The sequence below is a fragment of the Methylobacterium litchii genome, assembly GCF_038442315.1.
GTDB classification, from domain to species: Bacteria; Pseudomonadota; Alphaproteobacteria; order Rhizobiales; family Beijerinckiaceae; genus Methylobacterium; species Methylobacterium litchii.
In genome coordinates, this window is record NZ_JBBXMY010000001.1 from 602,052 (window position 1) to 654,915 (window position 52,864).

At 70.8% G+C, this 52,864-nt stretch carries 60 protein-coding genes, 1 tRNA gene and 1 other annotated feature (2 of these 62 only partly in view); of the genes, 24 read left to right on the forward strand and 37 right to left on the reverse strand.

The genetic code is table 11. The features are described from left to right. Both ada and AAHF99_RS03095 read right to left on the reverse strand, forming a co-directional pair. On the reverse strand, positions 1-147 hold the 5' end (the start) of the coding sequence (ada, locus tag AAHF99_RS03090) for a bifunctional DNA-binding transcriptional regulator/O6-methylguanine-DNA methyltransferase Ada (protein WP_342162613.1). The gene continues 915 nt to the left of window position 1, outside the view; the window shows 147 of its 1,062 coding nt (coding positions 1-147); its start codon is at positions 145-147; its stop codon lies off the left edge, out of view. A gap of 89 nt (positions 148-236) precedes the next feature. Beyond that, positions 237-983 (reverse strand): YebC/PmpR family DNA-binding transcriptional regulator, encoded by a 747-nt coding sequence (locus AAHF99_RS03095; RefSeq protein ID WP_342162614.1) that lies wholly within the window; start codon positions 981-983, stop codon positions 237-239. Positions 984-1,164: 181 nt separating this feature from the next. Between AAHF99_RS03095 and AAHF99_RS03100 the strand changes: the two genes are divergently transcribed. After that, positions 1,165-2,214: an SDR family oxidoreductase gene (locus tag AAHF99_RS03100; RefSeq protein WP_342162615.1), complete on the forward strand. Its 1,050-nt coding sequence runs from the start codon at positions 1,165-1,167 to the stop codon at positions 2,212-2,214. On the opposite strand, the gene hslU is transcribed toward AAHF99_RS03100, so the two are convergent. The 12 genes from hslU to AAHF99_RS03160 all read right to left on the reverse strand — a co-directional run bounded on the left by hslU (position 2,204) and on the right by AAHF99_RS03160 (position 14,400). Then, entirely contained in the window at positions 2,204-3,517 is a 1,314-nt protein-coding gene (hslU, locus tag AAHF99_RS03105) for an ATP-dependent protease ATPase subunit HslU (RefSeq protein ID WP_342162616.1), read from the reverse strand. The two genes, AAHF99_RS03100 and hslU, sit on opposite strands and share 11 nt — an antisense overlap. 98 nt (positions 3,518-3,615) lie before the next feature. Then, positions 3,616-5,112, reverse strand: a complete 1,497-nt coding sequence (locus AAHF99_RS03110; protein WP_342162617.1) for a SulP family inorganic anion transporter — start codon at positions 5,110-5,112, stop codon at positions 3,616-3,618. A gap of 50 nt (positions 5,113-5,162) precedes the next feature. After that, positions 5,163-5,218: a sequence feature (sul1 is cis-regulatory element that is thought to sense ions involved in sulfur or methionine metabolism; They are found in Alphaproteobacteria), on the reverse strand. A 58-nt stretch (positions 5,219-5,276) separates the two neighbouring features. Beyond that, positions 5,277-6,047, reverse strand: coding sequence for a DUF1223 domain-containing protein (locus AAHF99_RS03115; protein WP_342162618.1), 771 nt, complete (start codon positions 6,045-6,047; stop codon positions 5,277-5,279). A gap of 9 nt (positions 6,048-6,056) precedes the next feature. Beyond that, positions 6,057-7,076, reverse strand: coding sequence for a lipid A biosynthesis lauroyl acyltransferase (locus tag AAHF99_RS03120; protein WP_342162619.1), 1,020 nt, complete (start codon positions 7,074-7,076; stop codon positions 6,057-6,059). A 77-nt stretch (positions 7,077-7,153) separates the two neighbouring features. Further along, positions 7,154-8,176: a zinc-binding dehydrogenase gene (locus AAHF99_RS03125; RefSeq protein WP_342162620.1), complete on the reverse strand. Its 1,023-nt coding sequence runs from the start codon at positions 8,174-8,176 to the stop codon at positions 7,154-7,156. A 95-nt stretch (positions 8,177-8,271) separates the two neighbouring features. Next, positions 8,272-8,550: an SH3 domain-containing protein gene (locus tag AAHF99_RS03130; protein WP_243959013.1), complete on the reverse strand. Its 279-nt coding sequence runs from the start codon at positions 8,548-8,550 to the stop codon at positions 8,272-8,274. A gap of 19 nt (positions 8,551-8,569) precedes the next feature. Next, positions 8,570-9,328 (reverse strand): SDR family NAD(P)-dependent oxidoreductase, encoded by a 759-nt coding sequence (locus tag AAHF99_RS03135; protein WP_412759833.1) that lies wholly within the window; start codon positions 9,326-9,328, stop codon positions 8,570-8,572. 2 nt (positions 9,329-9,330) lie between these two features. Next, positions 9,331-10,614 (reverse strand): beta-ketoacyl-ACP synthase, encoded by a 1,284-nt coding sequence (locus tag AAHF99_RS03140; protein ID WP_342162622.1) that lies wholly within the window; start codon positions 10,612-10,614, stop codon positions 9,331-9,333. 58 nt (positions 10,615-10,672) lie between these two features. Then, on the reverse strand, positions 10,673-10,978 hold the full coding sequence (locus AAHF99_RS03145) for a BrnA antitoxin family protein (RefSeq protein WP_342162623.1): 306 nt from the start codon (positions 10,976-10,978) through the stop codon (positions 10,673-10,675). Beyond that, the gene (locus AAHF99_RS03150; protein ID WP_342162874.1) at positions 10,956-11,192 is read right to left on the reverse strand and encodes a BrnT family toxin; all 237 of its coding nucleotides are present in this window, start codon (positions 11,190-11,192) and stop codon (positions 10,956-10,958) included. The genes AAHF99_RS03145 and AAHF99_RS03150 overlap by 23 nt, the downstream gene beginning before the upstream one ends. Positions 11,193-11,267: 75 nt before the next feature. Continuing rightward, the gene (locus tag AAHF99_RS03155) at positions 11,268-12,551 is read right to left on the reverse strand and encodes a Zn-dependent hydrolase (protein ID WP_342162624.1); all 1,284 of its coding nucleotides are present in this window, start codon (positions 12,549-12,551) and stop codon (positions 11,268-11,270) included. Between the two features lie 325 nt (positions 12,552-12,876). Continuing rightward, positions 12,877-14,400, reverse strand: coding sequence for a CYTH and CHAD domain-containing protein (locus tag AAHF99_RS03160; RefSeq protein WP_342162625.1), 1,524 nt, complete (start codon positions 14,398-14,400; stop codon positions 12,877-12,879). 313 nt (positions 14,401-14,713) lie between these two features. On the opposite strand from AAHF99_RS03160, the gene selB reads away from it, so the two are divergent. Next, a complete protein-coding gene (gene selB, locus AAHF99_RS03165; protein WP_342162626.1) occupies positions 14,714-16,666 on the forward strand; it encodes a selenocysteine-specific translation elongation factor in 1,953 nt (650 codons plus the stop codon). On the opposite strand, the gene AAHF99_RS03170 is transcribed toward selB, so the two are convergent. Next, positions 16,624-16,941: a hypothetical protein gene (locus tag AAHF99_RS03170; protein ID WP_342162627.1), complete on the reverse strand. Its 318-nt coding sequence runs from the start codon at positions 16,939-16,941 to the stop codon at positions 16,624-16,626. The two genes, selB and AAHF99_RS03170, sit on opposite strands and share 43 nt — an antisense overlap. A 50-nt stretch (positions 16,942-16,991) precedes the next feature. Further along, positions 16,992-17,507: a Fur family transcriptional regulator gene (locus AAHF99_RS03175; protein ID WP_412759820.1), complete on the reverse strand. Its 516-nt coding sequence runs from the start codon at positions 17,505-17,507 to the stop codon at positions 16,992-16,994. Positions 17,508-17,662: 155 nt separating this feature from the next. Between AAHF99_RS03175 and AAHF99_RS03180 the strand changes: the two genes are divergently transcribed. From AAHF99_RS03180 to AAHF99_RS03190, 3 genes are read left to right on the forward strand one after another with little or no spacing between them, the layout of a single operon-like run. Beyond that, positions 17,663-17,791: a hypothetical protein gene (locus AAHF99_RS03180; protein WP_342162628.1), complete on the forward strand. Its 129-nt coding sequence runs from the start codon at positions 17,663-17,665 to the stop codon at positions 17,789-17,791. Then, the gene (locus AAHF99_RS03185) at positions 17,788-18,585 is read left to right on the forward strand and encodes a metal ABC transporter ATP-binding protein (RefSeq protein WP_342162629.1); all 798 of its coding nucleotides are present in this window, start codon (positions 17,788-17,790) and stop codon (positions 18,583-18,585) included. Before AAHF99_RS03180 ends, AAHF99_RS03185 begins: the two co-directional genes overlap by 4 nt. Positions 18,586-18,620: 35 nt before the next feature. Beyond that, complete coding sequence (locus AAHF99_RS03190) at positions 18,621-19,445, forward strand: metal ABC transporter permease (RefSeq protein ID WP_412759834.1); 825 nt, start codon at positions 18,621-18,623, stop codon at positions 19,443-19,445. 7 nt (positions 19,446-19,452) lie between these two features. Here the strand turns inward: AAHF99_RS03190 and AAHF99_RS03195 are convergent, their stop codons facing one another. From AAHF99_RS03195 to AAHF99_RS03205, 3 genes are all read right to left on the reverse strand, one after another. Continuing rightward, positions 19,453-20,313 (reverse strand): SDR family oxidoreductase, encoded by an 861-nt coding sequence (locus AAHF99_RS03195; RefSeq protein ID WP_342162631.1) that lies wholly within the window; start codon positions 20,311-20,313, stop codon positions 19,453-19,455. A 48-nt stretch (positions 20,314-20,361) separates the two neighbouring features. Continuing rightward, positions 20,362-21,180 (reverse strand): SGNH/GDSL hydrolase family protein, encoded by an 819-nt coding sequence (locus AAHF99_RS03200; RefSeq protein WP_412759821.1) that lies wholly within the window; start codon positions 21,178-21,180, stop codon positions 20,362-20,364. A 221-nt stretch (positions 21,181-21,401) separates the two neighbouring features. Then, positions 21,402-21,662 (reverse strand): PepSY domain-containing protein, encoded by a 261-nt coding sequence (locus AAHF99_RS03205; protein ID WP_342162632.1) that lies wholly within the window; start codon positions 21,660-21,662, stop codon positions 21,402-21,404. A gap of 147 nt (positions 21,663-21,809) precedes the next feature. Here AAHF99_RS03205 and AAHF99_RS03210 point away from each other — a divergent pair, with 147 nt between their 5' ends. Then, positions 21,810-23,339 (forward strand): YifB family Mg chelatase-like AAA ATPase, encoded by a 1,530-nt coding sequence (locus tag AAHF99_RS03210; RefSeq protein ID WP_342162633.1) that lies wholly within the window; start codon positions 21,810-21,812, stop codon positions 23,337-23,339. Between the two features lie 9 nt (positions 23,340-23,348). On the opposite strand, the gene AAHF99_RS03215 is transcribed toward AAHF99_RS03210, so the two are convergent. The 4 genes from AAHF99_RS03215 to AAHF99_RS03230 form a co-directional block, all read right to left on the reverse strand. Then, positions 23,349-23,792 (reverse strand): hypothetical protein, encoded by a 444-nt coding sequence (locus tag AAHF99_RS03215; protein WP_342162634.1) that lies wholly within the window; start codon positions 23,790-23,792, stop codon positions 23,349-23,351. Positions 23,793-23,906: 114 nt separating this feature from the next. Beyond that, the gene (locus AAHF99_RS03220) at positions 23,907-24,263 is read right to left on the reverse strand and encodes a hypothetical protein (RefSeq protein ID WP_342162635.1); all 357 of its coding nucleotides are present in this window, start codon (positions 24,261-24,263) and stop codon (positions 23,907-23,909) included. A 20-nt stretch (positions 24,264-24,283) separates the two neighbouring features. Continuing rightward, positions 24,284-26,161, reverse strand: a complete 1,878-nt coding sequence (locus AAHF99_RS03225) for a methylmalonyl-CoA mutase subunit beta (RefSeq protein WP_342162636.1) — start codon at positions 26,159-26,161, stop codon at positions 24,284-24,286. Positions 26,162-26,317: 156 nt separating this feature from the next. Further along, complete coding sequence (locus tag AAHF99_RS03230; RefSeq protein ID WP_342162637.1) at positions 26,318-27,121, reverse strand: undecaprenyl-diphosphate phosphatase; 804 nt, start codon at positions 27,119-27,121, stop codon at positions 26,318-26,320. Positions 27,122-27,325: 204 nt separating this feature from the next. Here AAHF99_RS03230 and AAHF99_RS03235 point away from each other — a divergent pair, with 204 nt between their 5' ends. Genes AAHF99_RS03235 through hslV form a run of 3 tightly spaced genes read left to right on the forward strand, consistent with a single transcriptional unit; the run spans position 27,326 to position 29,783 of the window. Continuing rightward, entirely contained in the window at positions 27,326-28,018 is a 693-nt protein-coding gene (locus AAHF99_RS03235; protein WP_342162638.1) for a glutathione S-transferase family protein, read from the forward strand. Positions 28,019-28,047: 29 nt separating this feature from the next. Further along, entirely contained in the window at positions 28,048-29,217 is a 1,170-nt protein-coding gene (gene queG / locus AAHF99_RS03240; protein WP_342162639.1) for a tRNA epoxyqueuosine(34) reductase QueG, read from the forward strand. A 20-nt stretch (positions 29,218-29,237) separates the two neighbouring features. Continuing rightward, a complete protein-coding gene (hslV, locus tag AAHF99_RS03245) occupies positions 29,238-29,783 on the forward strand; it encodes an ATP-dependent protease subunit HslV (protein WP_412759835.1) in 546 nt (181 codons plus the stop codon). Between the two features lie 16 nt (positions 29,784-29,799). Here hslV and AAHF99_RS03250 read toward each other — a convergent pair whose 3' ends face one another. Both AAHF99_RS03250 and AAHF99_RS03255 read right to left on the reverse strand, forming a co-directional pair. Beyond that, positions 29,800-30,096, reverse strand: a complete 297-nt coding sequence (locus AAHF99_RS03250; RefSeq protein WP_243958971.1) for a DUF2218 domain-containing protein — start codon at positions 30,094-30,096, stop codon at positions 29,800-29,802. 243 nt (positions 30,097-30,339) lie between these two features. Beyond that, positions 30,340-31,773, reverse strand: a complete 1,434-nt coding sequence (locus AAHF99_RS03255; RefSeq protein WP_342162640.1) for an FAD-binding oxidoreductase — start codon at positions 31,771-31,773, stop codon at positions 30,340-30,342. 131 nt (positions 31,774-31,904) lie between these two features. Here AAHF99_RS03255 and AAHF99_RS03260 point away from each other — a divergent pair, with 131 nt between their 5' ends. The 5 genes from AAHF99_RS03260 (at position 31,905) to AAHF99_RS03280 (ending at position 33,860) form a co-directional block, all read left to right on the forward strand. Beyond that, complete coding sequence (locus AAHF99_RS03260) at positions 31,905-32,600, forward strand: fumarylacetoacetate hydrolase family protein (protein WP_342162641.1); 696 nt, start codon at positions 31,905-31,907, stop codon at positions 32,598-32,600. Positions 32,601-32,608: 8 nt separating this feature from the next. Further along, on the forward strand, positions 32,609-33,073 hold the full coding sequence (locus AAHF99_RS03265) for an NUDIX domain-containing protein (RefSeq protein ID WP_342162878.1): 465 nt from the start codon (positions 32,609-32,611) through the stop codon (positions 33,071-33,073). Between the two features lie 98 nt (positions 33,074-33,171). Then, positions 33,172-33,246 (forward strand) — tRNA-Gly (locus AAHF99_RS03270). Between the two features lie 167 nt (positions 33,247-33,413). Beyond that, the gene (locus tag AAHF99_RS03275; protein ID WP_342162642.1) at positions 33,414-33,653 is read left to right on the forward strand and encodes a DUF1902 domain-containing protein; all 240 of its coding nucleotides are present in this window, start codon (positions 33,414-33,416) and stop codon (positions 33,651-33,653) included. A gap of 9 nt (positions 33,654-33,662) precedes the next feature. Further along, complete coding sequence (locus AAHF99_RS03280; protein WP_412759822.1) at positions 33,663-33,860, forward strand: type II toxin-antitoxin system HicA family toxin; 198 nt, start codon at positions 33,663-33,665, stop codon at positions 33,858-33,860. 14 nt (positions 33,861-33,874) lie between these two features. Here the strand turns inward: AAHF99_RS03280 and AAHF99_RS03285 are convergent, their stop codons facing one another. Genes AAHF99_RS03285 through folE form a run of 3 tightly spaced genes read right to left on the reverse strand, consistent with a single transcriptional unit; the run spans position 33,875 to position 36,169 of the window. Continuing rightward, on the reverse strand, positions 33,875-34,912 hold the full coding sequence (locus AAHF99_RS03285) for a patatin-like phospholipase family protein (protein ID WP_342162643.1): 1,038 nt from the start codon (positions 34,910-34,912) through the stop codon (positions 33,875-33,877). Further along, positions 34,909-35,352, reverse strand: coding sequence for a phosphoribosyl-AMP cyclohydrolase (gene hisI, locus AAHF99_RS03290; RefSeq protein WP_342162644.1), 444 nt, complete (start codon positions 35,350-35,352; stop codon positions 34,909-34,911). Before hisI ends, AAHF99_RS03285 begins: the two co-directional genes overlap by 4 nt. 22 nt (positions 35,353-35,374) lie before the next feature. Further along, complete coding sequence (folE, locus tag AAHF99_RS03295; protein ID WP_243958962.1) at positions 35,375-36,169, reverse strand: GTP cyclohydrolase I FolE; 795 nt, start codon at positions 36,167-36,169, stop codon at positions 35,375-35,377. A gap of 241 nt (positions 36,170-36,410) precedes the next feature. Between folE and AAHF99_RS03300 the strand changes: the two genes are divergently transcribed. The 4 genes from AAHF99_RS03300 (at position 36,411) to AAHF99_RS03315 (ending at position 37,817) form a co-directional block, all read left to right on the forward strand. Next, complete coding sequence (locus AAHF99_RS03300; RefSeq protein ID WP_243958960.1) at positions 36,411-36,857, forward strand: iron-sulfur cluster assembly scaffold protein; 447 nt, start codon at positions 36,411-36,413, stop codon at positions 36,855-36,857. Beyond that, positions 36,854-37,291 carry a membrane protein insertion efficiency factor YidD gene (gene yidD, locus AAHF99_RS03305; RefSeq protein WP_412759823.1) on the forward strand — a complete coding sequence of 146 codons (438 nt, stop codon included), beginning with the start codon at positions 36,854-36,856 and terminating at the stop codon, positions 37,289-37,291. Before AAHF99_RS03300 ends, yidD begins: the two co-directional genes overlap by 4 nt. 108 nt (positions 37,292-37,399) lie before the next feature. Beyond that, positions 37,400-37,570 carry a DUF3606 domain-containing protein gene (locus AAHF99_RS03310; RefSeq protein WP_342162645.1) on the forward strand — a complete coding sequence of 57 codons (171 nt, stop codon included), beginning with the start codon at positions 37,400-37,402 and terminating at the stop codon, positions 37,568-37,570. A 46-nt stretch (positions 37,571-37,616) separates the two neighbouring features. Continuing rightward, complete coding sequence (locus AAHF99_RS03315; RefSeq protein ID WP_342162646.1) at positions 37,617-37,817, forward strand: DUF2934 domain-containing protein; 201 nt, start codon at positions 37,617-37,619, stop codon at positions 37,815-37,817. Between the two features lie 21 nt (positions 37,818-37,838). Here the strand turns inward: AAHF99_RS03315 and AAHF99_RS03320 are convergent, their stop codons facing one another. From AAHF99_RS03320 to AAHF99_RS03330, 3 genes are read right to left on the reverse strand one after another with little or no spacing between them, the layout of a single operon-like run. After that, the gene (locus tag AAHF99_RS03320; RefSeq protein ID WP_342162647.1) at positions 37,839-38,525 is read right to left on the reverse strand and encodes a glutathione S-transferase family protein; all 687 of its coding nucleotides are present in this window, start codon (positions 38,523-38,525) and stop codon (positions 37,839-37,841) included. Positions 38,526-38,547: 22 nt separating this feature from the next. Beyond that, positions 38,548-40,002: a M48 family metalloprotease gene (locus AAHF99_RS03325; RefSeq protein ID WP_342162648.1), complete on the reverse strand. Its 1,455-nt coding sequence runs from the start codon at positions 40,000-40,002 to the stop codon at positions 38,548-38,550. 14 nt (positions 40,003-40,016) lie between these two features. Continuing rightward, positions 40,017-40,799, reverse strand: coding sequence for a pentapeptide repeat-containing protein (locus tag AAHF99_RS03330; protein ID WP_342162649.1), 783 nt, complete (start codon positions 40,797-40,799; stop codon positions 40,017-40,019). A gap of 509 nt (positions 40,800-41,308) precedes the next feature. On the opposite strand from AAHF99_RS03330, the gene AAHF99_RS03335 reads away from it, so the two are divergent. Continuing rightward, the gene (locus AAHF99_RS03335) at positions 41,309-44,251 is read left to right on the forward strand and encodes an FAD-binding and (Fe-S)-binding domain-containing protein (RefSeq protein WP_342162650.1); all 2,943 of its coding nucleotides are present in this window, start codon (positions 41,309-41,311) and stop codon (positions 44,249-44,251) included. Positions 44,252-44,322: 71 nt separating this feature from the next. Continuing rightward, a complete protein-coding gene (locus AAHF99_RS03340) occupies positions 44,323-45,003 on the forward strand; it encodes a GntR family transcriptional regulator (RefSeq protein WP_342162651.1) in 681 nt (226 codons plus the stop codon). Here the strand turns inward: AAHF99_RS03340 and AAHF99_RS03345 are convergent. Further along, positions 45,000-45,647 (reverse strand): GntR family transcriptional regulator, encoded by a 648-nt coding sequence (locus tag AAHF99_RS03345; RefSeq protein ID WP_342162652.1) that lies wholly within the window; start codon positions 45,645-45,647, stop codon positions 45,000-45,002. The genes AAHF99_RS03340 and AAHF99_RS03345 overlap by 4 nt on opposite strands. A 172-nt stretch (positions 45,648-45,819) precedes the next feature. Here AAHF99_RS03345 and dctP (AAHF99_RS03350) point away from each other — a divergent pair, with 172 nt between their 5' ends. The 4 genes from dctP (AAHF99_RS03350) (at position 45,820) to AAHF99_RS03365 (ending at position 50,059) form a co-directional block, all read left to right on the forward strand. Next, the gene (gene dctP, locus AAHF99_RS03350) at positions 45,820-46,842 is read left to right on the forward strand and encodes a TRAP transporter substrate-binding protein DctP (RefSeq protein WP_342162653.1); all 1,023 of its coding nucleotides are present in this window, start codon (positions 45,820-45,822) and stop codon (positions 46,840-46,842) included. Between the two features lie 161 nt (positions 46,843-47,003). Beyond that, a complete protein-coding gene (dctP, locus tag AAHF99_RS03355; protein WP_342162881.1) occupies positions 47,004-47,987 on the forward strand; it encodes a TRAP transporter substrate-binding protein DctP in 984 nt (327 codons plus the stop codon). After that, entirely contained in the window at positions 47,984-48,691 is a 708-nt protein-coding gene (locus AAHF99_RS03360; RefSeq protein WP_342162654.1) for a TRAP transporter small permease, read from the forward strand. The genes dctP (AAHF99_RS03355) and AAHF99_RS03360 overlap by 4 nt, the downstream gene beginning before the upstream one ends. A gap of 15 nt (positions 48,692-48,706) precedes the next feature. Beyond that, entirely contained in the window at positions 48,707-50,059 is a 1,353-nt protein-coding gene (locus tag AAHF99_RS03365) for a TRAP transporter large permease (RefSeq protein WP_342162655.1), read from the forward strand. 12 nt (positions 50,060-50,071) lie between these two features. Here AAHF99_RS03365 and folK read toward each other — a convergent pair whose 3' ends face one another. The 5 genes from folK to AAHF99_RS03390 form a co-directional block, all read right to left on the reverse strand. Continuing rightward, a complete protein-coding gene (folK, locus tag AAHF99_RS03370; RefSeq protein WP_342162656.1) occupies positions 50,072-50,542 on the reverse strand; it encodes a 2-amino-4-hydroxy-6-hydroxymethyldihydropteridine diphosphokinase in 471 nt (156 codons plus the stop codon). Beyond that, complete coding sequence (folB, locus tag AAHF99_RS03375) at positions 50,539-50,913, reverse strand: dihydroneopterin aldolase (protein ID WP_342162657.1); 375 nt, start codon at positions 50,911-50,913, stop codon at positions 50,539-50,541. Before folB ends, folK begins: the two co-directional genes overlap by 4 nt. After that, on the reverse strand, positions 50,910-51,689 hold the full coding sequence (gene folP, locus AAHF99_RS03380; RefSeq protein ID WP_342162658.1) for a dihydropteroate synthase: 780 nt from the start codon (positions 51,687-51,689) through the stop codon (positions 50,910-50,912). Before folP ends, folB begins: the two co-directional genes overlap by 4 nt. Positions 51,690-51,822: 133 nt before the next feature. Continuing rightward, complete coding sequence (locus AAHF99_RS03385) at positions 51,823-52,185, reverse strand: hypothetical protein (protein WP_243958934.1); 363 nt, start codon at positions 52,183-52,185, stop codon at positions 51,823-51,825. After that, positions 52,166-52,864 carry the 3' portion of a hypothetical protein gene (locus AAHF99_RS03390; RefSeq protein ID WP_342162659.1) on the reverse strand. The gene runs 9 nt beyond the window's last position, so only the last 699 of its 708 coding nucleotides appear in the window; its start codon lies beyond the right edge, outside the window — the gene reads right to left on this strand; it ends in the stop codon at positions 52,166-52,168. The genes AAHF99_RS03385 and AAHF99_RS03390 overlap by 20 nt, the downstream gene beginning before the upstream one ends.

Genomic DNA, 52,864 nt, shown 5'->3' on the forward strand with positions numbered 1-52,864 from the left:
GCGCGGGGTGCGGGCGGCGCAGCTCGGGCGGCAATACACGCCCGTGGTGCGCACCGCGTAGACGAAGCGCCCATCCGCCGCCGCATCGCGGGCGAGAAGGGCCTCCCAGCGTTCATCGGTGGCACCGGGAAGGAGGGTCGTTGGCATGGCGCGGGCTCCGTGAAGGGCTGCCGCCATGGTGCGCCGGCCCTCGTGCGTCGGCATCCCGCGCCTTGCTCCGCAATTCGACCGATAGCTCAGGCTTCGAGCTTGGCCATAAGCGTCGGGGACAGGGCGAAGTTGACGTACACGTTCTGCACGTCGTCCTGGTCCTCGATCACCTCCACGAGGCGGATCAGCTTCTCGCCGGTCTCGTCGTCCACGTCGATGGTGTTCTGCGCCTTCCAGATCAGGCCGGTGCGGGTCGGGTCGCCGAACTTGGCTTCGAGCGCCTTGGCGACCTCGCCGTAGGAATCCTGCGCGCAGATGATCTCGTGGCCCTCCTCGCCGGAGGACACGTCATCGGCGCCGGCCTCGATGGCCGCTTCCAGCATCGTGTCGGCGTCGGCGACGCTGGCGGGGTAGGCTATCACGCCCACGCGGTCGAACATGAAGGCCACGGCGCCGGTCTCGGCGAGGCTCCCGCCGGACTTGGTGAAGGCCGAGCGCACGTCGCTGGCGGTGCGGTTGCGGTTGTCGGTCTGCGCCTCGACGATCAGCGCGGCGCCGCCGGGGCCGTAGCCCTCGTAGCGGATGTCCTCGTAGTTCTCGCCGTCGGCCCCGGTCGCCTTCTTGATGGCGCGCTCGATGTTGTCCTTCGGCATGTTCTCGGCGCGGGCGGCGAGCACGGCGGCGCGCAGGCGCGGGTTCATCGCCGGATCGGGCGTGCCGAGCTTGGCCGCCACCGTGATCTCTCGGGCGAGCTTGCCGAAGATCTTGGACCGGACCGCATCGACGCGGCCCTTGCGGTGCATGATGTTCTTGAACTGGGAATGACCGGCCATGTGCCTTCGGACTTGCGAGTAGCGCGGCGCGGGAGGACCACCCCCCGACGCCGCTGACGGAACTGCGGTTTTTATAGGCCTTCGGGCTCGGGCGAGGCAACGCGCACATTCCCGGCGCAGGCGGGGGAAAGAACGATCCCCGCAGGCGTTGGAGCGCGGAAGTCCTTTTGCCGGAGCCCCGATGCCCACCTCTTCGTCCCAACGCCGTACCGTCGTGGTGACAGGTGCCAGTGCCGGCGTCGGCCGCGCCATCGCCTGCGAATTCGCCCGGCATGGCTGGAATGTCGGCCTCGTGGCGCGGGGCGAGGTCGGTCTGGCGGCGACGATCCACGATGTGCGGCGCCTCGGCGGCAACCCCATCGCCTTCGCCGCCGACGTGGCCGACGCGCAGGCCATGGAGGAGGTGGCCGATTCCGTCGCCAAGGCCTGCGGCGGCATCGACGTGTGGGTCAACAACGCGATGGTGACGGTCTACGCCACGGTGCAGGAGACGAGCGCCGAGGAGTTCCAGCGCGTCACCGACGTGACCTATCTCGGCCAGGTCCACGGCACGCTCGCCGCCCTGCGGCACATGGTGCCGGCGGATCGGGGCACCATCGTCCATATCGGCTCGGCGCTCGCCTACCGCTCGATCCCCCTTCAGGCGACGTATTGCGCGGCCAAGGCGGCGGTGCGCGGCTTCGTGGATTCCCTGCGCTCGGAGCTTCTGCACGACGGCAGCCGCGTGCGCCTGACGATGGTGCAGTTGCCGGCGGTGAACACGCCGCAATTCGATTGGGCGCGCTCGCGTCTGCCGCGCAAGCTCGAACCCGTCCCGCCGATCTACCAGCCCGAGGCCATCGCCCGCCACGTCTACCGCGCGGCCCACGAGGCGCCGCGCGAACTGTGGATCGGCGGATCGGCCTGGAAGGCGATCATCGGCAACATGATCATTCCAGGCTGGATCGACGGCTACCTCGCCCGTCACGGCTACCGGGGGGAGATGACCAGCGTGCAAGCGAACAAGAACCGTCCCGACAACCTCTACGAGCCCGTCGACACCGATCCCGGCGCCCATGGCCGGTTCGATTCGCGCTCGTCCTCCCACGTCACGGCGGCCGATCCGAAGTGGCTGAAGGTCGGCATCGCCGCGGCCCTGGGGCTCGCGGCGGGCACGATGCTCTTCGCCACCGAGGCCCATGGCCGCGACGAGGAGAAGCGGCGCCTGCGCCGCCGCGCCCCTACAGAATGAACCGGCTGAGGTCCGCGTTGGCGGCGAGGTTTTCGACCCGCTCGCGGACATAGGCCGCGTCGATCGTCACCGTCTCGCCGGAGCGGTCGGTGGCGGTGAACGAGATCTCGTCCAGCACCCGCTCCAGCACCGTCTGGAGCCGGCGAGCGCCGATGTTCTCGACCGAGCCGTTCACCTCCACCGCCACCCGCGCCAGGGCGTCGATGGAATCGTCGGTGAAGTCGAGGGTCACGCCCTCCGTCGCCATCAGGGCGAGGGTCTGCTTGATGAGGCTCGCCTCGGTGGCGGTGAGGATCTGCTTGAAATCGTCCACCGTCAGGGGCTGCAACTCGACCCGGATCGGAAGACGCCCCTGCAACTCCGGTAGGAGGTCGGACGGCTTCGAGACGTGGAAGGCGCCGCTGGCGATGAACAGCACGTGGTCGGTCTTCACCGGCCCGTGCTTGGTGGCGACCGTGGTGCCCTCGATCAGCGGCAGCAGGTCGCGCTGCACGCCCTCGCGGGAGACGTCGGCGCCGGAGCGGCTTTCGCGGGCGCAGATCTTGTCGATCTCGTCGAGGAAGACGATGCCGTTGTCCTCGACCTCGCGGATCGCCTCGCGGGTCAGGGCCTCGTCGTCCACGAGCTTGTCGGATTCCTCGGCGAGCAGGGGCGCGTAGGCGTCGCGCACAGTGATGCGGCGCGGCTTGCCCCGCTGGCCGGAGAGCGCCTTGCCCAGCATGTCGCCGATGTTGATGGCGCCCATGGAGGCGCCCGGCACGCCGGGGATCTCGAACATCGGCAGCCCGGACGGCGCCCCGGCGGCGAGCTCGATCTCGACCTCCTTGTCGTCCATTTCGCTGTTGCGCAGCTTCTTGCGGAAGCTGTCGCGGGTGGCTTGGCTGGCGGTGGGGCCGACGAGGGCATCGAGGATGCGGTTCTCGGCGGCGGCTTCCGCCTTGGCCTTCACCGCCTCGCGCTTGGTCTGGCGGGTTAGGCCGATCGAGACCTCCACGAGGTCGCGCACGATCTGCTCGACATCGCGGCCGACATAGCCGACCTCGGTGAACTTCGTGGCCTCGACCTTCAGGAACGGGGCGTTGGCGAGCTTGGCGAGGCGCCGGGCGATCTCGGTCTTGCCGCAGCCGGTCGGCCCGATCATCAGGATGTTCTTGGGCGCCACCTCCTCGCGGAGCGGCCCGGTAAGCTGCTGGCGCCGCCACCGGTTGCGGAGCGCAATGGCCACCGCCCGTTTGGCCTCGTTCTGCCCGACGATGAAACGATCGAGTTCGGACACGATCTCGCGCGGAGAAAACGTCGTCACCGCCTGGCTCTTCCCTGATCCCCGACCCCTGTGCCGGTCAGCCGGGAATGGGGTCCCGGCCGGCGCGGCGCAAGGGGGCGTGGTGGCACGCGGGCCGTTCAGTGATGCGCGAGCGGCGTCGCGCCCGGCTTGTCGTGGGTGCCGAAGCGCTCGACCAGGGTCGTGCTCGCGGCGTTGAGGCCACGCACCTCGACGTTCCGGCCGCGCTCGCGGGCCTTCAGCACCACCCGGTCCAGGGCGGCGACCGCCGAGATGTCCCAGAAATGCGCGGCCCCGACATCGATGACGAGGCGCTCCACCGGCTCCAGCAGGTCGATGGAGTCCGCGAAGGTACTCGCCGAGGCGAAGAACACCTGACCGGTCACGGTGTAGGTCCGGGTCGTGCCGTCCGGCGACAGGGCCGAGTCGATGCGGCTGAGGCGGGCGACCTTGCCGGCGAAGAACACGCCGGAGAGCAGCACGCCGACGAGCACGCCGATGGCGAGGTCGCGGGTCGCCACCACCACCGCCACGGTGACGAGCATCACCACGGAGGAGGGCAGGGGGTTGGTCCGCAGCCGGGCCAGCGAGCGCCAGGAGAAGGTGTTCAGCGACACCATGATCATCACCGCCGTCAGCGCCGCCACCGGCACCACCGCCAGCAGGTCCTGCAGGGCGACGAGGAGGAGGAGCAGGAAGGCCCCGGCCACGAAGGTCGAGAACCGCCGCCGGGCGCCCGACGAGACGTTGATGACCGACTGGCCGATCATCGCGCAGCCGCCCATGCCGCCGAACAGCGCCGAGGCGATGTTGGCGAGCCCCTGGCCGTGGCATTCCCGGTTCTTGTTGCTGCCCGTGTCGGTCAGGTCGTCCACGATCTGCGCCGTGAGCAGGCTTTCCAAGAGGCCCACCGCCGCCAGCGTCGCCGCGTAGGGCAGAAGGATGCGCAGGGTGTCGAGGGTGAAGGGCACCTGCGGCACGGCGAAGGTCGGCAGGGACGAGGGCAGGGCACCGAGATGGGCGACTGTGCGCACGTCGAGATGCAGCCACGCCGTCAGGGCGGTGAGCACCGCGATCGCCACCAGCGGCGAGGGCACGGCGCGGGTGAGGCGGGGCAGGCCGTAGATGATCGCCAGCCCCAGGGCGACGAGCCCGTAGGTTGCCAGGCTCACGCCGGTCAGTTCCGGCAGCTGCGCCATGAAGATCAGGATCGCCAGGGCGTTGACGAAGCCGGTCATCACCGATTGCGAGACGAAGCGCATCAGCCGCCCGAGCTTCAGGAAGCCCGCCGCGATCTGGATGACGCCCATCAGGATGGTCGCGGCGAAGAGGTATTGCACGCCGTGGTCTCGGACGAGGTCGGTCATCACCACGGCGGTGGCGGCGGTGGCGGCCGAGATCATCGCCGGGCGTCCGCCGGTGAAGGCGATGGTGCAGGCGATCACCACGGAAGCGTAGAGGCCGACCTTCGGATCCACACCCGCGATCACCGAGAAGCCGATGGCCTCCGGGATGAGCGCGAGGGAGACGACGATGCCTGAGAGGATTTCGACGCGGGCGTCACGCAGGCGCGCGCCGAGTCCCGCCGCAGTGGCGGTGGTGGAGGGAGATGTCATGAGAAAAACCGCAGGGAGACCGCCGCGATGGCAGGGGCTGGTCTCGAATGCGTGGTCCGGCGGATCGGCGGCCGGAAGAGCCACCCGGGCTTGCACCGGGTCCTAGCGAATACCGCCTTGTTAGACGGGCGCGTGCTGCAATGCAACAGAGCGATGGGTTCGCATCAGAGCCCCGGCCCCTTCGCCGCGCCGAGGATGCGGCCCGGGCGCCCCTCGCGGGAATGCTGCAACAGCACCACCCAGCCATCCGCGCCGGGGATCGCAGCGGCGGAGAGGGGCACCTCGAACCGGGCGGGCTGCCCGGTCCAGGTGCCGAGGCGCTGAAGGCCGCGCACGACGTTCACGTAGGACGCGACCCGTCCGCGATTCTCGCCGGTCTCGATCGTGGTGTCCCGTGCCTTCAGCAGCGGCACCAGCCACACCTCGTCCCGCGTATCGGGCTTCGGCTCCTTGGGGGAGGGGCGGGCGCCGACCTCCACCACGATCCGGCTGTCCTGCACCTCCGCGCTCACCGGCACGGAGAGCGGCGCCGTCCGGGACGCCTCCTGCAGCAGGCGTTCGAGGGCCGGGCGGTTCGAGCCGATGGTGGTCTGCCCCCCATCCACGACGGCCTGCGGCGTCATCACCTGCCGGGCGCCGCGGGCGCGGGCATAGGCGCGCTGGCGCTCCGTGAGGGCGCGCAGGCCGAGGGTGTCGTGCCAGCCGAGATAGTCCCAGTAGGTCACGGGCAGGGTCAGGGCGAGGATGCCGGGCTTGCGGGCAAGGTCGCGCATCACCGGGTCGGCGGTGCGGCAGGCGGCGCAACCCTGGGCCGTGAACATCTCGACCACCGCCGCGACCGGCTCGGCCCGCGCCGGCACGCAGCCGAGCCCGGCCAGGGCGCACGCCACGGCGCGGCAGGCTGACAGGGGGATGCGGGCGCGGGCGTGCCTCATGCCGGGGGATCAGAGCGCGGTCGTCTCGGCCTGGGAAGTCACGTTGCCTTGAGATGGGCCTTGAGATGGGCCTTGAGACGGCGCCGTCTTCGGGGCCACCTTGGGCAGCATGTCCGGCCGCCAGCGGCGGTGCATCCACAGCCACTGGCCTGGATTCTCGCGCACCCAGCCCTCGATCACGTCGGTCATCGCCTGCATGGCGCCGGGCACGTCGATGGTGCCGTCCGCGCCGCGCGGCAGGGTGAGGGGCGGGGTGAGTTCCAGGCGGAACCGCTCGCCGGGCAGACGCACCACCCGCGCCCCGTGGACGGGGCATTCGTAATGGCGGGCCAGCTTGGCGAGCAGCGGGTTCGCGAGGCAGGGGCGGCCGAAGAAATTCACCACCACGCCGCGGGTGAAGTGCTGGTCGACGAGCTGGCCGAGATGGCCGCCCCGCTCCACCACGCCCTGCATGGCGAAGGCCGAGCCGGGGCCGGAGGCGGCGAGCCCGCCCATCGTGCTGCGGCGGACCTCCTCCACCAACCGCTTGGCGGCGGGGTTGTTCGGCGGCCGGAACACGGCGGTCGCCTCCAGGCCGAACTTCGCCGCGCAGATCGCCGGCAATTCCCAGTTGGCGAGGTGGGCCGAGAAGATCAGGCCGGGCTGCCCGTCGTCGCGCAGGGCGAAGAAGTGCTCGATGCCCTCGACCTCGCTGCGCAGCGGCCCCGTCGCTTCGGGGTCGTAGTCGAGCAGCGTGTCGAGATGGGCGTATTCCGCCCCCGTCCGGCCGAGATTGTCCCAGGCCGAGAGAGCGATGGCCCGCACCTCCGCCTCCGGCAGGCCGGGGAAGGCGGCGCGGATGTTGGCGAGCGCCGTCCGGTGCGCCGGGAGCAGCGGCCCGATCGTCCGCAGCAGCCCGCCCCCGAAGGCGGCCGCCCGCTCCGGCCCGAGCAGGCGGGCCAGGGCGAAGATCAGGCGGATGAGCGGGATGCTGGCGAAGCCGGCAAGTCGCGGATAGGACCGCTTCAGGATGAGGGCGAGGCGCAGCAAAGGAGTCGGGTTCCGGAGCGAAGGCGCGCCCTTAGATCATGTTTCGCGCTGCGGTGCGAATAACGCGCTTAGACTGATCAAAGAGCGACGAGAATCTTGCCGAACACCTTGCGGGATTCGAGCCGTTCCAGCCCTTGGGTGAAGTCCGCCATTGGGTAGACCGTATCGACCACCGGCCGGATGCCCTGCGCCATCTTGTCGAGGGACTGGGCGATGTTGGCCAGCGTGCAGCCGAACGAGCCGGTGATGCGGTATTGCTGCTGGAACAGCTGCATCAGGTTCATGGTCGTGGTCGGGCCGGAGGTGGAGCCGCAGGTGACGAGCCGCCCGCCGCGCTTCAGGCACAGCAGCGAGCCGTTCCACGTGTCGGCGCCGACATGCTCGAACACCACGTCCACGCCCTTGCGCTTGGTCAGGCGGCGTACCTCGCCCTCGAACCGCTCGGTGCGGTAGTTCACGACGTGGTCGGCCCCGAGTTCGGCGGCCTTGGCGCCCTTCTCGTCGTCGCCGACCGTCGTGTAGACGGTGCAGCCGATGGCCTTGGCCATGCGGATCGCCGCCGTGCCGATCCCCGATCCGCCGGCATGGACGAGGACGCTCTCGCCCGGCTCCAGCTTGGCGTTGTCGAACAGCATGTGCTGCACCGTGCCGAAGGCGATGCCGGCGCAGGCCGCCTCGGCATCCTCGACGCCGTCCGGCACCGGCACCACGAGGCGGGCGGGCAGGGTGACGAGTTCGCGGGCGAAGCCGTCGATGTGGAAGCCCATCACGCCGCCGACCTCCTCGCAGAGGTTGTCGCGGCCTTCCCGGCAGGCGCGGCATTTCCCGCAGGTCAGGGCGCCATAGGGCACGACGCGGGTGCCCACCGCGAGGCCAGTGACGCCCTCGCCGACGGATTCGACCTCGCCCGACGCCTCGGCACCGACGATGAGGGGCATCTTGCGCTTGGCGAAGGCCATGCCGCGAAAGCCCCACACGTCGATGAAGTTGAGTCCCACCGCGCGGATGCGCAGCCGCACCTCGCCGGGTCCGGGAAGCGGCGGCGGCTCGACCTCGGTCAGGCGCAGGTCGCGGTCGCCGAAGAGTTGCAGGGCTCGCATGGGCTTATTCGCTGGTGCTGATCGGGGCGACGTGCAGTTCGCCCCGTGAGGACGGCGGTGGGGTTATCACAGCGCCGCGACCACGGCATCCCGGCTCACTCCGGCGAGAGATACCGCCGCCGTGCCCACCCCACCGTGCGGCCGACGCGGACACGGCACCAGGTGGTGCGGCTCGGCGTGTCGTTGGTGCAGCCGAACACCAGGGCGCGCTGGCGGATCTCGCCCACCACTTCGGCGGCGGCATCGGGCTCGGCGCGGATGCTCAGCGGCTCGCCGGGCGCGAGGCCGGTGACGCGGTACGGTTCCGGGTCGGCATGGGCCGCGCCGACGCCGAGGGGCAGGAGCGCGAGGAGCAGGGCGGCGAAGGGGCGCATCGGCAGGATCGCAGGAGGGTCAAGAGCGGTGGATGCCCATCATCGCGGTCAAACCGCCATCGACGGGCAACACGGTCCCGGTGATGTAGCCCGCGCCCTCGCCCATCAGGAAGATCGCCAGCGCCGCGACCTCCTCCGGCTTCGCGAAGCGGCCGGCGGGGATCTGGCGCTCCATGCCGGCGCGGTGGGCGGCGTAAGGGGCGAGCATCGCCGTGTCGATAAAGCCGGGGGCGATGACGTTCACCGTCACACCGCGCTTGGCGGTCTCGATGGCCAGCGTCCGGCAATAGGCGATGAGCGCGCCCTTAGTGGCGGCGTAGGCCGCGTTGCCGGCGTTGGCGCGCAGCGCCGCCACCGAGCCGATGGCGACGATCCGCCCCGCGCGGGCACGGGTCATGCCCCGGACGAGGGCTTTCGCGAGGCGGGTGAGCGAGAAGAAGTTCACCTGCATCGCCGCCTCGGCCTTGTCCTGGTCGAGCATGGCGGCGAGCCCGTCGCTCGACTGGCCGGCATTGTGGACGAAGCCGTGATAGCCGATCTCCTCGGCCGTCTCGCAGAAGGCGTCGAGGGCCGCGCGATCCGCGAGATCGAGGGCGTAGGCGCGGATGCCGAGGCCGGGATGGGCCTCGTTCAGTTCGGAGGCCAGGGCCGACGCCGCCTCGCCCGAGGCGCGGTAGGTGAAGTCGACGGCGTAGCCCGCCCCCGCGAGCGTGCGCACGATGGCCGCGCCGAGCCCGCTGCCGCCCCCGGTGACGAGGACGCGCTTCTCCGATTCCATGCTCATGCGGGTTCGGCCGCGAGAACGAGGCAGGTGTTCTGGCCACCGAAGCCGAAGGAGTTCGACAGCACAGTGCGCACGGGCAAGTCCCGCGCCTCGCCCACGATGTCGAGGCCGAGCGCCGGGTCCGGGTTGCGGTAGTTGATCGTCGGCGGGATCCGCCCGTGGCGGATCGAGAGCAGCGAGGCCGCCGCCTCGATCGCCCCGGCGGCGGTCAGCGTGTGGCCGATCATCGACTTGTTCGAGGTGACGGGCAGGGTCGCGGCGCGCTCGCCGAATACGGCGGCGATGCCCATCGCCTCCATCCGGTCGTTCTCGGGCGTCGAGGTGCCGTGGGCGTTCACCGTGTCGATGGCCTCGGGCGCGAGGCCGGCATCGTCGAGGCTCGCGCGGATCGCGGCGAGGATCGGCGCGCCGTCCGGGCTGGAGCGGGTGCGGTGGAAGCCGTCGCCCTTCTCGCCGCAGCCGAGCACGTAGCCGAGGATCGTCGCGCCCCGCGCGACGGCGGCGGCGGCATCCTCCAGCACCAGGGCGGCGGCGCCCTCACCCATCACGAAGCCGTCCCGGTCCTTGGAGAAGGGGCGGGAGGCCTCTTCGGGCACGTCGTTGCGCGTCGAGAGGGCGGAGAGCAGCGAGAAGCGAATCAGCGATTCGGGATTCACTGAGCCGTCCGTGCCGATGCACAGGGCGGCTGTCGCCTCGCCCCGGCGGATCGCCTCGACGCCGAGCTGGATCGCGGTGGCGCCGGAGGAGCAGGCGGTGGAGAGGGAGATCGGCGAGCCGCGCGTGCCGAACCGCTCGGCGATCCGGTCGGCCACGGTGCCGAACAGGAACAGGTCGTGCCACGCACCGAACCGGCCGGTGGCGACCGCCCGGAGCAGGCCGGCGTAATCGACCGCCTCGTCGCCGCCAGCGGCCTCGGCGATGGCGCGGCGCTGGGGCCATTCCATCTCGACGGGCGGCACGGCGATGAACAGCGGCCCTGGGAAGTCGCCCTTGGGGCCGAGGCTCGCCTGCTCCAGCGCCTCCTCGGCCGCCACGGCGGCGAAGCGCTCCGACAGGAGCGGGGCCACGAGCGGGTCGGTGTCGAGGAAGTCGACGGTGCCGGCGATCCGCGTGCGCAGCCCTTCCGTGGGGAAGCGGGCGATCTCGCGGATCCCGGAGCGGCCCTCGGTGAGGGCGGCCCAGGTGTCGGCCTGGCCCCGGCCGAGGGAGGAAACGAGGCCGAGGCCCGTCACCGCAATGAGCGGTCGGCCCCTGGCGTCGCGATAGGCGCGTGCGGTCATGGGAGCGTCCTGTACGGGATTTTTCGGCTCCGCACAGCCGGGTCGAACGAAAAGGGGCTCAGCGCTTCTGATCCTCGGCCAGCCGGCGTTCCATGTATTGCCGGAGCACGGCGTTCATGCGGCTCTGGTAGCCCTTACCGCCGCGCTTGAAGAAGGCGACCACGTCACCGTCGAAGCTGGCGTGAACGGAGACCTTGGCAGGCGGGAGGCCGACGAACGCGTCGGCCCATTCGCCGTCCGCCACCGTCGCCGGGTTGTCGCGATCCGCGTCGGCGATGCGCTCGACCTCGTCCTCCGGCATCGCGCGCAAACGCGCCCAATCCGTCCGGTCCCGCGTCGGTTCAGGTCGCTTGCCGGTGGCCATGGTACAGTTGCCTTTCCTTCCGGTTCGCACGGCGCGCCGAGATGATCCGCTGCTTACCATCCCTGGGCGTGAAGGTGATGTTGAGGACGACCTCGTTGAATTCGACGAGGGCGTTGTAGCGCGCCTCGCCGTAGTCGAACCTCCTGTCCTCGCGGGTCAGGAGGAAGCGGCCGTCGAAGACCGCATCGAGGCCGGCGAAGTCGATGCTGCGCAGGTCGAGGTTGGCATCGCTCTTCGGTCATCCCACGTGGTGTGCTCACCCTCACCCACGTTCCGGTGTCCGTGAGACCTAGGCCTGCGCGCCCTGGGCCGCCAACGGCGCGTCGGCCAGCCGCAGCACCGTCTGCAACAGGACGTCGGCGCCGGCCGCGCAATGCTCCTGCGTGGCCGATTCGGTTTCGTTGTGGCTCACCCCGTCCTTGCACGGCACGAAGATCATCGTGGAAGGCACCTTCGTGGCCAGATTGCAGGCGTCGTGGCCCGCGCCGGAGACGATCCGGCGGCGGGACAGGCCGAGCCCTTCCGCCGCCGCGTCCACCGCCGCGACGAGGCGGGGGTCGAACGGGATCGGCTCCTTGCGCCAGATCCGCTCCAACACGATCGACAGGCGCCGCCGCTCGCCGATCTCGGCTGCCGCCTCGCGCAATTCCTTCTCCACCGCGTCGAGGGTTTCCGCGCGGGGATCGCGGGTGTCGACGGTGAAGGCCACGCGGCCCGGCACGACGTTGCGCGAGGGCGCGAGGATCGTGGTCTCGCCGATGGTCGCCACCGCGCTCGGCCCGTGGGACAGGGCGATGCGCTCCGCCGCGAGGGCGAATTCCGACAGGCCGAGCAGGGCGTCCCGGCGGCGGGGCATCGGCGTCGTGCCAGCATGGCTTTCGAAGCCCTCCACCGTGCCGTCGAACCACGCGATGCCCTGGCCGCCCTCCACGACGCCGATGGTCTTGCCCTCGGCCTCCAGGATCGGCCCCTGCTCGATGTGCAGTTCCACGAAGGCGCCGATGGTGCGCTCGCCCACGCTCTCGCCGCCGCGATAGCCGATCGCGTCGAGGGCCTGCGCCACGGTGGTGCCGGCGGCGTCGGTCTTGGCCAGGATCTCATCCGTGGTGAACTCGCCCGCATAGGCCGCCGAGGCCATCATCGCCGGGGCGAAGCGCGAGCCCTCCTCGTTGGTCCAGTTCACGAGCATCAGCGGCGCCCGCGTCTCGATCCCCGCATCGGCCAGGGTGCGCATCACCTCGAGGCCGGCGAGGACGCCGAGCACCCCGTCGAACTTGCCCCCGGTCGGCTGCGTGTCGAGGTGGGAGCCGAAGGCGATGGGCGGCAGGCTCATGTCCTTGCCGGGGCGCACCGCGTATTGCGTGCCCAGCGCATCGACGCCCACCGTCAGGCCCGCCGCCTCACAGGCCGCGCGGAACCAGTCGCGCACCGCGCCGTCCTCGGCGGAGAGGGTCAGCCGGTTGATGCCGCCCTTGGGCGTTCCCCCGAATCGCGCCGTCTCGTGGATCGTCGCCCACAGGCGCGAGCCATCGGAGCGCAGGTTGTGGGTGCTGCTGGGGCTGCTCTCGCTCATTCCGGGTCCTCGTGATCGGGGCGGCGGAAGCATGACGGCAAGCGGGCGCCGTGTCAGCCCTGCCATGTCTGCATGGCCGAAAGAATGAGTCCGTTTCTTCGTCAGAATTTTCGCTGAGAAATTGTAACGTGGCTCAGCCAGACACGGACGGGCAACATGGCGGGCGCATGATGCCCGTCAGTCGCGCTTCCCCCCTCGCGCGGCTGACGGGGCGGACCCTCTCATACCCTACCCGGGGTTGGGTCCGCCCTCGTCGCGTCAGCGCCGGAACGGCAGGCGGTGAGCCCCAGAGCCGCCTCCGTTCCGGTGCTTTCGTGCGTCCGGCTCAGTGCCAGAACGGCTTGACGTCGAGCAGGTCGGTGCGCGCGTCCGCCGCCTTGTCGAGGAGGTCCTTCACCCGCTTCTCGTCCACCTCCGGCATGGCCGGGCCGTCCTCGCGCGCGATGTCGAGGGGCAGGGTGCGGGCGGTCTCGATGTCGTTGAGCGCGCCGAGATGGTCCTGCAGGTCGGAGAGTGCGTCCCCGAACGCCTTCTGGCGCTTCTGAGCCTTGGATTTGGGGAACAGCCCCGCGAAGAACTCGGCGCCGTAGCGCAGCTTCTTGGCCGAGATGCGCGCCCGGTGGCGGGTGTGGGCGTCCAGGTGGCGAAGGCCCTTCCCGCGCTTCTTCACGCGGCGGCGTGCCTTGTCGAGGATGCCGGCGGCGAAGTGCCGGCCGTCCTGCCGCGCCGCATCCTGCTCGCTCCACGGGCCGGCCTCGACCCAGCCTGCGATGTCGAGGAGGAGGCCGCGCCATTGCGGGCTCGTCAGGATCTGCTGAACGGCGGCATAGGCGTGCTCGCGGGCCTCGTCCGCGCCCCGCCCGATCTCGGCGATGCCGGGATGGTCGGGGTTGTGCTTGGCGAGCACGGGCAGCGTGTCGTGGATGAACACGTCGAGGTTGCGGGCGTGGCCGAAGGGCTCGGTCACGCGCTTGATCTCGTCGCCGAGGGCCGCCGCCTTGGGGTCGTTCTCGAACAGCGGCGCGAACAGCGACAGGGCCGAACGCAGACGCCGCAGGGCGACGCGCATCTGGTGCAGGGCGCTCGGGTCGCGCGGGCCTTGGAGGAAGGCGGTCTCGTTGATGCGCAGGTGGCGCAGGCACGCGCGGGCGACGGTGCGGAACACCGTGCCGGCGTCGTCCTCGGGGTCCAGCGCGATCGCCTCCGCCTTGGCCGGGGAAGGCACCTCGCGGTCGAGGGCGGCGAAGCCCCGCGCGCTCTTCGAGAGCACGCCGAGGCGCAGGGGCACGGTCTCGGTGAGCGTCTGGGCGAAGGCGAAGAGGTCGGCCACCCGCCCGCGTTCCAGTTCGAGCTCCAGCTCGCACAGGAGGGCGTCGCCGGAGGCGGTCTCGATGCGCCCGTCGTCCAGGGTGACGGCGATCTGGGAGTCGCCGAACTCCACCGAATGGACCCGGCGCATGATGACGGAGGTGAAGAGCGGCTCGAGGGGGGCCCCCGCCTTCTCCAGCACCGGCTCGGCGGCGGTGCCGGCCCAGGCGGAGGGCTCCGGCGCGTCGCCCGGCACGTCGCTCTCCCATTCCGCCCGGTCGAACAGGCCGATCTGGCCCGCGCCCGCCTTCACCGTCTGGATATGGCGGCCCTCCGTGCTGCGGATCCGCAGGGTCAGGCCCTCCTCCCGGAGCGCCCTGTCGGGGGTGTCGTAGTAGCGGGTGCGAAGCAGCTTCGGCTCGGTCGCCGCCACGTCCTTCAGTTGCGGGTGGGTGCTCAGGGCCGTGAGATCGGGGCCGTCGCATTCGAGCTTCAACTCGATCTCGCGCGGTTCCTCCGTCCCTTCCTGCGCCTCGCTCATGTGTCCCCACCTCGAAATTGTACGCCGACCCAGCGAGGGGCCGATCTACCACGTCCTGCGGAGTGCGTCCGCAAGGCTCATCCTCCTACGCTTGACGCGCTGAAGCGATCCGCTGTTATCGGCAGCCTTCGCGACACTGCCGTGAAGTCCCCTTTTCAGTTCCAAAATCATTTTGCCACACTAAATCGCTTGCAATTCAATTGCTCAATCTAGTATCGCCATCGGCAAACTGCGCCTGCCCGCTCGCTCCGTCCGATGGAGCGGGACCCCTTCGCGGCGGTTATGCGGTCGTCCCGTCACTCGAGCATTCCCCGTGACTGCCTTGAAGACTCTTCTTGTCGGCGTCATCGGCCATGTGGACCATGGCAAGACCGCCCTCGTGCGTGCGCTCACCGGTGTCGAGACGGACCGGCTGAAGGAGGAACAGGCCCGGGGCGTGTCCATCGTGCCGGGCTTCGCCCTGCTCGCGGGCGAGGCGGGGGAGATCGACCTCGTGGACCTGCCGGGGCACGAGCGGTTCGTGCGCGCGATGGTCTCGGGCGCGACGGGCATGCGGGCGGTGCTGCTGGCGGTGGATGCCAACGAGGGCATCAAGCCTCAGACCGTCGAGCATCTGGAGATCGCCCGGCTGATCGGCGTGCGCCGGGGCGTGCTGGTGCTGACCAAGGCCGACCTCGCCACCCCGGAGACGATCCGCGCCCGATCCGCCGAGATCGCCGCCGCCGCCGCGCGGGCCGGGCTCGACACGGGGCCGGTCATCGCCACCTCGACCCTCACCGGCATCGGCATCCCCGCCCTCTCGGCGGCGCTGCTCGGCCTGCTCGCCGAGGCCAACGGCGGCACCGACGACGGCTTCCCCTACCTGCCGGTGGACCGGGTCTTCACCCGCGCGGGCTTCGGCACGGTGGTCACGGGCACCCTGCGCCGGGGCAAGCTGGCGGTGGGCGACACGGTCGAGATCGCCCCCGGCGGGCGCCGCGCCGTGGTGCGCGGGCTGCAGATCCACGGGCGCCCGGTGGAGATCGCCGAGCCCGGCCGCCGCACGGCGGTGGCGCTGCGGGGCGTCGGCCTCGACGAGATCGCGCGGGGCCAAGCGCTCAGCCTGCCCGACCTTCTGGTGCCCACCCGCTGGCTCGATGTCGCCGTCACAGCCGCCGCGAGCGCGGAGTCTGCCCTGCCGAGCGGCCTCGCCTGCCGCCTGCTGTTCGGCACCACCGAGGTCGAGGCGCGGCTACGGCTCCTCGACCGGCAGAGCCTCGAACCGGGGCAGACGGCGCAGGGCCAGCTCCACCTCGCGGAGGAGGTGGCGGTGCCGGCGCGGGAGCCCTTCGTCCTGCGCCTCGATTCCCCCGCCGCCACCGTGGCGGGCGGGCGCATCCTCGATCCGGCGAGTCGCCGCCGCCGCCGCAACGACCCGCGCGTCACCGCCGACCTCGCGGCCATCGCCGCCGGCCGCCCGGCCGAGGCGCTGACCGTGCGGCTGGGGCAAGCCGGGGCGCTCGGCGCGCCGTTGGCGGAACTCGCCCGTCTCGCCGGCACCACGCCGGAGCGCGTCCGGCGTCTCCTCACCGCCGCGGGCGCGCGGGAGATCGCGGAGCGGTTCGTTGGGGCGCCGGCCTTCGCGGCGCTGCGCTCCGGGACGATGGGAACGCTGGCGCAGTTCCACCGGGAGCGCCCGATGGACCACGGCGCCCCCCTCGATCAGGTGGCCCGCTCCCTCGCCCTGCCGGAATCGGTGACGGGCGCGGTGCTGCGCGACCTCACCGGCTCGGGAGAGGTGACGCAGGTCGGCACCCTCTGGCGCCGGGCGGATTTCGACCCGGCCCGCAACGAGACCGAGACGGTGCGCCGGCTGGAGCAATCGTTCCGCAAGGCCGGGCTGAACCCGCCCGACGAGGCCGAGGCCATCGGCCGCGACATCCGCCGCCGGGACGCGCTGAACTACCTGATCGGCTCGGGCGCGATCATCCGCGCGGTCGATCGGGTGCAGCGCCGGGCGGTGCTGTTCCACCGGGAGGCGGTGGCGAGCGCCCGGTCGCGCCTGCTCGACGCCTTTCCGGCCGCCGCCGACGCCGAGACCGGCTTCCTCGCCCGCGAGGCGGGGGCGGCGCTCGGCATCTCGCGCAAGTTCTCGATTCCGCTGCTGGAGCACCTCGACGCCACGGGCTTCACCCGCCGCGCCGGGGACAAGCGGATCATCGTCTCCCTAGAGAAGGCCGCGCCTCAGAAATCGCTGCCCAGCCAGTCGTCCCGGCTCGGCTCGTAGCAGGTGTAGCCGATCAGGCAGGCAGCAGCGTCGCGCGTCGGCCGGAAGGCCCGGCGGGCGATCTCGGTCGGCTCGCAGAACGAGCGGTCGCGGACGAACCGGTCATAGGTCTGGCCGCCCGTGCCCAGCACGATGGCCCCCTGGGACGCCACGAGCCGCGAGGCCTGGGCGCAGCTCATCACCACGGTGGAGGGGCGCCCCTGCGCCAGGGCGGGCGAGGCCGCCAGCAGGGCAGCGGACAGAGCGAGCAACCGCTTCGGCAAGGAAGCCTCCATGATGGCGATTCAAGCCGGAACGCGGAGGCGCGGTTCCTGGGGCGGAGGGCTCAGGCCCGGCGCGCCTTGTCGCGGCAGGCGCCGCAATCGCCCTCGACTTCGAGGATGCTGTGGGCGGGGGTGAAGCCCGCACGCTTGAGGGTCTTGCCGAGGCCGCTCTCCACCTCCGGCGAGGTGGTCTCGTCGATGCCGCCGCAGGTCCGGCAGATCAGGAACACCACGTTCTCGCTCGCGCCATGGGCATGGGCACAGGGCACGAAGGCGTTGCGGCTGGCGATGCGATGGACGAGGCCGAGCTCCATCAGGAAATCGAGGGCGCGGTAGACCGAGACCGGCGCCACCCGCCGCCCCGGCCGGCTCAGCCGCTCGGCGATGTCGTAGGCGCCGGGGGGCTTCTCGCTCGCCACCACCGCGTCCAGCACCTCCCTCCGCAGGGCGGTGAACTGCACCGCGCGCTCCCGGCACAGTTCCTCCGCCCGGGCGAGGATCGCCGCCGGCTCGGCCTTGCAGGAATGGCCGTGGGCGTGATCGTGATCGTGATCGTGGGAATGTCCGGCGGCTGACACGATGGCGGCTCCCGAAAGGGCGACCGGCGTCGGCGGCCGGGCGGCGCCGGTTGTGCGGCGGCTTTGTTACAGTGTATCACTTCCGGCCTGGACCGTACCAGGGGCCGCCGCACCGCATGCCCCGTCCCGCTCCGTCCTTCAAGAAGCCAGCTCCCGTGCCGCGCCGCCCGTCCGCCCCCCTTCGCCCGACGCTGTACCGCAGCGGGCTCGCCCCGCGCCTCGGCCTCGCGGCGGGGCTCGCCGGCCTGGTCTGGATGGCCATCGCCTGGGCGCTCGCCGCGTGAGCGCGCCCGCGCCGATCCGGCTGCACGGGCTGACGCTCGGCTACGACAGGCACCCGGCCGTCCACCATCTCGACGGGACGATCCGGGCCGGCGACCTCCTGGCGCTGGCCGGGCCGAACGGGGCCGGCAAGTCGACCCTCCTGAAGGGCCTGACCGGCGAGATCCCGGTCCTCGACGGCCGGATCGAGCGGCCGGACGACATCGCCTACCTGCCGCAGGCCGACGCCATCGACCGCAGCTTTACCGTGAGTGTCATGGACCTCGCCGCCATGGGCCTGTGGCGGCGCCTGGGTCCGTGGCGCTCCCTGCGCCGCGCCGCCCCCGCCCTGCGCGACGCGCTGGAGGTGGTGGGCCTTTCCGGCTTCGAGGCGCGGCCCATCGGCACCCTCTCGGGCGGCCAGTTCCGCCGGGCGCTGTTCGCCCGCCTGATCCTGCAGGATTGCCGGACGATCCTCCTCGACGAGCCCTTCACCGGCATCGACGCGCGGACCACCGACGACCTCCTGGCGCTCGTCCGCCGCTGGCACGGCGAGGGCCGCACCGTGGTGGCGGCCCTGCACGACTTCGCGCAGATCCGCACCCATTTCCCCACGACGCTGCTGCTCGCCCGCGAGCCGGTGGCCTGGGGGCCGACCGCGCGGGTGATGACGGCGGACAACCTCGCCCGCGCCCGATTGCTCTCGGAAGCCTGGGACGAGGACGCGGCCATCTGCGACGGCACGCGCCACGCCGCCCCGCGCGAGGCACACACGCATGAGCACGGCCACAGCCACGGCCATGAGGATGCCGCGTGATCGACCCCTTCGCGCCGTTCATCGAGTTCGGCTTCATGCGCCGGGCGCTCGCGGGCTGCCTCGCCCTGTCGGTCTCGGCGCCGCCGGTCGGCGTGTTCCTCATGCTCCGGCGCATGAGCCTGATGAGCGACGCCATGGCCCACGCGATCCTGCCCGGCGCGGCGGCGGGGTTCGTGGTGGCGGGCCTGTCCCTGCCGGCGATGACGATCGGCGGCCTCGTGGCGGGGCTCGCGGTGGCCCTGCTGGCGGGCGCCGTCACCCGCACGACGGTCCTGCGCGAGGATGCGAGCCTCGCTGCGTTCTACCTGATCTCCCTGGCGGGTGGGGTGCTGCTCGTGTCCCTGCGCGGCTCGCAGGTGGACCTGATGCACTTCCTGTTCGGCTCGGTCCTCGCCCTGGACGATCCGGCGCTCCTGCTCCTCGGGGGCATCTGCACCCTGACGCTCGTCACCCTGGCGCTGATCTACCGGCCGCTGGTGATGGAATGCGTGGATCCGCTCTACCTGCGCAGCGTCAGCCGGGCCGGCGGGCCCGTGCATTTCGCCTTCCTCGGCCTCGTGGTGGTGAACCTCGTCGGCGGCTTCCAGGCGCTGGGCACCTTGCTCGCGGTCGGGCTGATGCTGCTGCCGGCCGTCGCCGCGCGGTTCTGGGCGCGGGAACTCGGCGCCACCATGGCGGCCTCCGTTGTCATCGCCGTCCTGGCGAGCTTCGCGGGCCTCAGCCTGTCCTACCGGTTCGACCTGCCGACCGGCCCGGCCATCGTGCTGTCGGCAGGGACGCTCTACCTCGTCTCCATGCTGGCCGGGCCGCAGGGTGGGCTGCTGCGCCGCCTCGTGCGGCCCCGGCACCTCGAAGCCTGAGGCGGCCTTACTCGTCCGCCAGGGCGGCGAGCCCTTCGCGATAGGTCGGGTAGGCGAGGTGGACCCCAAGTTCGTCGCGGATCAGCCGGTTCCGCACGCGCTTGTTCTCGCCGTAGAAGCTGCGCGCCATGGGCGAGAGGTCGGCGGTCTCGAAATCCACCTCAGGGGGCGGCGGCAGGCCGGCGAGGGCGGCGGCGTGCTCGATCACCACCTGCGGCGGCGTCGGCTCGTCGTCGGTGACGTTGTAGATCGCCCCGTTGCGCGGCCGGTCGAGGGAGGCGAGCAGCGTCGTGGCGATGTCGTCCACATGGATGCGGTTGAAGACCTGACCCTTCTTCACGATCCGCTGGGAGCGCCCCTCGCGCACCTTCACGATGGGGTTGCGGCCCGGCCCATAGATCCCCGACAGCCGGAACACCTGCACCGCCTGGCCCGTGCGCGCGCCGAGGGCGAGCCACGCCTCCTCCGCCACGAGGCGGGACCGGGTGCGCCCGCTGCGGGCGGCGGGCGGGGTGGTCTCGTCGATCCACGCGCCGCCTTGGTCACCGTAGACGCCGATGGTGGAGAGGTAGCCGATCCAGCCGATGCGGCTTGCGGCGATGGCCTCGGCGTAATGCGGCAGGACCGGATCGCCCTCGGCATCCGGCGGGACCGAGACGAGCAGCGCGTCGCTGTCCGCGAGGTCGGCCGCGATCTGGGGGTCGGCCGCCTTCGGCCCGAAGGCCCGCATGGTGAAGCCGGTCTCGGCGGCGATGCGCCGGGCGGCCTCGTCCTCGGTGACGGTGCCCCGGATCGTGTCGAAGCGGCCTCGCGCCGCCTCGGCGAAGCGGCGGCCGGTGAAACCGAGCCCGAAGACGAAGAGATTCATGGGCCGGGTGTCCGGGAGGCCGGGGCCTCCGTCAAGCCGGGCCGGTGACTATTCCGCCACCGCCTGCGTCACCTGCACGGGGCCGGCGTCGCGCAGGATCGATTCGGCCGCCGCCGCCGCGAGGAGGGCATAGCCCCGGTCGGCCATGTGCAGGCCGTCGGACGCGAAGAGCTGCTTCGACGTCACCTTCCCGTCACGGACCCAACCATGCATCAGGTCGGCCCGGCGGATCACCGGCACGTCCAGTTCGGCGCCGATGTCGCGCACGGCGTCACGGAAGCGGTTGGCGCCCGGCGTCGATTCGAGCTTCGGGCACCATTGCGGCTCCATCAGCACCACGTCGATCCCGGCGTCGCGGATCCGACGCAGACCCTCCAGGGTCGCCTCGCGGAAATGGTCCAGGGAGACGCCGCGCAGCGGGTCGTTGCTGCCGGTCTGCCAGATGACCAGCTGCGGCTCGGGGCCGATCACGTCGCGGTCGAGGCGGGCGAGCATGTCGTCCACATGCTCGCCGCCGATGCCCCGGTTGATCACCGTGACTTCGACGCCGTGAAGCTTGGTGCGAAGGTCTGTCTGCAGGCGCGCGGGATAGGCGTTGGCCGGGCTCGACGCGCCGATGCCTTCCGTCGAGGACGAGCCGAAGGCGACGATGCGGAGCGGGGCGCCGATCGCGAGTTGCCGTGCCACATGCGGCAGGTCCGGCGTCTCGTGCATGTCGATGCCCAGGAGATCGAGGGATTCCGGGAGCAGGTCGGCGTAGGCCAGGACGGCGGTGGGAATGACGAGCAGCCCGGCGGCCAATGCGACACGCCTGACCCAGCGATGGGCGAGGTCGCGGACGGGGCTTGCGGAGGATGGCGTCGACACGGGCACCGTTGGGTTCGGCGAGCGGTTACGATGGATACATTGTGCACGATCACCGCGGAAGGATCGGTTCGGGAAACGCGGTGAAAGCCAACTGAATTCGTAACTCAATGTAAACGAATTCGCCGCCCGACACAAAGCTGAGCCTCGCCTCTCCTCGTGGCCGGATCGGGGCGCGCCTCCTTCGAAAAGCCCCCATCCGAAGGGGATGGGGGCGGTCGCGCTCAGTCGTCCTTGCGCTTCACGATCGCCAGGGTATTCGGATCGAGCTTGAGATCGACCTTCTTGCCGGCCGAATCGATGGCGTCGTCCACCTCGATCAGGCCGTCATCGAGCTCGATTTCGCTCCACTTGGTGAATCCTTCCTGGCGAAGCATCGCTTCGACCTTGGCCTTCTGGTCGGCCGGCAGCGGCGTGTCGGCATAGGCGGCCGGAGCCAGCGTCAGGGCGAAGGCGAGGGCGGCGAGGCTGGGGGCGAGGCGCATGGCGGGCTCCGTTTCTGGTTTGTGACAGAGGCCGAACCGCCTGGGCCGAGGCTGGTTCCAGACGGCCACCCCGCTTGAGCCGGCTCCGGTTTTCCCGCACAGGTGCGACACCCGGTCGCGGGTCGTTTTCACCGGAGCCCGGCCAGGATGGTCACGCGCGTCGCCACCGTCGCCTTCGAGGGGATCGAGGCGCGCGCCGTCGATGTCCAGGTGCAGATCCTCCCCGGCTCGGTGCATTTCTCCGTCGTCGGACTTGCGGACAAGGCTGTGGCCGAATCGCGGGAGCGGGTGCGTGGGGCGCTCATCGCCTCCGGCCTCGCCCTGCCGGCCAAGCGGATCACCGTGAACCTCGCCCCGGCCGACCTGCCGAAGGAAGGCTCGCATTACGACCTTCCCATCGCGCTCGGCGTCATGGCCGCCATCGGGGCGATCCCGGCGGATGCGCTGGCGGGCTATTGCGTCCTCGGCGAACTTGCGCTCGACGGGACGCTCTCCCCCGTCAGCGGCGTGCTGCCGGCGGCGCTCGCGGCGGCCGAGCGCGGTCTCGGGCTTATCTGCCCCGCCGCGACGGGGCCGGAGGCGGCCTGGGCCGGGGGCGACCTCGACGTCCTGGCGCCGCGCTCGCTGATCCAACTCGCCAACCATTTCAAGGGCAGCCAGGTGATGGCCCGCCCCGTGCCGGCCCTGGCGGCGGCGGATGAGGCGCTGCCCGACCTCGCCGACATCAAGGGCCAGGAGGGCGCCAAGCGCGCCCTGGAGATCGCGGCGGCCGGGGGGCACAACCTGCTGTTCAACGGGCCGCCGGGGGCGGGCAAGTCGATGCTCGCCGCGCGGTTGCCGTCGATCCTGCCGCCCCTCGGCCCCCGCGAATTGCTCGACATCGCCATGGTGCGCTCGGTGGCGGGAGGGCTGAAGGGCGGCGCCCTGTCGAACCGGCGTCCGTTCCGCCAGCCGCACCATTCCGCCTCCATGGCGGCCCTCGTCGGCGGCGGCCACGGCGTCCGGCCGGGGGAGGTGTCCCTCGCCCATGGCGGCGTGCTGTTCCTCGACGAGTTGCCGGAATTCAGCCCGCAGGTGCTCGATTCCCTGCGCCAGCCCCTGGAGACGGGCACGGTGATGCTTGCGCGGGCGAACCACCGGGTCACTTACCCGGCCCGGTTCCAGCTGGTGGCGGCGATGAACCCCTGCCGCTGCGGGCACGGGCTCGATCCCGGCTATGCGTGCCGGAAGGGGCCGAACGAGCGCTGCATGGCGCAGTATCAGGCCCGCCTCTCCGGCCCGCTCCTCGATCGGATCGACCTGCGCATCGAGGTGCCGGCGGTGTCGGCGGCGGATCTGATCCTGCCCGCGCCCGCCGAGGGGTCGGCCGAGGCGGCCTCCCGCGTCGCCGCCGCCCGCGCCCGGCAGACGGCGCGCTACGCAGAGCACGGCCTGCCGCCGGAGACGACGAACGCGACCTGTCCGGCCAAGGTGATCGAAACGGTGGCGAGCCCCGACGCGCAGGGCACGGCGCTCATCCGGCAGGCGGCCGAGACGATGCGCCTCTCGGCCCGCAGCTACCACCGGGTGCTGCGGGTCGCGCGCACCCTGGCCGATCTCGACGGCGAGGGGCAGGTGCGGCGGCTGCACCTTGCGGAGGCGCTGTCCTACCGGGGGCGGAGCGATGGAACGGCCTGACGGGCCGGCTCACTCGGCCGGGGCGGCATCCTCGGCGCTGGCCTTCTCGGCCGGCGGCTCGGCGCTCGCCACCGCCTTGCGCTCCAGCATCGGCTGAAGCCGCTCGGCGAGCTGCTTGTCGAGATGCTTGGCGTAGGCGCCCTTGAAGTAGCGCTCGCCGGTCTTGGCGCCGAACAGACGGTCATGCGTCTGAATCATCGCCGCGACCTCGGGCCGGCACAGGAAGCCGGTGACGGAGGCGGCCTCGTACCAATGGCCGGCGCGGGCTTCGCGGATCGCCTTGGGGTTCGACATCACCGTCTCGGCGAAACAGTCGGTCGCGGCCTGACGTAGGGGCGACATCACCGATTCGGCCTCGGCGCGGTCGGGCGCCTTCACGGCCCGCTGCGGGCGGGCCTCCGCGCCCGTCACGGCAGTGAGAACGGCGAGCGTGGCGAGGATCGGGAACTTCATGCGGGGCGGCCTCGTCGGGTGTCCGAACCGGGTGTCAGATTCCCCCCGGATTGCGTCGGGAACAGGGCCGGGGCGCGGTCCCGGCGTGACGGAGCGCGCAAGACGCGGGCCGATTCAGCCGCGCTTCTCGGCGTTCCAGCGGCCCCGGCATTCGAGGGAGCCCGACGCGACCCAGGTGCCCCGGCCGAACCCGTTGGCGCCGAGCCGGCCGACGACCGTCGCGGTGGAGAGGCCGGAGGAGATCGAGCCCCGGATCGCCCCGTTGCGGGCGACCTGCCCGTTCACGGTGAAGGCGGTGCCCACGAACCGGACCTGCCCGTTCTCGATGCGCACGGGGTAGCGGTAGGCCCGGTCGCAGGAGCCGGCTTCGGTGACGATCTCGACGCTCCATGTCCCGTCGTAGCGGGCCGGCGCGGCCACGGCGGGGACGGAACAGACGAGGGCTGTCGCCAGAAGGATCGAACGGATCATGGAAAACGACCGGGTCACACTCAGCGGGGAGCAGAGCGAAGTCCGCGCCGGATCGCCTCGTCCAGAAGCGCCAGAAGGTCGCACCCCATGAACAGGAAGGCGTGGATGCCCGCCGCCTTCAGGGGCGCTTCCAAGTCGGCCGGGCGCCCGGCGAGGTAGATCGTCCCGGCGCCGGCCGCCGCCAGCGCCTCGGTCGCCTCCACCGCCTTCTCGGCATAGACCGCATCGGACGAGCACAGGCAGACGAGGGACGCCCCCGACGCCTTGTAGGCTTCGACCAGGGAGGCGGTGTCCGGGAAGCCCTCGTTCGAGAGGGCCTCGATGCCCCCCGCCGCGAAAGCGTTGGCGGCGAAGCTCGCGCGGGTGTTGAAGGCGGCCAGCGGCCCGAGATTGGCCAGGAACACGCTCGGCCGGCGCCCGGCCTTGGCCAGCGCCGCGTCGGAGGCATCGCGCAGGGTCTCGAACGGCTCGGCGAGCCGCTGCGAGGGTAGCGGATCGCAGGCCACCGCCGCGCCAGCCCCGAAATTCGCGGGCTTGCCCGGCGCGACCGGGGGCACGTCGAGGACGGCGACAGGCTTCTCGGCGAGGTTCGGGAATTCGGTGGCGCCGGTCAGCGGCATCCGCCGGGTGGCGATCGCCTTGGTGCGGGCCTCGCGCACCGCCTCGATCCTCCGCTGGATCTTGCCGACGCTGAGGGAGGCGACGATGCCGCCCTCGCCCTCGATGGCGCGGAAGGCGTCCCAGGCGGCTTCCGCGATCTGGTCGGTCAGAGCCTCGAACCCGCCCGCGCCCGCCGCCGGATCGCTGACCCGGCCGAGATGCGATTCCTCCAAAAGGACGATCTGGCTGTTGCGGCCGACGCGCCGGGCGAAGGCATCCGGCAGGCCGAGCGCCTGGGTGTAGGGCAGCACGCACACGGCGTCGGCCCCGCCCATCCCGGCGGCGGCGGCGGCCATGCCGGTGCGCAGGATGTTGGTGAAGGGGTCGCGCTTGGTCATCATGCGCCACGCCGTCTCGGCATGGATGCGCAGGGGCTTCGGGTCCAGGCCGCAGGCCTCCTCCACCCGCGCCCAGAGCCGGCGCATGGCGCGGAACTTCGCCAGCGTCACGAACTCGTCGGCATCGGCCACGAGGAGCACGGCGATCCGGTCGCGGGCCGCGTCGAGGTCGTGGCCGGCGGCTTCGAGGGCGCGCAGATAGGCGAGGGCGGTGGCGAGCACCGCGCCGAGTTCGGCGGCCTCGCCGGCCCCAGCCTCGTGATAGGGGCGCCCGTCCGCCAGGAAGGCGCGGCCGGTGAAGCCGGCCGCGTCCAGTTCGGAGACGGCGGCGGCGAGCTGCGGGGCGATCTCCTTCCACCCGGCGCCGAGGCTGCCGGTGGCGGCGAGCACGCCCACGGGGTCGATGCCGAGATCGAGATCGTAGGAGGACAGGTCCTCGCCCCGCGCGGCGGCGAGGTCGCGGATCCAGCGGGCGGCGTCGAGGCCGCGCCCGCCCGCGTCGAGGCGCAGGTTGACGAGGGACAGCATCACGCCCGCGAGCGCGGCGTCGAGCCCGGCGGCGTCGGTCACGGTCAGGCCGTAGCCGCGCGCGCCCGGCGCCCCGGCAAAGGCGAGGACGAGGGCGTCCGCGCCGCCTTCGAGGTCCATCATCACCTGACGGGCGGCGGCGGCGGGATCGGGATGATCGACACGCTGGGCGATCTTCCAGGGGCCGGGCGCCCGCACCGGCTGCGCGCTCGGCTCGGCGGCGGCGTAGAGCGGCTCGATTCGCAGCCCGTCGGCGGTCTTGGACACGAGCTTCTTCTCGAAATCCGCGCCCTTCAGCGCGGTCTCGACCAGGGAGAGCCACCGCTTGCGGTCGGCCGGCTCGAAAAGATCGGCGAGCGGTCTGTCTTCCATCGGTTCGGCCGAGCCCCCCTCAAGGCGCTCCGTGCCGAAGGTTGGCCGGCGGGGAGCGCGTCGCAGCATGGTTGCCGCGGTTCAGGCGCCGCGGTCTCCGCGCTGCGTGACACGAGAACCCGCTCCGATGCAATTCCCCTCCCGGCCGCCTCCGTCTCAGCCCAGGATGATGAGCCCCGCGAGGCCGAGCGCCCCGACGATGATGCGCCACCATGCGAACAGCCGGAACCCGTGCCGCGACACGTAATCGAGCAGCACCCGCACGACGAACAGGGCCGAGATGAAGGAGACGACGAAGCCGATCACGATCAGCCCGACATCGTTGCTCGACAGGTTCTTGTAATTGTCGAACAGGTCCTTCGCGAAGGCGCCGGCCATGGTCGGCATCGCGAGGTAGAACGAGAATTCGGTGGCGGAACGCTTGTCCGCGCCCATCAGCATCGCGCCGACGATGGTGGCGCCCGAGCGCGACACGCCGGGGATCATCGCGAGGCACTGGAAGATGCCGATCTTGAAGTCCATCGGCAGGGTGAAGTCGTAGACGTCGGTCTTCTTCACCTCCAGGTCGGTGTCGTCGATGACGAGGAGGACGAGGCCGCCCGCCACCAGGGTCGCGCAGACGATCCACGGGTTGAACAGGTAGGCCTTGATCAGTTTCGAGAAGAGGCCGCCGATGATCGCCGCCGGGAGGAAGGCGATGAGGATGCCGAGGATGAAGCGGCGCGCCTGCGGGTTGTGAGGCGCGGCAGTGGCGATGTTCAGGAGCCGGCGGAAATACACCGCCAGGATCGCCAGGATGGCGCCGAGCTGGATCAGCACCTCGAAGGTGTTGTTGGGCGAGTGGAAGCCGATGAAATGCCCGACGAGGAGCTGATGGCCGGTGGAGGAGACGGGGATGAACTCCGTCGCGCCTTCCACGAGGCCGAGCAGAATTGCCTTCCCGATACTGACCGGATCCATGCCTGTCCTCGCGCCTTCCGGCGCACGCACCAGGCGCCGCCCACACCCTTGTCCGCCCGGTGGCATCACCGATCGCGGTTGACGGGCGGTTACCGTGCTTGACCGCGCGTGTTAAGGGGGCGGCAAGAAACCGGCAATAACGCTCGGATCGAGGCCCTGCCCGCCGGGGCGGACGGCGCGAGAGGGAGCCTCACTGCGGCTTCGATGGCGAACCTCTATCATTTCCCCTTCTGCGCGAACTCCCGCTTCGTCCGGCTGGTCATGGCCGAGATGGGCCTGGAACCGCTGCTCATCGAGGAGCGCAGCTGGGACCGGCGCGACGAATTCCTGCTGATCAACCCGGCCGGCACCACGCCCGTCCTGCTGGAGCAATCGGGCACGGTCGTCCCCGGCGCGGGCGTCATCGCGGAATATCTCGACGAGACACGAGGGCTCGGCCTCAGCGGCCGCCGCCTCCTGCCGGAGGATCCGACCGGCCGCGTCGAGGTGCGCCGCCTGCTCGACTGGTTTCTCGTGAAGTTCGAGGGCGAGGTGACCGGCTACCTCGTGGCCGAGAAGATCGCCAAGCGCTTCATGACGACGAGCCAGGGCGGCGGTCCGCCGGACATGAACGCCATCCGCGCCGCCCGCACCAACGTGCGCTACCACCTGAAATACATCGGCTATCTCATCGCCCGGCGGCGCTGGCTCGCGGGCGACGACCTGTCCTATGCCGATCTCGCGGCGGCGGCCCATCTCTCCTGCGTCGACTATCTCGGCGACGTGCCGTGGGAAGAGGACGAGATGGCCCGCAACTGGTATGCGCGGGTGAAGTCGCGGCCCTCCTTCCGCGCCATCCTCGCCGACCGGGTCGCCGGCATGCCGCCGGCCGCCCATTACGCGGATCTCGATTTCTGAGCGACAAGCGGTTCTTCCACGGCGAACGGTTGCGCCGGCTGGTCGAGGACAGGGCCCGTCACTTGGGCTTCTGCGGCCTGCGCATCACCCGGCCCGACCGCGTCCCCCATCTGCCCGAACGCCTCGCCCACTGGCTCGCCGAGGGCGCCCACGGCACCATGGACTGGATGGAGGAGCGCGCGGACCAGCGCGCCAGCCCCGTCGCCCTGTGGCCGGGGGTGCGCAGCATCCTCGTGGTCGCCATGAGCTACCGGCCGGAGGAGGATCCGCTGGCCCTCGTCGCCCGGCGCGGGCACGGCGCCATCGCGGCTTATGCCCAGCGGCGCGATTATCACGAAGTGTTGAAGGGCAAGCTGAAGGAGCTCGGCGGCTACCTCTCGGCCAAGGCCGACGCGCGGGTGAAGGTCTTCTGCGACACCGCCCCCGTGATGGAGAAGGCACTCGCGGAGGCGGCGGGGCTCGGCTGGCAGGGCAAGCACACGGTGCTGATCTCCCGCGAGGCCGGCAACTGGCTCCTGCTCGGGGCGATCTACACCAGCGCCGAGTTCGAGCCCGACGCGCCGGGCGTGGACCGGTGCGGCTCCTGCCGGGCCTGCCTCGACATCTGCCCCACCGACGCACTGCCCGCGCCCTACCGGCTCGATGCCCGGCGCTGCATCTCCTACCTCACCATCGAGCACCAAGGGCCGATCCCGGCCGCGTTCCGCACCGCCATCGGCAACCGGGTGTTCGGCTGCGACGATTGCCTCGCAATCTGTCCCTGGAACAAGTTCGCCCGGCAGGCCGCCGAGACGCGCCTGTCCGCTCGCGACGACCTCGCCGCACCGGACCTGCGGACCCTCGCCGCCCTCGACGAGGCCGGCTTCCGGACGTTCTTCGCCGGTACGCCCGTGAAGCGCACGGGGCGAGACCGCTTCCTGCGCAACGTCCTCATCGCGGTGGGCAATTCCACCGAGCCCGGCCTCGCGTCGAGTGCCGTCGCGCGGTTGGCGGACGCCTCGCCGCTGGTGCGCGGCATGGCGGTCTGGGCCTGCGGCCGGCTGCTGGACGGGGACGCCCTGCGCGACCTGCACCGCCGCTTCGGGGCGGACGAGGCGGACGGGCATGTCCGCGAGGAATGGGCCTTCGCCCTCACCGCTGGACGCGAGGGGACACGCTCCCCATCTGCGCCGCATCACGAGACAGGAGCGCAGACGTGAGCCACGACGAGCGGGGCGGCATGCCCAGCATGCACGCCACCACGATCCTGATGGTGCGGAAGGGCGGTCGCGTCGTCATCGGCGGCGACGGGCAGGTGAGCCTCGGCCAGACGATCGTGAAGGGCAATGCCCGCAAGGTGCGCAAGCTCGCCAAGGGCGCGGTGATCGGCGGCTTCGCCGGGGCGACGGCCGACGCCTTCACCCTGTTCGAGCGGCTGGAAGCCAAGCTGGAGCAGTATCCCGGCCAGCTCACCCGCGCCTGCGTGGAACTGACGAAGGACTGGCGGACCGACCGCTACCTGCGCCGCCTGGAGGCGATGATGCTGGTGGCCGACCGCGACGTCAGCCTGCTCCTGTCGGGCTCCGGCGACGTGCTGGAGCCGGAGAGCGGCGTGATGGCGATCGGCTCAGGCGGCAATTACGCCCTCGCCGCCGCGCGGGCGCTCGAGGACAGCGCGCTGGATGCCGAGGCGATCGTCCGCAAGGCGATGGGCATCGCGGCGGAGATCTGCGTCTACACCAACGGCAACCTCGTCATCGAGGCGCTGGACGAGGCGGCGCGGTAGCGCGCCGCCGGACGGCTCAGGCGACGGCGCGCGACCAGCGGATGTCGCCGAGCCCTTCGCGGAAGGCGAAGCGCAGGAGGTGGTCCGAGACCACGTTCTCCAGGCGGGTGAGGTTCACCGGGTCGGCGCTCTCGATGCGCATCACGAGGGCGTCGGGCTCGGCGTTCAGGGTGCAGACGCGGTCCGCGCCGAAGGGCACCTTGCCCTGGTCGGCGGTGGCCTCGACGTCGAACTTGTGGCTCCAGTGGCGGCAGAGCTGCTGCAGGTAACGGCTAGCTTCGGTGGTCTGCACGCGGGCCAGTGAAGAGGGCATCGGATGACTCCGGATCGGTGGCGCTCGGCGGTCTGTCTCGCAACTGCGAAACGTCCGACGGCGAGAAGCAAGGGGCGGGCCTTTTCCTGAGGATCGTGGCCGCGCCCTCACCAGAAGGTCCAATCGACGCCTTAGCAGCAGGTTAACGCCAAGGTTCGATTGCGGCGGGTGTGTCCGCCGCGTCCCCGTTCTCCGCCGTCAGACGAGCCGAATTATGGCGCGGCGCACAAAAGTCGATTGCTGTTACGCACTCCCCGCAGGCGGCGGGACGACCTTGCCGGGGTTCAGCAGGCCCCTCGGGTCGAGGGCCGCCTTGATGTCCCGCATCAGGTCGAGGGCGACGGGCGGAGCGTAGCGGGCGAGCTCGTCGCGCTTGATGAGCCCGACCCCGTGCTCGGCCGCGATGGAGCCGCCGAGTTCGTGCACGATGTCGTGAACGATCCGGTTGAAGCGGGTCCAGTGGGCGAGGAACGCGGCCTTGTCCATGCCCACCGGCTGGCTGAGGTTGAAGTGGATGTTGCCGTCGCCGAAATGGCCGAAGCCGCAGGGGCGCAGGCCCGGCATGGCGGCGAGGCAGGCGGCGTTGGCCCGCTCCAGGAACTCCGGCAGCCGGGCGAGGGGCACGGACACGTCGTGCTTGATCGAGCCGCCCTCGCGGGTCTGGGCCTCTGGCACGGCCTCGCGCAGGTCCCACAGGGCGTTCGCCTGCGCCCCGCCCGACGCGATGGCGGCATCGCCGATCATCCCCGCCTCCAAGGCCTCGCCGAGGGCCGATTCGAGGTCGTGCCGGGCCTCTGAGCCCGGCCGGCAGGACGAGAACTCCACGAGGGCGTAGGCGCCGTGATCCCCGGAGAGGGGGCGCACCGTGCCCTTCCCGTGCCGGAGCGCGAGGTCGAGGGCGAAGGGCGGCAGGTATTCGAAGGCGGTGAGATCGCGGTCGGCCCGGTCGCGCAGGAACACGAACAGGTCGAGGGCGGCTTGCGGCGAGTCGAGACCCACGAAGGCGACCCCCGTGGAGCGCGGCTTCGGGAACAGCCGCAGGGCGACGGCGGTGACGATGCCCAGCGTGCCCTCCGAGCCGATGAAGAGCTGCTTGAGGTCGTAGCCCGCATTGTCCTTGCGCAGGGCCTTCAGCCCGTTCCAGATCCGCCCGTCCGCCAGCACGACTTCGAGCCCGAGGGTCAGTTCGCGGGCATTGCCGTAGGCCAGCACGTTGAGCCCGCCCGCATTGGTGGCGATGCCCCCGCCGATCCGGGCCGAGCCGCGCGAGGCGTAGGTGAGGGGGAACAGCATCCCCGCCGCGTCGGCCGCCGCCTGCACGGTCTCGAGGATCGCGCCGGCCTCCACGATGAGCGTCGCGCCGATGGGATCGACCGCCCGCACGGCCGTCAGCCGTTCCAGGGAGATCACCACGCCCCCCTGCGGCACGCCCCCGCCGGTGAGGCCGGTATTCCCGCCGAGCGCGACGAACGGCACCCCCGCCCCGGCGCAGAGGCGCACGGACGCCGCGACCTCCTCCGTCGAGCCGGGCCGGAGCACGGCGGGCGTCGCGCCGTGGAAGAGCCCGCGCCGCTCGCTGAGATAGGGCGCCAGCAGGTCGGGATCGGTCAGGACGTGGCGGTCGCCGAGGGCACCGCGCAGGGCGTCGAGGAGATCGGAGGGGGCGGGCTCGGTCATCGCATGAATTTTGCGCTCCACGGCCCGCTCAGCAAGCCCGGCCGGATGGCGGCCCGTGGCGGATGGCTTACAACGAGGCTCGCGCCCGGCAGCATTCCGGCCGCAGGCGACGCGAAGACTTGAGGATCCCGATGCTCTCCGTCATCCAGAATCCGCCCCGGACTACCCTGCCCATCGTCGGCAGCCAGGATTTCTTCCCGGTACGGCGGGTCTATTGCGTCGGGCGCAACTACGCCGCCCATGCCCGCGAGATGGGCGCCGATCCGGATCGCGAGCCGCCGTTCTTCTTCATGAAGCCGGCCGATGCTCTGCAGATCGTCGGCGCGGAGCCGACGCCGCATCCCTACCCGTCCAAGACCGGCAACTACCATTTCGAGGTGGAGATGGTGGCCGCGCTCTCCGGCGGCGGCACCGACATCCCGGTCGAGGCGGCCCTCGATCTCGTCTACGGCTACGCGGTCGGCCTCGACATGACCCGCCGCGACTTGCAGGACGAGGCCAAGAAGATGTCCCGCCCCTGGGACACGGGCAAGGCGGCCGATTCCTCGGCGCCCATCGGCGCGCTCCATCCGGTTTCGCTGATCGGGCACCCGACCAGGGGCGCGATCACCCTCTCCGTCGATGGCACGGTGAAGCAGAAGGGCGACCTCGGCGATCTGATCTGGTCCGTCGCCGAGCAGATCGCGTACCTGTCGAGCTACTTCGCCCTTCAGCCCGGCGACCTGATCTTCACCGGCACGCCCTCCGGCGTCGGCCCGGTGGAGCGCGGGCAGCGCATGGTCGCGGCCGTCGAGGGGCTGGGCGCGATCACCCTGGACGTCGTGTGACGAAGCGGCTGATCCTCGACCGCCCGGCCCTCCGCCGGCTGTTCTTCCTCGGCGCCCTCGCCACGCGGGGCGTCACCCTCGGCGTGCGCGGGATCGCGCTGGACGGGGAGGGGCGCGTGTTTCTCGTGCGCCACACCTATCTCAGCGGCTGGCACCTGCCGGGCGGCGGCGTCGAGCGGGGCGAGACCGCCGAAGAGGCGATGGTGCGGGAATTCCGCGAGGAGGGGGAAATCCGCACCGAGGGGCCGCTGCGGCTCCTTGGGCTGTTCCACAACAACGCGGGCTCCGCCCTGGATCACGTCGCGCTCTACGCGGCGCCGGCCTTCACCGTGCTGCGCCCGAAGGCGCCGGATCGGGAGATCGCCGAGAGCGGCTTTTTCCCCGCCGACGCCCCGCCCGAGGGCACGAGCCGGGGGACCCTGGCCCGCCTGCGGGAGTTCCGGGAGGGCCTTTCTCCAGCTTTGCGATGGTGAGCCGGAAAACGGGCTTGCGTCGCCCGTCGGAATGGTGTTTAGAGAGCGCCGCCGGGGGCCGCCGGCACGGACTTCCGGGGCGGCCAACAGCATAGTGAGCGGGTGTAGCTCAGGGGTAGAGCACAACCTTGCCAAGGTTGGGGTCGAGGGTTCGAATCCCTTCGCCCGCTCCAGTTTTCCCAACCAGACGACCGGACTAACGATAAGCCGCCTTCGGGCGGCTTCGTCGTTTCTGGGTGGCTTCAGCCGTGCCTTGCTTGCGGTGGCCGGGGGACGGTCTTAACGTCCGCGTATGGCAAGGCTCGACGATCCCCATGGCCGTGCAGCGGCCGCGACCCGGATGGATTTCGAGGTCAAGATCGCCAGGGATCGCGACCTCGGCGTCTGGTACGTTTCCGAGTCTGCGATCCCAGGTCTGAACGCCGAGGCCGCGACGTTCGACGAACTGGTGGAGATCATCACCGATCTCGTGCCCGATCTCGTGGCGGCCAACCACCTCGAGTCCGATGTCCCGGCGGGGCGTGGCATTCCGGTGCGCATCGAGCACCTCATCCACGCCAAACTAGCCTCTGCCTGCTGAAGTGCGCCCGTGGGCGGCAACCTCTACCCGACGCTCGTGCGCCTGCTCCTCGAAGCGCGCTGTGAGTTCGTCCGCCAGGGCAAGGGCTCGCACGAGATCTGGCGAAGCCCGATCACCAAGCGGCACTTCACCGTTCCCAGGAATACGCAGGTGATCCACACCGCCAACGCCATCTTGAAGGATGCCGGCCTGCCGAAGGCATTCTGAGGGGCGGTGGCCCCTCACACCCGCGCGGCGGCCCCGTCCAGTGCCGCGCGGATGCGGGGAAGGGCGGTGCGGGCGGCGCGGTAGCCGAGCCCGATGCCGTCGGCCGCGCGGTGGAAGTCGAACAGGCCGAAGGCCGCCACGTCCGGGCCGATGGCCACGTCCGGCGGGTCGCGCTCCAGGCGGGCGCGGGAGATGCGGTCCTGCGTGATGTTGAAGGCATCGAGGACCACGCTGGCGATGCCGGGCAGCGGTGCCGCCTCCGGCGGCGTGCGGGCGAAGCCCGGCAGGCGCCCGCGCACGGCGTGCAGGAGGCCCCGGCGCGGCGTGGGCACCGTCACCTCACGGACCACCGGCCCGCCCGTGTCGCCGTTGAGGTTCACGCAGACGACGACGTCAGCCCCCAGGGTCCGCGCCAGCGCCACGGGCACCGGGTTGACGAGTGTGCCGTCCATGAAGAACCGCCCGGCGATGTCCACCGGGGGGAACAGGCCGGGAATGGCGTAGGAGGCCCGCACCGCCTCGACCAGCGGCCCCTCGGTGAGGGCGACCTCCGCGCCGGTGCCGAACTCCGTGGCGACGCAGCCGAAGGCGATCCGCAGGGTCTCGATCCGGCTGTCGCCGAGGTCGGTCAGAAGGCGCCGCCGCAGGCGGTTGCCCGCGATGAGGCCGGAGCCCGGCAGGCGCGGGTCCACGAGGCGCACGACGCGGCCCCGCGTCAGGGAGCGCGCGAAGGTTTCGAGCCGGTCGAGCCGCCCCGCCGCGTAGCAGGCGCCGACGACGGCGCCGATGGAGCAGCCGGCGACGACGGTGGGCGCGAGGCCCGCCTCCTCCAGGGCGCGGATGACGCCGATATGTGCCCAGCCCCGCGCCGAGCCGCCGCCGAGCGCAAGGCCGAGACGCGGGCCGGTCTCGGCGGCACGCACCGGCTCGACGGCGCCGGGCGGGAAGACGGGTTTGGCCCACGCGGCGGGGCGCCGGGGCGCCTCGGCGCTGCGGGTCGGAATGGGAAAGGGGCGAGGAAGAGGCTCGCGCCGCTCGGGGCGGTGGTTCATTCCCCAGCGAGCCGCAGCCGCACCTGTCCGGTGTCCCGGTCGAGGGCGACGGTACGGTAGAAGCAGGCGCGGCGGCCCGTGTGGCAGCAGCCGCCATCGCCGCCGACCGCGACGGTGATCAGCACGGCGTCCTGATCGCAATCGGTGCGCATCTCGAGGACGCGCTGGGTCTGGCCGCTCGTGGCGCCCTTGCGCCACAGCTCGCCGCGCGAGCGCGACCAGTACCACGCCTCGCCGGTCTCGACCGTCCGCGCCAGGGACTCGGCGTTCATGTGCGCGACCATCAGAACGCGCCCGTCGCCGGCATCGACCGTGACGCAGGTCACGAGGCCGTCCCGGTCGAAGCGGGGCATGAACAGGTCGCCCTCCTCGACCTCGGCCTTACTGCCGGGTGCGGGGAAGGCGATGCGGGACGCGGGTGACGGGGCGGTCTCTGGCATGGCGAAAAGAAGCCGCGAGGGCTTATTTGGCTCCGCCACGGACGAGGGTCAGGAAGCGGACCTGCTCGTCCGGCGCGTTCTTGAACACGCCGCGGAACTGGGTGGTGAGGGTCGAGACGCCGGCCTTTTGCACGCCGCGCATGGCCATGCACAGGTGCTCGGCCTCCAGCATCACGGCGACGCCGCGCGGCTTGAGGATGCTCTCGATCACGTCCGCGATCTGCGCCGTCATCGTCTCCTGCGTCTGCAGGCGCTTGGCGAAGGCATCGACCACGCGGGCGAGCTTCGAAAGGCCGACAACGCCCTTGGACGGGTAATAGGCGATATGCGCCAGCCCCATGAACGGCACCATGTGGTGCTCGCAATGGGAGTGGAACGGGATGTCCCGCACGAGGACGATGTCGGAATAGCCCTCGACCTCCTCGAACACCCGCTCCAGCAGCGAATCGGCATCGATGCGGTAGCCGCCGAACAACTGCTCGTAGGCCTTGGCCACGCGGGCGGGGGTCTCGATCAGGCCCTCGCGGGTCGGGTCGTCGCCGGCCCAGCGCAGCAGGGTGCGCACGGCAGCCTCGGCCTCCTCGCGGCTCGGACGGCCCAGGGCGAGACCCTCGGGGACGCGGGTCGCGGAGGCCGGCTCCGGCGCGATCTCGGTCACGGCGGCGGCGCCGTCGCGGAACGGCTGATTATCGTTGCGCATGCCGTTCAGGGTCTGACCGTCGACGCTGTAGGAAAGGGATTTGAGGGCGGCATCCATGGCATCTCCGGCCCGCGCCACACGGGTCTTCATCGTGGTGCTGTCGGGCTTGGCGTACATGCGGATCGGGCTCGGGCTCTGGTGTGGGACCCGTGCCCGTGGCTGGCGCACGGACCGGTGCCCCGGATGAACTTGGGCGGATGAGCCCGACCTCGGCCTTGGGCGCGACCTCGGTCGACCGGCCGCCTCCTCGCGAAGCAGCGGCACATCGCCTATATCGTGTGTCCTGAGCAAACGCGCAATCCGACACCGGCTGCGCAGGCGGTCTAGCTGCCCTTATGCTTGCTCAACTGAGGCTTTAATGCTGGACGATATATACAACCGACGCATCTTGGAACTCGCCGCCGACATCCCGAGGCTCGGCCGGCTCGACGCGCCCGATGCGAGCGCCACCGCCCATTCCCGGCTCTGCGGCTCGACCGTCACCGTCGACGTGACCCTCGGCGCGGACGGCCGGGTGACGGATTTCGCGCAGGATGTCAAAGCCTGCGCGCTGGGACAGGCCTCCTCGTCGCTGATGGGACGGCATGTGGTCGGCACCTCGGCGGGGGATCTGCGGGGCCTGCGCGAGGCCATGCGGGCGATGCTGAAGGAGGGCGCCCCGCCGCCGGACGGCCCCTTCGCCGATTTCGCGGTGCTGGAACCGGTGCGGGACTTCAAGGCGCGGCACGCCTCCACGCTCCTGACCTTCGACGCGGTGGTGGATGCCCTCGATCAGATCGAGGCTAGGCGGAGGGCGGCGGCGTGAGCCTGCCGCAGCAGGCCGCGCGGCTCGCGCTGCGCACCTATCAGCTCAGCCTGTCGTCCCTGGTCGGACGCCAGTGCCGCCACTGGCCGAGCTGTTCCGCCTACACGGACCAAGCCATCGCCACCTACGGCGTCTGGCCGGGGGCGTGGATGGGTTTCGCCCGCTTCTGCCGCTGTGGGCCGTTCGGCACCCACGGCATCGACCTCGTGCCCGGCCGCCTGCCGCAGAACGCCGCGTGGTACCGGCCGTGGTCCTATGGACGCTGGCGCGGCGTCGAGGCTCCGCCCCTGCCGGAAGGCTCGCTGCTCATCTGCGAGGAGGTCGAGGAGCCGGCGCCCCCGCCGCCACCTCCCGCGTCGCCGGCCGAATCGCGGCCGGAGACCCGTCCGCTGGTGGACTTTCCCTTCCGCGCCCCGCCCTTCCGCTGGGAGTGACAGCCGGGCGTGTTCCACGCGGGACCGTGAAACCTAATCTGCGGCCTCCGGTTGATCGGGAAAGAGCCCGGCGCGGCCGGGCACCTCCAGAGATCGGGATCGGGCGCCATGACGACGGGAACCGAGGGCAAGAGCCACATCGACATCTTCGACCGCGCCAGCCGGGCCGTCTGGGCCCAGCATTTCGGCGTGAGCGAGGAGCGCCTGCGCAAGGCGGTGACCATGGTCGGCACCCGTGTCACCAGCATCACCGCCTACCTGCACCGGCCCGGATCCTGAGGACGCGCCGATGGCGCGGCGCGTGGCACCGGTTCGGTAGGGCGCGATGACCTCAGAACGGAATGCAGGCGGGGATGCCCCCGGCCGGGACGTGATCACCTTCGAGCAGATCCGGGAGCGCGCCTACGAATTGTGGGAGCGCAACCACCGGCCCGAAGGCTTGGAAATCGAGTTCTGGCTGATCGCTGAGCGCGAATTGCGCGCGGAGCGGGAGCGCGGCAAGGACAAGCGGGGCGGCAGGGCCTAGGGTGCCCCGCCGGCCTCGGCCTCAGTTGGCCGGCTTGATGAATCGGAACATGTTCGCCCGCGCCTCGTCGTCCATCTCGGCCTTGAAGGCGTGGCAGCCCTTCAGCGCCTCGGCGCGCTGGGCCGCCGGGCGGGCGTTGATCGTGTCGAGCAGCCGCTTGACGTTGGGCAGGCCGGCGAAGGCGTCCTCGCCGAGCACGAAGGGCACCATCCGCGCCCAGCCCCAGACTGCCATGTCGACGACCGAGTAGGCGTCGCCCACCATGAAGGACCGGCCTTCGAGATGCGTGTCCAGCACGTTCCAATGCCGGCGCGCCTCGTAGACGTAGCGGTCCATCGCATAGGCGCCCGCGTCCTTCGGCGCGAAATGCCGGAAGTGGACGCATTGGCCGGAGAACGGCCCGATGCCGGTGGCGACGAACATCATCCAGGACAGCATCTCGCCCCGCACCGCGCCGTTCTGCGGCGGCAGGAACTGGCCCGTCTTCTCGGCGAGGTAGAGCAGGACGGCGTTCGAATCGAACACCGTCGTCTCCCCGTCCACGATCGCCGGCACCTTGGCGTTCGGGTTGACCGCCGCGTAGGCGGCGTCGAACTGATCGCCCTTGCGGGTGTCCACCGGCACCGGCTCGTAGGGGAGGCCCAGCTCCTCCAGGCAGAGGGCGACCTTCATCGGATTGGGCGAGAGGTTGTAATAGAAGCGGATCACGCGCGCTCTCCGGGGCTGACGCCTATTCGGTGACGATCTTGTAGCTGCGGCCCGGCACGAGGGCCGCCCCGCGCTCCAGGCCGTTCAGGACGAGAAACCGGTCGAGGGCGCGGTCGGACACGACCATGCGCCGGGCAAGCTCCTCCGCATTGGCGCTGCCCGCCTGGACGATCTGCAGATGGGTCGGGCGCAGGGCCGCGACCTCCTCGGGCGGGACCTCGGCGAGGCTCGACACCCAGCGCTGGAAGGCAGCCTCTGGGTCGGCGCTGCCCTTGGCCGCCATGATCATCCGGTAGGTCGCGCCGCCGAGGCGGATCGCGGCGAGGCGGAACGTCCAGTCCTTGCCCCGCGACAGGGCGAAGGCGGCGGGATTGCCGTTCACGTCGCGGTTCTCGAAGCCGGCGGGGTCGAGGCTGTCGTTCCAGGTCGCCTTGAGCATCGCGTCGAGGCCCTGGCCCTCCTTGGTCTCGATCTGGTCGAAGAGGAGGCGGCGGTTGCCGTCCGCCGTGGTGCCGAGCACCGCCGAGCGGGTGTTCTCCAGGCTGAACCCCTCCGGCACCGCGAAGGCGATGCCGAGGCCGGAATGGATGAAGCGTCCGCTGCGCACCACGCCGTCGCGGGGGCTGTCCCCGTAGGCCAGCCCGTCGATGGCGGCGAGGTAGCGGCTGCGGTCGTCACTGCCGATGCCCGGCGCGCCGACCTTGCGCGCGGCGCGGGTGGCGAGGTTCACGCGCTCGGCCGTACCGGGATGGGTGGCGAGCATGTCGGGCTCGCCCGCCGTGCCGCCGCCCTGCTTCAACTGGACGGTGCGGTTGAGCGCCGTGAGGAACCGCGCCGCCGCGAAGGGATCGTAGCCCGCCGCCGCGAGGGTCTTCACCCCGGCGGCGTCGGCTTCCAGTTCCTGCTCGCGGGAGAAGCGGGCGAGGGCGAAGCGCGACTGGCTCTTGAGCTGCGCCCCCGTATCGGGATCGTTCAGCACGTCCGCCACCACCTTGCTCACCAGGGCGGAGCGCAGTTCCAACTCGCTGCGGGCGGTGGCGTGGTTGAGGGTGACGTGGGCGATCTCATGCGCCAGCACCGCCGCGACCTCGGACGTGTCGTTGGCGAGCGCCACGAGTCCCCGCGTGACGTAGAGCCGTCCGTTCGGCAGGGCGAAGGCGTTGACGACGGGCGAATCGAGCAGGGTGACGGCGTAACTCTGGTCCGGCCGGTCGCTGCCCTTGACGAGCCGGTCCGTGACCTCGGTCAGCAGGCGCGTGACGGCGGGGGCCTTGGCCTCGCCCCCGAAGGAGGCGACGAGCTTCTGGTGGTCGGCATCGGTCGCGCGCTCGCGGCCCGTCACCTTGGGCGCCCCGGCCGGCACGCGCACGGCGGCGGGCGTGCTCACCGAGCCGGTCTGGTCCGCCACGCAGGCGCCCAGAGCCAGGGCGGCGAGGCCGAGACAGGCCGCCCGCCGGAAACCGACCAACCCCCGCATCACGTCCATCGCGCTCAGCGCCGCACCCCAGAAACGTCCTGCCCGTGCAGCACCTCGATCGCATCGGGCGTCGCGGCCGCGATGACGGGGCCGCGCCCGATCTCGATGATTCCACGGACCCGCACGCGTGTGCCGTGCAGCGAGTCGGCAGTCAAACCATGGGCTGCCATCGTTCGCCAAGTGCGTTTCGTTACCGTGACGGTCAAGCCGTCGGCGCCCCGAGGGACGAAGTCGAGGTAGGTGCGCGTGCCGCGCTCGCCGACATGGCGGACGGTGCCCTCGATCACGGCGAAGCGGCCGGCCAACCGCCGGAGGGCGGGGCCGTCCTGCGCATCGGGGAAGGCTTCGCGCCACAGGCCGAGCCGGCGCCGCCGGGCGGCCTCCTCCACGAGGCGGAGGGCGGGGCGGCAGAGGGCGTCCGCCTCGCCGGGATCGACGACGACGAGGCCCGCCGCCACGAGGTCCCCGGCGAGGTCGGCGGCGTCGGCGAGGGCTTCGACGTCGACGCGCTCCCGGCCCCAGCGGTCGGGCAGGCCGCGCGGTGTCAGGAGGATGCGCTGCCCGGCCCTGGCCGAGAGCCGTTCACGTGCCGATTCGTCGTCCTCCGGCCAGCGGAGCGAATCGAGCACGGCCCGTCCGCCCGAGGCGAAGCGCAATTCGCCCCGGGGGCCGAGGCCCTCCAGGGTTTCGGTCCGGGCCGGGGCCGCGCGGCAATCGGGGTGGGAGACGAACTCGGCGGGGGCGGAGCACGGCCACGCCAGGAGCGTTAGAAGCGCCGAGTGACGCCGCAGACCCATGGCTCCCGGCCTCCGACGGTGTTGGCCGCGCTCCGTGGAGATGCTAAAGACGCGCGGTTGTCTCCGTAGCTCAGCTGGACAGAGCACAGGTTTCCTAGAGGTTCAAATTGGGCGTCGCGCCGGGAAACCGCGCGACGGATCCGCTCAAAGTCGGGGAAAGCTTCCGGCCCGGTGCTCCGGCACCACGGCCCTGCCGATCCCGAGCCAAGCCCGCCCCGGCGGGAAGGTGTAGAGACTAGACGGGCGGCACCTACAGGCCGAAAGGCCCAGGGTGAAGGGATAGTCCAGACCACGAACGCTCCGGCACCGGCCGGGCGGCGGCGAAAGCCGAGGTGGTACGAAACCTGGGGTCGCAGGTTCGAGCCCTGCCGGGGACACCATTTTTCTTTCCACCCCACCGCCGCACCATGCCGCGTGGCATCCCCCCTCAGGCGGACTTCCGTCCGCCTGAATCTTGAATACAATCGCCCGCAGAAGAGAGCCCGGACGAGGCTCGACGGGGGGAATTCGTGGCGGCAGGGACGGCTGAGACACCCCGCGCGGCGGCGCGAAAGGATGCCGGGCTGGCCCGGCGGCTCGCGGAACGGCTCAAGGGCGAGGCGCGCTTCGATGCCTTCACCCGCGGGCGCTACGCCACCGACGCCTCGATCTACCAGATCACCCCCGCCGGCGTGGTCCTGCCGCGCTCCGGCGACGACATCGCCGCGACCCTCCAGATCGCCGCCGAGCACGGCGTGCCCGTCATCATGCGAGGCGGCGGCACCTCGCAGAACGGCCAGCCCATCGGCACCGGCCTCGTCGTGGATTGCTCGCGCCACTTCAACGGCGTGCTCGATTACGATGCGGAGGCCGGCACGATCACTGTCGAGCCGGGCGTGGTGCTGGAACGGCTGAACGCCCGGCTGAAGGCGGATGGCTGGTTCTTCCCCGTCGAACCCTCGACGGCGACCCGCTGCACCATCGGCGGCATGGCCGGCAACAATTCCTGCGGCGCCCGCTCCCTGCGCTACGGCACGATGCGCGACAACGTGCTGGCGATCCGCGCCCTGCTGCCGGACGGCGAGCCCTTCGCCTTCTCCCTCACCGGCAACGATGCCACGGGCGTCGCCGGCTCGGCGCGGGCGGAAGACCTCGCGGCGCGGATGCTGCGCCTCGCCCACGACCACCGGGATGAGATCGAGGCGCGCTACCCGAAGGTGCAGCGCCGGGTCGGCGGCTACAACCTCGACGCGCTGGTGACGGACCGGCCGAACCTCGCCCACCTGCTCGTCGGGTCCGAGGGGACGCTCGCCGCCACCACGGCGGTGACGCTGAAGCTCTCCCGCCTGCCGACGCATCGGGTGATGGGCGTCTGCCACTTCCCCTCGTTCCGCGCGGCGATGGAGACGACCCGGCACATCGTCGCCCTCGATCCGGTGGCGGTGGAGCTGGTGGACAACAACGTTCTCGTGCTCGGCGCCGACATCCCGCTGTTCCGCACGACGCTCGCCGACATCACCCGCGGCAAGCCGAACTGCCTGCTGCTCGCCGAGTTCGCGGGCGACGACCTCGCGGCCCTGAAGCGCGACCTCAAGCGCCTCGACGCCTGCATGGCCGATCACGGCTTCCCGAACGCGGTGGTGGAGGTGATCGAGCCCGCCCGGCAGAAGCCGGTCTGGGAGGTGCGCGAGGCCTGCCTCAACATCATGATGTCGATGAAGGGCGATGCGAAGCCGGTCTCCTTCATCGAGGATTGCGCCGTCCCCCTCGAACACCTCGCCGACTACACCGACGCCGTGACCGAGGTGTTCACCAAGCACGGCACGCGGGGCACGTGGTACGCCCACGCCTCGGTGGGCTGCCTGCATGTCCGCCCGATCCTCGACATGAAGCTCGGCGGCGACGTCGCGAAGATGCGCGCCATCGCCGAGGAGACCTCGGAGCTGGTCCGCCGCTACAAGGGCTCGTATTCCGGCGAGCACGGCGACGGCATCTCCCGCTCGGAATTCGTGGAGCCGCTGTTCGGCGCGACCCTGGCCCGTGCCTTCGAGACGGTGAAGGACGGGTTCGACCCGGAGAACCACCTCAACCCCGGCAAGATCGTCCGCCCCCTGCGGATGGACGACCGCAGCCTGTTCCGCTTCAAGCCCGATTACGCGGTGACGGCGCCGGCCGAGACGGCCCTCGACTGGTCGGACTGGGGCGGCTTCGGCGGCGCCGTGGAGATGTGTAACAACAACGGCACCTGCCGGAAGCTCGCGGGCGGGGCAATGTGCCCCTCCTACCGGGTGACGAAGGAGGAGCAGCACCTCACGCGCGGCCGGGCGAACTCCCTGCGGCTGGCGATCTCCGGCCAGCTTGGGACCGACGCCTTCACCAGCCATGAGATGAAGCGGACGATGGACTTGTGCGTGTCGTGCAAGGCCTGCCGGCGCGAATGCCCGACCGGCGTCGACATGGCCAAGATGAAGGTCGAGTTCCTGCACCATTACCATGCCCGCCACGGCCTGCCCCTGAAGGACCGGCTGATCGGGCTGATGCCGCATTATGCGGGCGTGGCCGCGCGGCTCGCGCCGCTCCTCAACCTGCGGGATCGGCACCCGGCCTTGGCGGCGGTGTCGGAGCGGGTCACCGGCTTCTCGGCGCGGCGCACCCTGCCGCAATGGCGGCGGCCGTGGAAGGAGATCGGCGAGCCCGCCCACCCCTCCGACATCACGGGCGACTTCCGCGACGTGATCCTGTTCGGCGACACGTTCAACCGCGCCTTCGAGCGGGAGAACCTAGAGGCCGCCGAGCGGGTGCTCGCGGCGGCGGGCTACCGGCTGCACCGGGTGTTCCCGGCCAAGGGCCGCCGGCCCCTGTGCTGCGGCCGGACATGGCTCGCCTCGGGCCAGACCGACCGGGCGCGGGCCGAGGCGCGGCGCACCCTCGACGCGCTGCTCCCCTACGTCCGCGCCGGGGCGCGGGTGGTGGGGCTGGAACCATCCTGCCTGCTCACCTTCCGCGACGAGTTCCTGGCCCTGCTGCCGGGCGAGGAGGCGAAGGCGCTCGCAGAGCGGTCCCTGCTGATCGAGGAATTGCTGATGCGCGACCTCTCGGCGGGGCGGATCAGCCTGCCCTTCGTCCATCAGGGCGGCCGATTGGCGCATCTGCACGGCCATTGCCACCAGAAGTCCTTCGGCGTGATGGGCCCGGTGGAGTCGCTGCTGCGCTCCGTGCCCGGTCTCGATGTCCGGGTGATCGAATCGAGCTGCTGCGGCATGGCCGGGGCGTTCGGCTACGGCAAGGAGACCGTGGACGTCTCTTTCGCCATGGCGGAGCTGTCCCTGTTCCCGGCCCTGCGGCAGGCGGGACCTGAGGATCTCGTGGTCGCGGACGGCACGTCGTGTCGCCATCAGATCCACGACGGCCTGGGAATCCATGCCAAGCATGTGATCCGCGTGCTCGACCGAGCGTTGACGCCTCGACACTGAATACAGGTGCACCTACACATATTGTTCCAGTGGCCCGGTCGTGCGCGACTGGGCGGGTCCTGTGTGTGCGCATGAACAAGATCGAATCCGGCTTCGGCATCAGCCGCCGCTACCTCCATGACGAGGTGGCGGACCGTATGCGCGAGTTGATCCAGTCCGGCGAGATGGAGCCGAAGGAACGGATCAACGAGAGTGAGTTGACCGAGAAGTTCGGCATCTCGCGCACCCCCCTGCGCGAGGCGATCAAGATCCTCGCCACCGAGGGGCTGCTCGAATTGCTGCCGAACCGGGGTGCCCGCGTCGCGAGCATCACCGAGGCCGAGTTGGAGGACATGATCGAGGTCATCGCGGGCCTGGAGGCGACGGCGGGGGACCTCGCCTGCCGCACCATCACCGATGACGAGATCGACGCGATCCAGGTCGATCACGACGCGATGGTCGGCGCCTTCAAGGCGGGGGACGAGGCCGGCTACTTCGCCCACAACCGCCTGATCCACGAGGCGATCATGGCGGCGGCGCGCAACGGCACGCTGTCCAGCATCTACCTGAGCCTGTCGGGCCGGGTTCAGCGCTCGCGCTACCGCGCCCACCAAACCGAGGACCAGTGGCAGCAAGCGATGTCGGAGCACGAGCAGATGATCGTGCACCTGCGCGCCCGCGACGGCGCCGCCCTCGGCAGCCTGCTGCGCGAGCATATCCGCGGCAAGAAGCGGGTGATCGCGGCGAACTACGTGGACCTCGGCGCGGCCTAGGCCGCGTCCGGCGCCCTCAAGCCCGCCACGAGGTCGGCGAAGCGGTCGCCCTGCACGAGGACGTGGCTGCGCAGGCGCTCCGCCGCGAGAGCGTCGTCGCCGACGAGGATGGCCTCCACGATGGCCCGGTGCTCCGCGAGGGATTGCGGCAGCCTCTGGCGCACGCGCAGTTGCAGCCGGCGGTAGGGCGCGAGGCGGCGGTGCAGGGTCAGGGCCTGCTCCGCCAGGAAGGCGTTGCGGCTCGCCCGGTAGATGAGGCCGTGGAACACGTAGTTCTCGGCGTAATAGGCCTCGCAATCGTCGGACGCCGCCGCGCAGGCCGCGAGCGCCGCGTCCAGCGCGTCCCGGTCCGAGGCGCCGAGGCGCCGCGCCGCCAGCCGCCCGCAGGCGGCCTCGATCTCGGCCATGGTCTCGAACATCGCCACGAGGTTGTGCGGTTCGGGCGCGCTCACGATGGTGCCCCGCCGGGGCTTCGTCTCCACGAGGCCGCTCACCGCCAGTTGCAGCAGCGCCTCGCGGATCGGCGTGCGCGACACGCCGAACCGGGCCGCGAGCTGCACCTCGTCCAGGCGCGCCCCCAGGGCCAGCCGCCCCTCGACGATCTCGTCTTCGATCGTCTGCCGGAGATCCTGAGCGCGGCTCATCCTCCCCCTCCCGTCCTGGCGTCCGGGTTCGTTGATGCCCCGAATTGTGCATCCATTATGCGGAGGCGTTGACAAAATATACAAGAGGCCGTCTTCTGCATATCAGAACGGTATCGGTGAATACCGCAGCGCACACAATATTCGCCGCCATTGTGCGGCGCGGGAGGTGCCCATGACGCCCACACGACGCCATTTCGTCGCCGCGACCCTTGCCGCCCCGGCGCTCCTGCGCTTCGGCCTGAGCGGGGCGCAGGCCGCCACCACGATCAAGCTGTCGCATCAGTTCCCCGGCGGGACTATCGACGAGGGCGATTTCCGCGACCGGATGTGCCGGATGTTCGCCAAGCAGGTCGGCGAGAAGACCAAGGGCGCGCTGGACGTTCAGGTCTATCCCGGCTCGTCGCTGATGAAGACCAACGCCCAGTTCGGCGCCATGCGGAAGGGCGCCCTCGACATGTCGCTCTACCCGGCCCCCTATGCCGGCGGCGAGGTGCCCGAGATGAACATCGGGCTGATGCCGGCCCTCGTGACCTCCTACGAGCAGGCCATCGCCTGGAAGAACGCCCCCGTGGGCCGCAAGCTCACCGAGATCCTGGCCGCGAAGGGCATCGTGCTGGTCTCGTGGGTGTGGCAGGCGGGCGGCGTCGCCAGCCGCGAGCGCCCGCTGGTCGGCCCCGCCGACGCCAAGGGCATGAAGGTGCGCGGCGGCTCCCGCGAGATGGACATGATGATGAAGGAGGCGGGCGCCGCCACCCTCTCCATTCCGTCGAACGAATCCTACGCCGCCATGCAGACCGGCGCCTGCGACGCGGTCATCACGTCATCCACCAGCCTGATCTCCTTCCGCCTGGAGGAGTTGTCGAAGGCGCTCACCTCCGGCCGCCAGCATTCCTACTGGTTCATGCTGGAGCCGATCATGATGTCGAAGCTCGTGTTCGACGGCCTGCCCAAGGACCAGCAGGACGCGATCATGGCGACCGGCGGCGAGCTCGAGAGCTTCGGCCAGGCCGGTGCCAAGGCGGACGACACCCGCGTCGAGGAGCTGTTCGCCAAGGCGGGCGCGAAGGTCGACCAGATCGACGAGGCGACGCTCGGCAAGTGGCGTGACATCGCCCGCGCGACCGCCTGGAAGGACTATGCCGGGAAGAACGCGAACTGCGCCGAGCTCCTGAAGCTCGCGGAGCAGGTCGCCTAGCCGGAACTGTCACCGACCGGCCGCGCGGACAGGGATGAAATCCCGGCGTGCGGCCGTTTGATGGTCTGCCGCGGGTGCGGCCGACGGCGCAGGAACGCCGCGACCGAACAGGGGGGAAGCCGGTGATCACACGACGCCATGTCCTTGGCGCGGCCTCGGCGATGGGCGGCCTCGTCGCCTGTCCGGCCGTGCTGCGCGCGCAAGCGCCGAAGATCCTGAAGCTGTCGCACCAGTTTCCCGGCGGCACGCTGGAGGAGGGCGACGCCCGCGACCGCATCGCCCGCCGCTTCGCCGCCGAACTCGAGAAGCGCACGGGCGGCGGCCTGCAGGTCCAGGTCTACCCGACCTCGTCGCTCATGAAGACGCTGGCCCAGTTCAGCGCCGTCCGGAAGGGCGCCCTCGACATGAGCCTCGTGCCGCTCTCCTACGCGGGCGGCGAGGTGCCCGAGACCAACCTCGCGCTGATGCCGGCCGTCGTGGCGAGCTACGAGCAAGCCGCCAAATGGCGCGATGCCAGGATCGGTGAGGAATTCTCCAAGACGCTGGCCGAGAAGGGCGTCGTCATCCTCACCTGGGTCTGGCAGTCGGGCTCCGTCGCCTCGAAGGTGAAGCCGATCCTCGTGCCCGAGGACGTGAAGGGCGTGAAGGTGCGCGGCGGCGGGCGCGAGATCGACATGATGTTCCAGGCGATGGGCGGCATCGTCTCCACCATGCCGTCGAGCGAAATGTATATCGGCATGCAGACCGGCGCCCTGGAAGCGGCGATCAGCTCGTCCACCAGCCTGATCTCGTTCCGCCTGGACGAAATGACGAAGAACCTTACCGCCGGCCGGGGCCGCTCGTTCTGGTTCGTCCTCGAACCGCTGATCATGTCGAAGATCGTCTTCGACGGGCTGTCCCCCGAGCAGAAGAAGGCCATCGTCGATGTCGGGCGCGAGATGGAGGCGTTCTCCTTCGCTGCCGCCAAGGCCGACGACGAGGAACTCGTGAAGATCTACGGCGCGCGCGGCGTGCAGATCCACGACCTCAGCGACACCAACATCGAGAAGTGGCGCGACCTCGCCCGGGGCACGGCCTGGAAGGACTTCTCGGGCAAGAGCGCGCGCTGCGCGGAACTCCTCAAGCTGGCGGAGCAGGTTTCGTGAGTCACGGTTTCGACGCCGCCACCGCGATCTCCGAGGCACATGCCCCGCCCGAGCCGCGGATTCCCGGCGCCCTCGGGGCGCTTGATCGGATGTCGAAGGCCCTCAACCGCGTCATCATGGGGCTCGGCGGGCTGGCGCTGTTCGGCGCCTGCCTCGTGCTCAGCTACAGCGTGGTGATCCGCTACGTCTTCCACGAGCCGACCGAGTGGCAGGACGAGATGGCGGTGTTCCTCATCGTCGGCGCCACCTTCGGCTCGGCGGCGGCGGTGCAGGCCAAGCGCGGCCACGTCGCCATCGAGGCGCTGACCAGCCTGCTGCCGCCCGCCGTCAACCGGGTGCGGCTGGTGCTGGTCGATTGCGTCAGCCTCGCCTTCTGCCTGTTCTTCACCTGGAAAAGCTGGTCCCTCGATCACGAGGCCTGGGTCGATGGGCAGGTCTCGCAATCGACCTGGGGCCCGCCGCTCTGGATTCCCTACACCCTGATGGCGGTGGGCATGAGCCTGCTCTGCCTGCAGATCGCCCTGCAGATCGCCGAGGCGATCCGCTTGGGCCCGAGCGGCGCCGGCTGGGCCCGGCCGAAGATCGGTCTCGGTGCCGACATCAACCGCGACATGAGGGGACGCCCGGACGTGACGCCGGCCGGTCCCGACCCGATGGGGAAAACCGTCCGCACCGGCCAAAAGGCCGGTCAGGCTCGCGGCTGAGGCAGGGGACACACGATGAGCGTCGCGACGATCGGTTTCCTCTACGCCGGTGCCACCCTGGGGGCGATGCTCTCGGGCATCCCCATCGCCTTCGCGCTGGGCGCGGTGGCCCTGGCCTTCATGCTGGCCTTCATGCCCGCCGCCTCCCTCGATACGGTGGCGCAGAATGTCTACGAGGAGATGGCCTCCATCACCCTCCTCTCGATCCCGCTCTTCATCCTGAAGGGCGCCGCCATCGGCCGCTCGCGGGCGGGGCAGGATCTCTACTCGGCCATGCATGCCTGGATGCACCGCATCCCCGGCGGGCTCGGCATCGCCAACGTCTTCGCCTGCGCCCTGTTCGCGGCCATGGCGGGATCGAGCCCCGCGACCTGCTCGGCCATCGGCTCGGCGGGCATCCCGGAGATGAGGAAGCGCGGCTACTCGCCGGGCTTCGCGGCCGGCATCATCGCGGCGGGCGGCACGCTCGGCATCCTGCTGCCGCCGTCGATCACGATGATCCTCTACGCGGTGGCGGCCGAGCAATCCCTCGGGCGGCTGTTCCTCGCCGGCATCGGGCCGGGTCTCCTGCTGGTCGGCCTGTTCGCGACCTGGGCGATCTTTCGCTTCCGCTCCGAATACGCCACCGCCAAAACCGTGCTGGAGAACGGCGGACCGGCCTCGCCGATCCTCGCCGAAGACAAGTACAGCATGGCGCAGCGCTTCTCGACGCTGCCCCGCGTGGCGCCCTTCGTCATCCTGCTGACCGGCGTGATGGTGGCCCTCTACGGCGGCTACGCCACGCCCTCCGAGACGGCGGGCCTCGGCGGCCTGCTGGCCTTGGCCCTGATCGCGGCGATCTACGGCGTGTGGCGGGCGCGTGACGTGAACCCGATCCTCACGGCGACGCTGCGGGAATCGACCATGCTGATGCTGATCATCGGCATGTCGCTCCTCTACGCCTACGTGATGAGCTACCTCCACATCTCGCAATCGGCGGCGGCGGCGATCGTGGCGATGCAGCTCTCGCCCTGGCTGCTGCTGGTGACGATCCTCGGCCTCGTGATCGTGCTCGGCTTCTTCCTGCCGCCGGTCTCGATCATCCTGATGACCGCGCCGATCATCCTGCCGCCGCTCAAGGCCGCCGGGTTCGATCTCGTGTGGTTCGGCGTGGTGATGACGATCACGATGGAGATGGGGCTGATCCACCCGCCGGTGGGCCTCAACATCTTCGTCATCAAGAACATCGCCCCGGACATCCCGCTCTCGGACATCATCTGGGGCACGCTGCCCTTCGTGATCCTGATGGCGGTGGCCATCCTGATCCTGTGCCTCGTGCCCGGCATCGCCATGTGGCTGCCGGACCTGCTGCTCAGCAACACGCGCTAGGGGCGGGCGGGCTCAGGCCCGCGCGATCCCGGTCCGGTCGAGCTTGGCGAGCGCATCGCTCACCGTTTCGCCCCCGATCGTCAGGTCGGGGGCGATCTCGTTCAGGGGCACCAGCACGAAGGCGCGCTCGCGCACGTAACGATGGGGCAGGACGAGGCGCTCGTCCTCCACCGCCGCGCCCTCGTAGGCCAAAACGTCGATGTCGATGATCCGGGGCCCCCAGCGCTCCTCGCGGATGCGGCCAAGGTCGCGCTCGATGCCCTGGCAGGCGTCGAGCAGGGCATGGGGATCGAGGTCGGTCTCGATGGCGACCGCGCCGTTCAGGAACCAGGGCTGGTCCGTCTTGCCCCAGGGCGGGGTGCGGTAGTCCGGGGAGCGGGCGACGACCCGGATGCCGGGGACGGCGGCGAGCTTGTCCACCGCTTGGTCCAGCATCGCGGCCATGTCGCCGATGTTGCTGCCGATGCCGAGCCACGCCTTCACCGCGCGCCCTCCCGGCGGCGGGTGATGGTGACGCCGACCCGTTCCAGGATCGCGGGCACCGGGGCGCTCGGCTTGTCGATCCGCACGGTGATCGCCGCGATGGCCGGGAAGCCGGCCAGGATGTCCTGCGCGATGGTTTCGGCCAGGGCCTCGATGAGCTGGAAGCGGCGCTCCGTGGCGATGGAGACGGCGATGGCCGTCAGGTCCGCATAGCTGACGGTCAGGGCCACATCGTCTGCTTGGCCAGCGGGGGCGAGGTCGAGTTCGGCATCGAGGCCGAGATAGAAGCGCTGGCCCAGCACCTCCTCCTCCGGCAGCACGCCATGGCGGCCGAAGACGGCGATGCCCTCGACGCGGATGTGATCGCTCATGCCCGCGACTCCGGCCGCATCACCGCATCGACGACGCGCATCGCGTCCACATGGGCGGCGACGTCGTGGACGCGCACGATGTCGGCGCCGAGTGTCCCGGCCAGGGCATGCGCCGCGAGGGAGCCGTAGAGCCGGTCGGCCGGCTTGGTCTCGCGGTCGTGCAGCCGCCCAAGCAGCGATTTCCGCGAGACGCCGACGAGGAGTGGGAAGCCGAGCGCCCGGATCTCCGGCAGGCGCCGCAGGGCTTCGAGATGCTGCTCCCAGGTCTTGCCGAAGCCGACGCCGGGATCGAGCACGATGTCCCCGTCCGGGATTCCGGCCTTGCGGGCGATGCCGAGCGATCGGTCGAAGAAGGCGAGCATGTCGGCCACGATGTCGAGGCCGGGGTCGATGGTCTCGCGGTTGTGCATCACGATGACCGGGGCGCCATGGGCGGCGGCGACGGAGGCGATGTTTGGCTCGCGCTGCAAGCCCCAGACGTCGTTGACGATCCTGGCTCCGGCCGCGAGGGCGAGGTCGGCGGTGGACGCCTTGTAGGTGTCGATGGAGATCGGAATCCGAAGGTGCCCGGCGAGCGCGCGGATCACCGGAAGGACGCGGGCCTGCTCCTCCTCGGCCGGCACCGGCGTGTGGCCGGGTCGTGTGGATTCGCCGCCGATGTCGAGGATCGCCGCCCCTTCCGCCGCCAGCCTCTCGGCCTGCGCGCGGGCCTCGGCCTCGCCCCGGAACAGCCCGCCATCCGAGAAGGAATCCGGCGTGACGTTGAGGATGCCCATCACGAGACTTCGCCGCCCGAGATCGGGAAGCAAACCGGGGAGGGCGGGGGGGCGGGGTGTCTCGGTCACGGACCCGGTGTGCGGGAAACGGGGGCGGCGCGCAACGGGACGTCGCCTCCGAATCGTGGGCCTATCAGCCCCGGTAGCAGCGGATCTCGGCCTCGGCCTGGGCGCGGCGCAGGTCGGCGACCTTGTCGTCGAACACCTTGGTCGACTTGAACTCGTTGGCCCGCTGGCCGATGCCCTGGCGCATCGACAGGATCGTGCTCGCCTGCACGTACTTGTCGTAAGGCAGGATCGCCGCGAGCTGATCCACCGAGCAGGAGCACTTCTCCAGGCTGTCGCGGGTCTGCCCGTTGGCGGCCATGCAGCCGAAGACGTAATCCACCCGCGCGTTGGTCGGGTAATCGTTCTCCTCGGCGGCGCGGCCGGGCGCGGCGGCGAGGCCGGCACCCAGGGCGGTGAGGATCGCGAGACTAGCCAGCCTTCTGATCATAGCCGAGCTTCTCTTCCAGCAATTCGCCGCCATCCTTGGTCTTGGACACGGCTTCCATGGACACGATCTCGCCCGGGACCGAGGGCGAGGTGACGAAGGTGTAGGTCAGGTTCTCGAGGCCGCGCATGCGCTCGCCCATCGGATCGCCCAGGAAGGGCTGCATCTCGATGCGATACGCATCGACCTGCTTGCCGTCGAACGGGATCTTGACCGGAGTGACGGTCGCCTTCTCGCGCATACCCTTGCGGATCGCGAGCTTCAGGTAGCGCGGGTTCGCCTCCAGCACCTTGGAGAGCGCCATCACGTGGTTCTCGAGGAAGAGCGGCACGATGGGGTTGCCCACCATGTCCTCGAACGGCCCCGCCGGGCGGCGGTTCAGGCCGGAGAACATGGCGACATCCATGTTGCGGCCGTCGGGCTGCTTGCCCGGCTCGACCTTGATCGTCACCGTATCCTGCAGCGGCGCGCCGAAGGGACCCTTCGCGATGCCGGAGCGGCGCAGGTAATCGTAGGTGATGGTGCTGCCCGGCGCCGCGTTCTTCATCTGCGGCTGCTCGAACAGCAGGTCGGCGGCGCTGGGCGCGGCCGTGGCGTTGGCTTGCGTCGGCGCGGGCGTTTCCGTGGCCGACACGAGGGTCGGAGCGGACAGGCCGAGGGCGAGGGCAGCCGCGACGGGGAT

Excerpts from the sequence above, each read along its gene's own strand:
- AAHF99_RS03095 (WP_342162614.1), bottom strand. The coding sequence starts at position 983 with ATGGCCGGTCATTCCCAGTTCAAGAACATCATGCACCGCAAGGGCCGC.
- AAHF99_RS03100 (WP_342162615.1), top strand. The coding sequence starts at position 1,165 with ATGCCCACCTCTTCGTCCCAACGCCGTACCGTCGTGGTGACAGGTGCC.
- AAHF99_RS03110 (WP_342162617.1), bottom strand. The coding sequence starts at position 5,112 with ATGACATCTCCCTCCACCACCGCCACTGCGGCGGGACTCGGCGCGCGC.
- AAHF99_RS03115 (WP_342162618.1), bottom strand. The coding sequence starts at position 6,047 with ATGAGGCACGCCCGCGCCCGCATCCCCCTGTCAGCCTGCCGCGCCGTG.
- AAHF99_RS03125 (WP_342162620.1), bottom strand. The coding sequence starts at position 8,176 with ATGCGAGCCCTGCAACTCTTCGGCGACCGCGACCTGCGCCTGACCGAG.
- AAHF99_RS03130 (WP_243959013.1), bottom strand. The coding sequence starts at position 8,550 with ATGCGCCCCTTCGCCGCCCTGCTCCTCGCGCTCCTGCCCCTCGGCGTC.
- AAHF99_RS03135 (WP_412759833.1), bottom strand. The coding sequence starts at position 9,328 with ATGGAATCGGAGAAGCGCGTCCTCGTCACCGGGGGCGGCAGCGGGCTC.
- AAHF99_RS03140 (WP_342162622.1), bottom strand. The coding sequence starts at position 10,614 with ATGACCGCACGCGCCTATCGCGACGCCAGGGGCCGACCGCTCATTGCG.
- AAHF99_RS03145 (WP_342162623.1), bottom strand. The coding sequence starts at position 10,978 with ATGGCCACCGGCAAGCGACCTGAACCGACGCGGGACCGGACGGATTGG.
- AAHF99_RS03155 (WP_342162624.1), bottom strand. The coding sequence starts at position 12,551 with ATGAGCGAGAGCAGCCCCAGCAGCACCCACAACCTGCGCTCCGATGGC.
- AAHF99_RS03160 (WP_342162625.1), bottom strand. The coding sequence starts at position 14,400 with ATGAGCGAGGCGCAGGAAGGGACGGAGGAACCGCGCGAGATCGAGTTG.
- AAHF99_RS03170 (WP_342162627.1), bottom strand. The coding sequence starts at position 16,941 with ATGGAGGCTTCCTTGCCGAAGCGGTTGCTCGCTCTGTCCGCTGCCCTG.
- AAHF99_RS03190 (WP_412759834.1), top strand. The coding sequence starts at position 18,621 with ATGCGCCGGGCGCTCGCGGGCTGCCTCGCCCTGTCGGTCTCGGCGCCG.
- AAHF99_RS03195 (WP_342162631.1), bottom strand. The coding sequence starts at position 20,313 with ATGAATCTCTTCGTCTTCGGGCTCGGTTTCACCGGCCGCCGCTTCGCC.
- AAHF99_RS03205 (WP_342162632.1), bottom strand. The coding sequence starts at position 21,662 with ATGCGCCTCGCCCCCAGCCTCGCCGCCCTCGCCTTCGCCCTGACGCTG.
- AAHF99_RS03210 (WP_342162633.1), top strand. The coding sequence starts at position 21,810 with ATGGTCACGCGCGTCGCCACCGTCGCCTTCGAGGGGATCGAGGCGCGC.
- AAHF99_RS03215 (WP_342162634.1), bottom strand. The coding sequence starts at position 23,792 with ATGAAGTTCCCGATCCTCGCCACGCTCGCCGTTCTCACTGCCGTGACG.
- AAHF99_RS03220 (WP_342162635.1), bottom strand. The coding sequence starts at position 24,263 with ATGATCCGTTCGATCCTTCTGGCGACAGCCCTCGTCTGTTCCGTCCCC.
- AAHF99_RS03225 (WP_342162636.1), bottom strand. The coding sequence starts at position 26,161 with ATGGAAGACAGACCGCTCGCCGATCTTTTCGAGCCGGCCGACCGCAAG.
- AAHF99_RS03230 (WP_342162637.1), bottom strand. The coding sequence starts at position 27,121 with ATGGATCCGGTCAGTATCGGGAAGGCAATTCTGCTCGGCCTCGTGGAA.
- AAHF99_RS03235 (WP_342162638.1), top strand. The coding sequence starts at position 27,326 with ATGGCGAACCTCTATCATTTCCCCTTCTGCGCGAACTCCCGCTTCGTC.
- hslV (WP_412759835.1), top strand. The coding sequence starts at position 29,238 with ATGCCCAGCATGCACGCCACCACGATCCTGATGGTGCGGAAGGGCGGT.
- AAHF99_RS03250 (WP_243958971.1), bottom strand. The coding sequence starts at position 30,096 with ATGCCCTCTTCACTGGCCCGCGTGCAGACCACCGAAGCTAGCCGTTAC.
- AAHF99_RS03255 (WP_342162640.1), bottom strand. The coding sequence starts at position 31,773 with ATGACCGAGCCCGCCCCCTCCGATCTCCTCGACGCCCTGCGCGGTGCC.
- AAHF99_RS03260 (WP_342162641.1), top strand. The coding sequence starts at position 31,905 with ATGCTCTCCGTCATCCAGAATCCGCCCCGGACTACCCTGCCCATCGTC.
- AAHF99_RS03275 (WP_342162642.1), top strand. The coding sequence starts at position 33,414 with ATGGATTTCGAGGTCAAGATCGCCAGGGATCGCGACCTCGGCGTCTGG.
- AAHF99_RS03285 (WP_342162643.1), bottom strand. The coding sequence starts at position 34,912 with ATGAACCACCGCCCCGAGCGGCGCGAGCCTCTTCCTCGCCCCTTTCCC.
- hisI (WP_342162644.1), bottom strand. The coding sequence starts at position 35,352 with ATGCCAGAGACCGCCCCGTCACCCGCGTCCCGCATCGCCTTCCCCGCA.
- folE (WP_243958962.1), bottom strand. The coding sequence starts at position 36,169 with ATGTACGCCAAGCCCGACAGCACCACGATGAAGACCCGTGTGGCGCGG.
- AAHF99_RS03300 (WP_243958960.1), top strand. The coding sequence starts at position 36,411 with ATGCTGGACGATATATACAACCGACGCATCTTGGAACTCGCCGCCGAC.
- AAHF99_RS03310 (WP_342162645.1), top strand. The coding sequence starts at position 37,400 with ATGACGACGGGAACCGAGGGCAAGAGCCACATCGACATCTTCGACCGC.
- AAHF99_RS03315 (WP_342162646.1), top strand. The coding sequence starts at position 37,617 with ATGACCTCAGAACGGAATGCAGGCGGGGATGCCCCCGGCCGGGACGTG.
- AAHF99_RS03325 (WP_342162648.1), bottom strand. The coding sequence starts at position 40,002 with ATGCGGGGGTTGGTCGGTTTCCGGCGGGCGGCCTGTCTCGGCCTCGCC.
- AAHF99_RS03330 (WP_342162649.1), bottom strand. The coding sequence starts at position 40,799 with ATGGGTCTGCGGCGTCACTCGGCGCTTCTAACGCTCCTGGCGTGGCCG.
- AAHF99_RS03340 (WP_342162651.1), top strand. The coding sequence starts at position 44,323 with ATGAACAAGATCGAATCCGGCTTCGGCATCAGCCGCCGCTACCTCCAT.
- AAHF99_RS03345 (WP_342162652.1), bottom strand. The coding sequence starts at position 45,647 with ATGAGCCGCGCTCAGGATCTCCGGCAGACGATCGAAGACGAGATCGTC.
- dctP (WP_342162653.1), top strand. The coding sequence starts at position 45,820 with ATGACGCCCACACGACGCCATTTCGTCGCCGCGACCCTTGCCGCCCCG.
- dctP (WP_342162881.1), top strand. The coding sequence starts at position 47,004 with ATGGGCGGCCTCGTCGCCTGTCCGGCCGTGCTGCGCGCGCAAGCGCCG.
- AAHF99_RS03365 (WP_342162655.1), top strand. The coding sequence starts at position 48,707 with ATGAGCGTCGCGACGATCGGTTTCCTCTACGCCGGTGCCACCCTGGGG.
- folB (WP_342162657.1), bottom strand. The coding sequence starts at position 50,913 with ATGAGCGATCACATCCGCGTCGAGGGCATCGCCGTCTTCGGCCGCCAT.
- folP (WP_342162658.1), bottom strand. The coding sequence starts at position 51,689 with ATGGGCATCCTCAACGTCACGCCGGATTCCTTCTCGGATGGCGGGCTG.
- AAHF99_RS03385 (WP_243958934.1), bottom strand. The coding sequence starts at position 52,185 with ATGATCAGAAGGCTGGCTAGTCTCGCGATCCTCACCGCCCTGGGTGCC.